This window comes from Endozoicomonas numazuensis, from assembly GCF_000722635.1.
Taxonomy (GTDB): domain Bacteria; phylum Pseudomonadota; class Gammaproteobacteria; order Pseudomonadales; family Endozoicomonadaceae; genus Endozoicomonas_A; species Endozoicomonas_A numazuensis.
This window is the reverse complement of sequence record NZ_JOKH01000003.1, coordinates 10,690-68,360: the sequence shown is the minus strand read 5'-3', so window position 1 is coordinate 68,360 and position 57,671 is coordinate 10,690. Positions and strand designations below refer to the sequence as shown.

The window sequence follows — 57,671 nt, the reverse complement described above, 5'->3', positions numbered from 1 at the left end:
TACAGAAATTTTTGATTTTTTGCTTACTTGGTTTATTCATATTTACTTCGTTGTTGAATAAAGAGCCTAACGCCTGCTTAAGCCGCGCCGCCGCAGGCGGCGTCGGGGGAGCGAAGCGACCGAACTTGAAGCATTTGTTATGCGCCTGCTGTTTACTCTGTTTTTAATTGTTGGGCACGAACTCCAGGACTGCACAAAACCTGCCTTTTTTTGCTCCGAACCACCAACTGCACCGAGCCAAAATATCCGAACTGGCGTTGCACTGAGCAATTACCCAAGCTGATTGCCAGCTTTGCACTGAACAATGCTCGCAAAACGCACAAAACTGCTTGAGGAGGGGTGGCGCGTACTAAAAAAAATGACCATCAACCCTGAAAACTCGAAATTTGACGTTTATGAGAAACCATTTACAGCTTCAGCGCCCCATCACTCACACCAGACCTCGCCGACAGCCAAGTTCAAAACTCTGTGCTGGCATTGCACGATGCTGAGATAGAAATTTAGCACCGAACCATCACGCCAGCTTGGTTTAAACTTTCAAACCCAAGACATCATTCACTCTGAATCCTGAGGTAAACGACAAAATTTCTTACGGCGCATAACGCTTGGTTCAGGTGCGCCGCCTGCGGCGTCACCTGGTACCACTTGTTATGCTGCGCTTACTTGGCTTGATACAAGTTCACAGTCATATAAGATTGCGTCTTTGGTCTCACTTACATTTTTTGCAGCATGTTCAATAAAGTCCAGGTCTGACTTATTACGCATTAACCCAAGAAGATGTCCAACTTTCAAATTGTACATTCTTATTTTTCTTGAAATGTGAAAAAGATTCTCTGTTGTTAACGCATCAAATAAGCCTGATTTACCCGCTTCCTCATGTGCTAGTGGAGATAAGAATGTTACTATCACCTCGATTTTTTTATTTTCAGGTAGATTCAACGTCATACCTTCACTATCCGACAAAATTGATTTTATATCATTAGATTCAGCAATAGTTATTAATTTTAATCTTTGCAATTCAGATTTATCATTTGACTTTCTTTGCTTTTCAAATAAGAAAATACCAACAATTATAGAAAGTAATGTCGATGAAAAAGTTGTTACGATACCATCAGTTAAATTTATCAATGCACTTGGGACAATGCAGCGGAAAAATACTATATACAAATAAAGTGCAACACATAAAACGATAAACGTTATTAGCTTCAATCTTTTCACAAGCAACTCGGGATAAATATATTTAAACTATGCAAACCCATGTATTCTTATAGATCTACTTTCAAGATGTCAATACTGGCAAGGAAAGCTGATTGCTGGCAGCTTGGTTTAGCAGCATAACGCTTGCATGAGCCGCGCGCCGAAGGCGCGTCGGGTGGAGCCCTGAAAGGGCGGAACGAACTCGATGCACTTGTTATGCCTGTGCAGAGCCCCCGCTGATTGAATTTTAGAAACTAAGCTTGGCAACATGCATATTGGTTCTAATTTTGGCAGCTCTTGTTCCTAAGTTATTACCAGACTTAAATATTAATTTTCTAGAGTCAGTTGTGACAGAGTTTGCACCACCTGATTTTAGCGCTTGATGTAGGTCATTTTCCGGTATTTTATTATTTATACTCGCACTGTAAACATGGATATTAACATCTGACTGTAATCCAAAATGTGAGCAAGCTTTATTGATTGCCTCTGCTGTCGATTTATAAAGTTCTTTATTTAATTGAACTAAAAGATCTAACTCATACCTGGACTCATCTTCAATATTTAAATTCTTTATATAAATATTACCTAAAATATCATGAGGCTTAACACGATAGAATTCGACAGCAATTTTAACAGCTTCAATAATATGCTGAGGATTGGTGCCATTGACACCAAATACCCAAATTTCATTGTCAATTAAAGCTGCTTCTTTTATTGAAGTCTTTAGGCGAGGATAAAATGGAGATATATTAACTGCATACTTTGCTTTCCACATGGATAGTTTATCATATGCAGTTCTTAAAACGTATTTGCGTTCTTCTTGACCATTTAAAATTAGAGTTGCATCAGTTTTATATTTATTTTTCTGACTTCCTTCAGCTAAAGTCATTGCTCCCTTAGACAAAATCAGTCCTCCATTGACAGCTCTGAGATAAAGCAACCAAATTCAATATTCCCTGTTGTTTTTGCTCTTTCAAAAGATTCAACAGTTTCATAGTCTTCATCTTTATCGCTATTCCAGGCATTATTCTCGTATAGCACTACGGATGAAACATCTTCGACAAGAATAAAATCTTCTTCAAGCGCAGACGTTAATCTAAAAACTGCCTGATCCTTTGAGTCATCAGGAACAATTGAACGACCATAGTAGTATTTACTGCCATCCTGAGGCAAAGAACTATTTGGAAGGACTTTTACTTTTGTGTCTATTACCCAATATTTAAACATACTCTACTCCATGACTTTTCGTTTGAATCATATCATTGTTTTGAATAGTGTAAAGAACTTGATGAGGGCATAACGCCTGCTTCAGCCGCGCCGCCGACGGCGGCGTCGGGTGGAGGGGCGAAGCCCCGGAACGAACTGGAAGCATTTGTTATGTGCGAACTAAATATTGTAATGAACTTGGAAGAACCAGATTTACATTACCAAGTTCAGATATTTTGTCTTGAAGAGATTTAATTATCTCATTTTTAAACTCATGAAACTTATTTAAATCCTCTTTGAACTGATCGATTCCCAGCTCACAGAAATCAGCTGGTAGAATTGCTTTTTTATCAATAAATCCATGAGGATAAACCTGCTCAAATTGAAGATTATGATTTTTACCAAATATGTAACCTAACAGCTCATCATTCATTTGAATGAAATATGGAATTCTAACAACTTGATAACCAAGTCTGATATAATCGTTATCCTTTTCTTTATCATCGATAATGCGTTTAGCTTTGCAATAATGAGAATCACCATCAAATTCGACAATAAGTTTTTTACTTACAAAACGATAATCAGGTCTTCTCCTTTTGTTTTTTGAGTTAGGTACCGATTTATCATGAATTATTTCTTCTTCCGGTAGGAGTTTAGAAAAAATCTCTCCTAACCTTTTTTCTGTTAAATACAAGCAATTTACTCCTAGCACATAACGCCCAAATCAGCCGCCGCCGAAGGCGGTCTGCTGGATTTTTTTGTTATGTTGGCAGCCCCGCAGCACGGGCAATGGTGATTGATGTAGCGAACTTGCCCATGCTTGTAGCTTGGAATATGCACTGAGCAAGCCCCGAGCCTGTTTTATAAATGTACTTGCGGGCGACGACCCAACATAGAGTTTTATTTGCAAGATACTGATGCTACCGAACCGAGCAAACTGTTGCAGCTTTTCAACTGATGGCTCTTAACCAGAAAACAACACTGAGCTGAGGAGCAACAAACTTGCAAGAGTTGAGAACTACTGGATTTCAATGGTTGCAGCATACAACAAATATTTTCTCTGAATTTGCCAACAACACCAGGCCAGAAAAACCCTCAGAAAAAAACTGACCAATCAACAGAGAAAAGCTTGAATGTGTTGCTGCGACATAACGCTTGCATCAAGCGCCGCCGAAGGCGGTCGCTTGGATGCACTTGTTAAATTCACATTGCGTTTGACCCAGAAGGTTTATTTGTTGCTCTGGCATCAATGAGCACTAGTTCCTTACCTTCTTTAAGCTCCAAATCTTTCATTGTTTTAATAAGTTTTGTTAGCTCTGAGTCTGTAAAGTAAAGGATTACTTTTATTGCTTTTTTGGTTTGATTTGCGGCTTTATATACTTCCACTTGCTTTGCTAGATTCTGTTTTAGCTTACTATTGCCAGCGAGTTTAAATTCAACAAGTGTACTGTCTTTAGAACCTCGAGAAATTTTATAATCTACAGGTCCACGACCATTGTTTACTTCCGCATTTACGTCATCTTCTGCCGCATACCAAGTTAATCTGAAGATAAGTTGTAAGTCTGACTCTCGCTTAACAGGTTGTCCTTTTATATAGAACAAGCGATAACCATCATTGCTCTCAATAACTTGTTTTAAAAATTGAACTCTATTATACGCCTCTTCAAAAGTATCTCCCTTTTGGGAGTAAAACTCTCTTTGTGCGCGAAGCATTTCCACTAAATTGGTGACTTGGCGAATAAAAACAGCTTCCGTTTCTTTTACTTTTTCTTCACTTATTGCCACAGCCTCATTGCCATGATCTTCTTTGTACTTAATATAATGATCAATTAGTTCAGGGAATTTTAGTAGCGTACGTGAGATTGCATGATTCATTTCACGTTTGTTCGCATTGTCAGGAATCTGTCTTAGGAAATAATCATTAATTTGAGCACGAAGTTCGATGTTTGGTATTGACCCAGCAATTTCGTCAAAATCACCAATAATATCGTGTTTGTTTATCCATGCTTCATCTTTTGTCAGAATATCTTTTGGAGTTAAGAGAACAAAATCCCCGTCAATGAAGGGGAGTTTGTATTTTTTGGACATCCAAGTTCTAGTCTCGTAATTGAACTGAGCATGTTTGACATGAACAGTTCTACATCTATTTTCATCAACGTGCTCTTTGGAAAACCTTTCCGTATATTCGCATATAAATCCTTTGATAAGGTTTGTAGTGAAGTCGCTGATCGAGTCTTTCCCAACGCCATCTTTTATCAGGCAAAGTTTTTCTAGATGGCTACTTTGGGTTATTTTCTCTGCTCCGAAGTCATTAAAAATTGTACTTAAGTTGTCGTTCAAGGCAGCCGCGAACTTGGAGCCTAATCCAGAGCCACCATTTCCTACTTTACTGTAACCAAGCCAGTTTTGCTTCACTTCTGGGAAAAGAAACCAGTGTTTTACAAGCCCTTTCGAGATTTCTCCTTCGTCAGATACTTCTCTTAAGAAGGTGATATAGTCAATAATTTCTCGATGTAGCTTCTTGTATTCTTCTCTGTCGCTATTAAATAACCTGAATTCGTATCATAAGTGCATAACCTCTGTAATCAACTGATCGCTACACACCTTTGAAATGAATCAAGACTCAGGGGTACTCTGTTAGCGACGAAACCAAGCAGAGGAAGCCAAGGATGGCCTATACACACCTGAGCCTTGAAGAAAGACATTATATCGAACTTCAACTGAAAGAAGGAGTCTCTCAAAATAAGATTGCCAAGGCACTGGGGCGATCCCAGAGTAGCTTGTCCCGCGAGCTGGGCCGCAATACAGGACAAAGAGGCTACCGTCACAAGCAAGCGCACGGCAAGGCTGAAGAACGGCATAAGGAAAAGACCAAGTCGATAAAGCTTACTGATGACATTAAACAACGGATTGAGCGTGATATCAGAGAAGACTGGAGCCCTGAGCAAGTTGTCGGAAGGCTCGAGCAGGAAGGTGTCATAAAGCTTCATCATGAGACCGTTTACCAGTTCATACTGGAAGACAAAAAAACCGGTGGAACGCTTTATAAGCACTTGCGCCACCAAGGTAAAACGTACCGAAAACGATATGGTTCAGCCCATAATCGAACAGGCATTCCTAACCGTGTTGGCATAGAACACCGTCCGGAGATTGCTAATGACCGGAAACGGGTTGGAGACTGGGAAGCCGATACAATAATTGGCAAAAACCATAAAGGAGCCGTTGTCACAATGGATGAGCGCAAGACCAAGCTTCGCCTTGCAGTACCACTGCCAGGAAAGAAGGCGAAAGCAGTTAAACAGGCGATGGTTAGCTCTCTCAAGCCTTTAAAGAAGTTTGTCAAAACCATAACTTACGACAATGGAAGAGAATTTGTTGAGCATGAAGAGGTAGCAAAAGCTTTGAGCTGTGACAGCTATTTCGCTGTACCCTATCACTCATGGGAGAGAGGCCAGAATGAAAACGCTAATGGTCTGCTAAGGCAGTATTTTCCCAAGTCGATGGAGCTTGATAATGTCACAGACAAAGAAGTCATCATTGCGGTCGATAAGCTGAATGGTAGACCTAGAAAATGCCTAGGTTACAAAACCCCTTATGAGGCATTTAAAGAGTTAACAGGAATAGATGCAAGAAAAGTCATGGGTTATGCACTTATGACTTGAATTCAGGTAATAAAAATGGATCAATAAATACGGGAAGATCGTTGATCAAGGAGACATTAAAGGCTCCATATTTTTCAAGATCTTCTTTTTCTACATCGAAGTAATCGGAAAAATAGATGTTCATGAGATCTCCCTTGTGAATTTAACGCCTGCTTCAGCCGCGCCGCCGCAGGCGGCGTCGGGTGGAGGGGCGAAGCCCCGGAACGAACTGGAAGCATTTGTTATGTGGCGTAGTTCAGTTCACTGTTGCGAAGCTTCAAGTTTTCGCAATGCAGAGTGCTCTACGCTTCGCCAACTTTCGCTCATTTCCAAATGAGTAGTATGTGATCGTAGTTTGCTCGCTTCAGACCATTGTTTTGCAGCATTGACGGGATCTCCCAGTAAACGCTGTATATGAGCTAAAGAGGATAAATTACTCGCAGTTTTATTTTTTGACACTGAGAGTTCAGCATACATTAAAGCTAAATCTAGGGAAGCTTGATAGCAATTCTGACTATTGATTTCTTTGCAAGCGATTAGGAAAAAGTGATTTCCTAGATGAAGAGCTGGTAATTCACTTTCTCTATATTGTTCATATAACTCAAATAATATGGCTCTTTCTTCTTGGCTTTTACCATCAAATTTCGACAGTATGCATGTCAATGCTAACTCTATTGATAAGTCTCCACTACAATCATCTATACAAGCTCTTTTATGGTCTCTATTATATCTGCGACGGAGAATTCTAACATTCTCTTCTGCCTGTTGTAATGATTCTATATCTCCAAGAGCCTCAAGTGCTCTTGAAATGGCTAATTCAATATTAATGTCGTTACAAATTCTCTCGGGGTAATGACAATTATGTTCTTGATTTTCAATAAATCTTAGTTTTTCTAAAACTTTAAGAGCTTCAGAGATTTTTCCTTTATTTTTACTTTGAGTAAGACATTTTGCATATGCTAATTCAACTCTTTTATAATCTTCCATCGCGTAAGTAAAGCAGCCTTCTTTATGCATATTGACATTGTTTTGATACCGTTGCTCTCTTAATATCAACTCTGCATCATCATATTCGCCCATATGTAATTTGGCACGTGCTATTTGCAGCTGAGAGGAAACCGTTCGCTGCATATTATTTGGAAGCTTTTTATAGCTATCAATTGCTTTTACATATTTTTTTTCTCTAACGTCTTTACGTGCAGCCTTCCTACGCCTTTCAGGAATAACATATGGCTGAAACCTTGCCGGGCGGCTTCCTGATAATGATGTTGGGTACATCCTTTTTTCCTCTAGGGTTCAAATTTAGGATATGTATTTTGACCACAAAGAAAATCTTTAGTTTCTACAAAGCTGCAAGTAAGCCTAACATCAGGGTTAGAAAAATGGTTGGAATTATGTTTAGCCACATAACGCTTGCAGCAGGGGCGGCGAACACAGTGAGGCGTCCCTTTTGCCTGCACTTGTTAAGTGGCCCTGGCCGCTACGATGGTTGGGCTGGCGAGACTCCATTGATATTTTTGGCACCTGACCTCACCGCCAGCAGATTAATCTATTTTCTGTTTTTTGCTGAGCACTGATTCAGAGTCACTGAGGAGAAAAAAAAGCAAAGCACTTGTAAATGGTTGTCTATTGCTCAGAACTGAAGGACTCCGAACTCTGTGCTGTCGTGGCACAAGGAAAGAAAACCTGAAACCTCTTGCCAGCTCCGCCCAAAATTGAGAAACAGCATACTGCTTGCGCTGGCATTGCAAGAAGGATAATACACCTGATCTTGATCGCCAGATGGTACACACCTTCTTCTTTCTACTTGTACGGCACTTTCATATTACTAACCAATCTATGCACCCTGTCACTTAACGCCTGGTTCAAGGGCGCTGCCGCAGGCAGCGTCCCTTAGAACCATTTGTTAGGTTCATGCACAAATTTTAAGGATAGAATTTATACGATNCACTAGGCCAGAAAAACCCTCAGAAAAAAACTGACCAATCAACAGAGAAAAGCTTGAATGTGTTGCTGCGACATAACGCCTGGTTCAAGGGCGCTGCCGCAGGCAGCGTCCCTTAGAACCATTTGTTAGGTTCATGCACAAATTTTAAGGATAGAATTTATACGATGGACAGCAAGGTTTCTAAGTTTTTTGTTCTCACTAATGGAGTAACAATCAGCATATTGCTCATAGCGCAAAAGCTTGCCTTGTTCTTTATTATTACCGTAGGCCAGTTGCTTCCATTCTCTGCTCAGGCGAATACGCTGATGAATGGCGAGAGGCTTAATTTCATTTCTGATGACAGACCTATGCTTGTTGAAACTGGACTCATTAAGAATGTCCATAGTTTTGAGGTCGCTTTCGATCAGGGCATTCAGGTCATCACGGAAAACAGCACTAATACTGTCCAGACTTTTTCTGATTCTTTGCCTTTGGAAGAAGCTAACTCGGAGCAAGTAACCGAAGATTGCAAGACTGAGAGTGATCAGGAGTGTGCCGAGAGGGTGGCTTTCAACATACTGGATTACATCAGTGATCATATTGCGTACATCCTTGGTTTGTTTTTGGCTTTATGGATAATTTTCAGTTGAGTTTATGGAATGATAAGTATGCCCTATTTTGGAACCTAACGCTTGGGTCAGGTGCTGCGCCGCAGGCGCAGTCACTCTGCACCCACTTGTTATAACCCGGTTACTTCAATATTTTATCCAAAGGCAAACCAACCTCTTCTTCAATCTCTTTATATTCTTCTTTTAATATTTCAAGAAGTTGTTCTAACTGCATTATGTGCTCTTCATAATCTGTCGTATCTTTTACTGTATCGCTGCCTAGAAAGCCTTCTTGGTAAATGATGGCATCTCTAACTGCTGAGACTAGTAAAGGAGCAAGCGTATTTGAAATCTTCATTTATACAGCCTTATTGAATAACTCAGCAGCAAATGTTGCTAGAGCAGATTTAAATTGAACAAGTGACATATCGTATGCAGGTGCGATTGTATAGTGTGTTGCATCGTACCGCTTATTATACTGATCTTTTACAATTGCCAACTCTTCAGGAAGAATAGTTCCAGCGGGAATCTTGTAGTACTCCCAGCCATTTCCAGGGGGACAGCCCTCTTTATCAAAGGTGCTTAAACCTCTCGGCCTGTCTTCAACTGAAACCCACTTTTCACCATTTCTATGCTCATAGATCTTAATGTCAGCGGCCCTTGGGCGCCCGTTGGATAAGATTGTAGCTTCTTCTATAAAGTCAAAAATGCCATTGTTCGATTTTTTTCTTCAATGCTCGCCATAAGCTAACTGGAACCTCATCGCCGAAGTAACAGTCAAGTTTACCTTTTTGAATGAGAATATCTTTTAATAATTTTTCTCTCATAACACATTCCATATGTACTAAGTTGATTTAGGGTTATAACGCTTGCAGCAGGGGCGGCGAACACAGTGAGGCGTCCCTTTTGCCTGCACTTGTTAAGTGGCCCTGGCCGCTACGATGGTTGGGCTGGCGAGACTCCATTGATATTTTTGGCACCTGACCTCACCGCCAGCAGATTAATCTATTTTCTGTTTTTTGCTGAGCACTGATTCAGAGTCACTGAGGAGAAAAAAAAGCAAAGCACTTGTAAATGGTTGTCTATTGCTCAGAACTGAAGGACTCCGAACTCTGTACTGTCGTGGCACAAGGAAAGAAAACCTGAAACCTCTTGCCAGCTCCGCCCAAAATTGAGAAACAGCATACTGCTTACGCTGGCATTGCAAGAAGGATAATACACCTGATCTTGATCGCCAGATGGTACACACCTTCTTCTTTCTACTTGTACGGCACTTTCAGATTACTAACCAATCTATACACCCTGCCACTTAACGCTTGCAGCAGGGGCGGCGAACGCAGTGAGGCGTCCCTTTTGCCTGCACTTGTTAGGCTCTAATTGTATAGTATTAAATAGTAATATTGAAACGCTGGAAGAATAAAGCTGCCTAAGATTGCAATGCCTATTATGAAACTCAGTTTCATTTTTATTCTATCAAGTAATGTTAAATTCCAAGTGGTGATATTCCCTTTAAAGTCTTTGCTTATGAATTCAATATTGTCTAAGTTTAATTTCTTTATTTGATGGACAACATTTTCAATAACAAAAGGTTTGACATTAAGTTTTATTTTCTCAACTTTAGAATTATTCTTTATGTATATATACCAGTAAACATCTAAACCATCCCCACCGTTATTTACCTCATCTCGCTCGATCCTTATAATATCAGATGTTTTATACGAGAAGGATAGTTTATATTCAGACTCAGGTGTTTTTAATTTTATTTTTTTAGAATTAACTATTATAAACCAGTTTGACTGGCTTTTGAAAACTTTCACAAAAGCTAGAAATGCAGCATAGATAAAAATCAATGAAATCAAACCAAATATGACTGACAAAATTATATAAACATATTCTTGCGTAGGGTTATTCGTATCACGGTACCATGTGGAGATAGAACCAAAGTTAGTGATTATTGCTAATGAGAACATCCATAGAAAATCTATGATATTTTTCTTTTTTGATGAATAAGCTTTGACGTAACTCATGTATTATCTGTTACAGAATAAAAAATGTACTTATCACTCTAGAGATTTAAATTTCATAAAGCGCACCGTTACTATCTTCATAGGAGGAGCTTTGAGCCTAACAGCTATTAAAACTCAAACGAGTAATATTGGATATTACGCGCGCACGCAGCATATCCCCCCAAATCAGGGGCAATTCACTCACTTGAGATATATCCCAACTTTTCAGTGTGTCGAAAAGTCATTAATTTTCAATAGGCTATATGCCATTTTGACTGCTGCCCTGAATAGGCCGCGTGTGAGTTATTTGCATTTTTAGCATTCTCTTCAATAATACTGTACAAAATAACAGTTGTTGGATTTATCATGCCTTCTCCTTTTATGACTGAAGTACGTAACACCCTGAGAGTGAAGCGCTATAGCTATAACACTGAACAGTCGTATTGTTATTGGATCAAGTACTTCATTCGCTATCACCATATGAAGCATCCTCAGGATTTAGGGCCTGATCATGTCAGGCAATTTTTGACTTATCTTGCCGTTCAGCGTCGGGTTGCAACTTCAACGCAAAACCAGGCATTGAATGCTCTGAACTATTTATACACGCAAGTTTTAGGCAGATCCCTGGGGGATGTCAGCAATCTGGTCAGAGCTAAGAAGGCCACCAAAATTCCTGTGGTGTTTGAACGGCATGAAGTGAATGCTATTTTCTCAGTAATCAGCCCTGCACATAAGTTACCGGTTCAGCTGATGTATGGCTCAGGTCTTCGTATAACAGAATGTCTTCGCTTGCGTATTAAGGATATTGATTTCAACCGCAAAGCTATTCTTGTTCGAAGTGGCAAAGGTAATAAAGACCGGGTGACTGTCTTGCCTGATCCGCTTATTCCTGAGCTACAGGCTAGAATAAGCGAAGTTCGTTTTCTTCATGCTGCCGATATAGAAGCCGGTTTTGGTGAAGTTTGGATGCCGGATTCTCTTGCAAAAAAATACCCATCTCATGCAAAAAGCTTGCACTGGCAATATCTTTTTTGTTCCCACAAGCGCTCAATCGATCCCCGAGATGGCTGTGAACGACGCCATCATATTGATGACAGCACTTTGCAAAGAGCGGTAAAACGAGCCATTGAGTTATCCGGTATAGAAAAGAAGGGAAGCTGCCACACTTTCCGACATTCTTTTGCCACTCATTTGCTGGATGATGGTTACGATATACGAACGGTTCAGGAGCTTCTTGGACACAAAGATTTAAAGACAACCCAGATCTAGACACATGTGTTGAATCGTGGTGGACACGCTGTTAAAAGTCCTTTGTGCAGAATATAAGTGGCACGCTACCGCCCGAGGAGTTCTAACTGCCTAAACAGCTGGCGAGCACTTATCCCTTGGCTCAATAGCTTCCTGCTTGTTGGGGGTATTCATTCTATTGAGCGACATTGTGCCAGTATTTTTTCTTGAGGGGTAGGGCTAAGTACTTATTTTTAGGGCGGGCGCTTTAAAGAAGTGAAGGGCCTGATGGTCAGGCCCTGAATAGTTATATTAACGGCTGGCGGTTTGTTTCTTTTCTAGTTGTATTAAATCAACTAGCACCATTCCAGCTTCCTTGATAAAAGCGTCTGCTTCTTTCTTTTTCTTCTTGGCTTCGGCCGATGCTTCTTCTTGCTCAGCCTCTTCCAGTTCATCCAGGTTGTTTAGCAAAGGCTCACCTTTGGCTTTCCTTAACCGGTTTTCAATGGTCAGTCTTTGGCTTCGCATGGTCTGGATTTCGTGCTTGCGCTTCTCTTCATTGAGAGAGACTTTTTCCTGGTTTTCGTAGCGTGCCAGGTAGTCTTTCATTTCATTCAGATAAACGAAGTCCGGGTCGTCGTCAGTGCGCTTACGATGTTTTTTGTCCAGTGGTTCCAGATAGGGCTTCATATCTGAATATTTTCGATATGGGATTGGCTCGATGGTATCCCAGGGCAGGGCATCGGGTAATTTGTTTTCGCCGATGTCACGACCGTCGTAGAGTGAAGGGAAGGCAATGTCTGGTAGTACACCCTGGTTTTGTGTGCTCTGACCAGAAATACGGTAGAACTTGGCCAGAGTCAGTTTCAGTTGACCATGGTTAAGTGGTTGAATGCTCTGAACGGTGCCTTTGCCGTAGGTCTGGCCACCAATGACCAAAGCCCGGCCATAGTCTTGCATGGCACCGGCAAATATTTCTGACGCAGAGGCACTTAAGCGGTCAACAACAACGGCCATAGGGCCACCGTAAACCTGTGTAGGATCCGGGTCTTGTTGTCGCTCGGTACGGCCTCGACTGTCACGAACCAGAACCGTTGGGCCCTGATCAATAAACAGGCCTGTCAGCTCATTGGCTTCCTGCAAAGATCCTCCGCCGTTGCCGCGAAGATCAATGACCAGTCCATCCAGGTTTTCTTTCTTGAGCTTTTCAAGGAGCTTCCTTACGTCACGAGTCGTGCTCTTGTAATTCGGGTCACCGGATTGAGCGGCTTTGAAGTCAATGTAGAAGGTAGGGATTTCTATGACACCCACACGTTTGTTTTTGCCATCCTGTTTGAATTCCAGAATACGGCTGCTGGCGTCCTGTTCTTCCAGTTTGACTTTGTCCCGAACAATTTCATAGATACGAGTGCTGCTACTTTTACTGGAACCAGAAATAATCTCCAGTCTGACCAGTGTTTTCTTTTTACCACGGATCAGGTTAACAACGTCATCCAAACGCATGCCTACTACGTCTTCCAGGGGTCCCTTGCGGCCCTGGCCAACGCTGATAATTTTGTCCCCGGGTTTTAATTGGCCTGCTTTTTCAGCCGGACCACCCGGAACAACACTGACCACTTTGGTGTATTCGTCTTCAGAGGAAAGAACCGCGCCAATGCCTTCCAGAGAAAGGCTCATGTTTATGTCAAAGTTCTCAGCGGTCTGGGGGGAGAAATATTGGGTGTGTGGATCAAAAATTCCGGTAAAGGAATTAATGTAAGTCTGGAAAGCGTCTTCGCTTTTACTCTGGTGCAGACGGCGCAGCAGGTTGGTGTTACGACGGCTCAGCTGATCGGCAATTTCTTCATTGGTTTTGTTGTTCAGCTTGAGTGTCAATACGCTGTCTTTGAATTGTTTTCGCCATAAGTCACGTTGCGCTTTTTTGTTGGCCAGCCAGGGCTGTTCCTTGCGATCGACTATCAGCTCTTCGTTCTTTTTCAGGTTTTGCTTTTCCACGCCTTGCTTGATTAAGGCCAGCATATAGCGAGCGCGTTGTTCGGCTCTAATCCGGTAACGGTTGAAGATTTCGAAGGCTGGCTTGAGGTCACCACTTTTAAGGGAGCTGTCGAGTTTCTCCTTATAAGGGGTAAACTGATCGATATCGCTTTGCAGGAAAAAGCTGCGGTTAGGGTCCAGACGATCAAGATAGCGTTGGAAAACTTTTTCGCCACTCTCCTGATCCAGGGCTATTTTTCGGTAATGATTGCGAGATAACAGCTGTACCACGTTCACACTTGCGATGGCCTGCTGCAGGCTGGGCTCGAGCTCTTCGACCGGGCGCTCAAGTTTCTGATCAGCGGCAAAAACCGAACTGGTGGTTATACAGAGCGCGGTGAACAGGGCAAAAAAAACCGATGGTGTTTTCCTGGCGTTTCGCAGGGTCGGTATCATGGATTGTGAAGCTCCGTGTCGTTTTTCGATATCGGGTGTGCCGCCTCGGCTCTTGCAGGAATACGTTCTGTTACGGGGTGTTTAAGACGACGTTCATCGACTATAGGTCACTCCATCCCACTGTTCCTGAAACACTTGTACCAAACTATTCACAGGGGGTCTTCAAACCCTTTCTGTACCGGAAATAGACAAAGCCTGCCATAGCTTTGATTGCCGGAAAAACTTCGTTTGGCTCATGTAGCTGTAATGGCTACCAGACAGTCTGTCCATATACCCGTCCCAAAGCTTTGGTTGACTTCTATTTTTAAGTTACCAGTGCTTTGGGGGCTTTCACAATCAGTTTTCTGCACTGATTGTTATTATCCCCGGGGACATAATACAGTCTATACCTGAATGCAGCTAGTTAGGGGTCTCTGCCGGGACCGCTGTCAGACGGTAAAACTCCCATTTAATACAGCCAGGTAACAGAGGTATTTCCTTGATACCTGTATCGGCTTGATCACAGAGGTTTGAGATAAAGATGCAAGATAGCAAAGGCTTTCACGGACTTGTGGCTATTGACAAGGCACTGCAGTGGCGGTCTTTTCCCAATGAGTCTTTGGGTAAAGATCAGGTAAAAGTTCGTATTGTGGCTGCAGGGCTCAACCGGGCAGATCTTTCTCAGCAGGCTGGAACCTATAATCCTCCAGAGGGTGTTACGCCCGTTTTGGGTTTGGAATGTTCCGGTATCATTGACTCCGTGGGGGAGAATGTCAGTCAGTGGCTGCCAGGTCAGCAAGTGTGTGCATTATTACCTGGTGGAGGATTGGCGACAGACGTAGTTTGTGACCAGCGCTTGCTGTTACCGGTGCCTGAGTCATTGAGTCTGATACAGGCAGGTGGGATTGTTGAAGTGTATACCACCGCCTGGTTAAACCTGTTTCATCGTGGCAGGGTGAAACCTGGAGACAAAGTTCTGGTCATGGCTGGAGCCAGTGGTGTGGGCACTGCGATGATTCAACTGTGTGCCCATTTTGGAATGGATGTCACAGTGGTTGTCGGCAGTGATGAGAAGCTGGCTTTCTGCAAGGCACTGGGAGCCTGTAATGGTATCAATCGGCATCAGCAGGATTGGCAAACACTAAAGGAGTGGGGGCCTTTTGATAGGGTATTGGATTGTTGTGCGGGCGACTGGCTGGAAAAGTACATGTCGCTAATGAATACCGGGGGAAGGATTATCACTATTGGTTTAATGGCAGGCCGGAAGGGTAAGCTGGATATGGGGCTGCTTTTAATGAAGCGGATTCAAATCATTGGATCGACACTGCGTTTTTTGCCCATTGCCGAAAAAGAGAAGCTGTTAGCTGAGTTAAAGGAAAAGGTTTGGCCTTTATTTGCTCAGGGACAATTAAAACCTATTGTCGATACGGTAATGTCAATGGATCAATATCAAAGTGCTTATGATTTAATGGCTTCGAATAAAACAACAGGCAAGGTCATTCTTACCTTGCCTGCTTAATCAACGATGAGCGGTTTTAATAAAGTCATAGATTTCTCTGATCATTCTGCTGTGGGCATTTACAGGGGCATGGCAGAATGGATCAGTTATAGCCGAGCTCAAAGCATTCGCAGCCTTCAGGCTTGCTTGGGGGGAGCTGACTGCTGTTCTTCATTAGAGGCTTCAGGCCTTTAGGATAGGCGGTTGCATGATACGCACGACCCTGAGGGCGAATAGCGGTTTTACGGTTTTTAAACGGTGCGAAATAGTGGTGTTTCATAGTCTTTCCTGACCGTGATGGGTTTTGCATGGATACAAGTTAAGAATAACAGTAACTTTGACTTTGAGTTAGTCTGAAATTGTACTTAAGTGAGAATTTCAATTGCAGTTTGAAACGCAATGTTAATAAAGCGTTGCAAACTGTTGAGAGAGTAGTTATACGGTTAATTAATCAGTGCTTTTTAATAAGGCCGGTTGTTTAATTCATTCTGCTTTTAAGAAACTGTATTAATGTACAGGCTTGTTTGATTCAAAGAGAGGTCGCCCTCACTCATGGGGCGACCTCTCTTTTTTTTGTTCTTAAAAGGGAAAAGCCGCTAATTCATAAAATCTTTTAAGAATCAGGCTTAGTTCGCAGGCATCTTTTGTACCACAGGTTTCACGAATGGAGTGCATTCCAAATGTAGGCAAGCCAATATCCAGGGTCTTAATGCCGAGTTCACTGGCCGTAATGGGGCCAATAGTACTGCCGCACCCTATATCTGTTCTTACCGTGAAGTGCTGGCACTCCACATTTTCCTGCTGACATAAGCAACGAAACAGTGCGGCTGTTTCATCGTTGGTGGCGTATCGCTGGTTGGCATTGATCTTAATGACAGTACCATGGTTCAGTATTGGGCCATGATTACCGTCATGCTTGTCTGCATAGTTGGGGTGAATACCATGGGCATTGTCGGTTGAAATCATGACCGTACGGGTCATTGCCCGACGATATTGATCGGGCGTTTCACTAATTCTTTCCAATATGGACTGCAGCATGGGTCCCTGGGCACCCACGGCAGTCTGGCTGCCCACTTCTTCATGATCGCTACAAACCAATACAGTTGAAGCCGTAGACTGATCGGCGGAATGAATGAGTGATTCCAATCCAACAAAGCAACTGAGCAGGTTGTCGAGACGGGCACTGGTAATGAATTCATCATTAAGGCCAATGGTGGCGGCGCCCTGGGTGTCATAGAAGCTCAAGTCAAATTCCAGAACGTCCGCAACATTGGTATAGCCTTCTTCAGTAAGTGGTCTTTCAAAATGGATCGTACGTCGGCTTCTTCGTCTTTGCTCAGTTGAGACAGAATGGGCGGGATATGTTTCTGAGGGTTTATGGTTCTGTTTTTGTTGGCTTCTCGACCAAGGTGTATTGCCAGGCTGGGTATGACAGCAATGGCTTTTTGATAATTAATCAGTCCGCAAGCCAGCTGGCCTGAGGTTGTGAGATAATGCACTCGCCCAGCCAGGGAGAGATCCCGGTCAAACCATGGATTGAGAAGGGCGCCGCCGTACGCTTCGACCCCCAATTGCAGATACTGATGCCGAATCAGTTCAGGTTTTGGTTTTAATTTCAGGAGGGTGAGTCGGTGTGGGTACCGGTCATCCGAAACCCCTGATTCAGATTGCCCCGGGTAAAGGCAACGATGGAGGAGTCGTTACGGGTAACGTAGTAGCGGCCACCTTCTTCCAGTGACCAGGTTTGGGCTTCGTCGAGCTTTTGAAAACCGCTATCTTCGAGCCGGCTGGCCATGTTTTTGACCGCATGGAAGGGCGTGGGTGAAGCATCCAGAAACTTGATCAGAGCCTGGTTAAAAGTACTTTGTTTTTTTTGACGTCATTAGGAATGTCAGTCTTGCAGCGAATGAAAATATTATTGTTGTCCGCCTATGATGCCATGAGTCATGCCTATTGGCGAAAAGGTTTGGTGGCCGCTTTTCCTGAGTATGACTGGACCGTTCTGACGCTGCCTCCTCGCTATTTTAACTGGCGACTCAGGGGAAACAGTTTGAGTTGGGCGCTAGGTGAGCGTGAAGTATTGGAGTCAGGTTATGATCTCATGATCTGTACCTCTATGACTGACTTATCTGCTTTAAAGGGCCTGGTGCCCGCGTTATCGTCCATTCCCACGATCTGCTACTTCCATGAAAATCAGTTTGCCTACCCCCAGGCCGATAGTCAGCACAAAAGTGTTGAGCCAAAAATATTAAACCTCTATACCGCCCTGGCAGCCGATCAGGTTCTGTTTAACACGGCTTATAATCGTGAGACTTTTTTTGCCGGGGTAGAGCAGTTGCTGAGAAAGCTGCCAGACCATGTTCCTCCGGGAGTGGTTGATCAGCTTAGAGAGCGCTCCTCGGTATTGCCTGTTCCCCTTCCGGATTCCGTATTTGAGACACATATTGATGCTCAAGCGTCACAGCCTTTGCAGATTTTATGGAATCACCGATGGGAATACGACAAGGCACCGGAGCGGTTTTTTATGGCATTGACGCATCTGAAAGCGCAGGGGGTTTCTTTTCAGGTTCATATTGTTGGACAGAGTTTCAGGAAAATACCCGATGTGTTTATCAAGGCGAAGGAAAGCTTGGCTGATGAATTGGGTGCCTGGGGGTATATCGAAAGCATTGAAGACTACCGGCAGCTTTTGCAGAGTTGTGATGCCGTGGTTTCGTCGGCGATTCATGACTTTCAGGGGATTGCGGTTCTGGAAGCTGTTGCAGCTGGCTGTTATCCATTGGTTCCTGACAGGCTGGCTTATCCCGAGTTATTCCCGCAGAAGCATCGTTATCCCTCCCATGAGCAGGATCCTGCTCAGGAAGCCAGAGTACTGGCAAAAGCATTGTCGGTGTTGGCGCTAAAGAAAGCATCTGGTCAGCCCTTGCAGGCGCCTGATGTGCAGGGCTTGAGCTGGCATGCTCTCAAACCCTGTTATCAGGAGTGGATAGAGCAGTTAGTGGAGTGAAGTATTGACTCCGTTCATCCTGAAGCTTGTCGAAGGGTAGAGGTGATGTACTTCGACAAGTTCAGAGCGAGCGGTGTTGTATAACCTTTGATGTCACCCGTTAACAATTAATTGTCAGTGAGCTTCTTTCAGCTGTTGCTCCAGTTGCTGACTGACATGTTCGGGGGATGTCGTTTTTCTTGCCAGCAGTGCATACATAGCGGGTACGACAAAAATAGTCAGCAGGCTGGAGATCAGTACGCCCCAGAATACTACGACACCAATAGTGAAGCGCGATTCAGCCCCTGCTCCAGTAGACAGTAGCAGGGGGACCGCGCCGGCTACTGTGGTCAGTGCCGTCATCAGTATAGGGCGTAAGCGCAAGCGGGCAGCTTCAATCACAGCTTTTTCAAAGGCCAGACCCTGGTCGCGCAACTGATTGGCAAACTCAACAATCAAAATGCCGTTTTTGGTGGCCAGACCGATCAGCATGATCAGGGCCAGCTGGCTGTATATATTCAGCGTTTCACCGGCCAGCAACAATCCGGCCAGTGCACCAGCCAGACCCAGTGGTACCGTCAGCATAACAACGAGTGGATGTACAAAGCTTTCGAACTGTGCCGCCAGTACCAGATAGACAATCAGCATGGCCAAACCAAATATCATCAGGATAGAGCTCTGATTAGTGCGGTAGTCCAAAGATTCACCTTTGTAGTCTACTGTGGCTTCCTGGGGAAGGTGATCAACCACTAACTGATCCAGATAATCCAGAGCTTCGCCAATGGAGTAACCGTCCTGAAGACTGGCTGATAAAGTGATGGCCCGGTTTCGGTTGTAGTGACGCAATTGTGAGGCCTTACCCACTTCTTCTACGGTGACCAGATTGTCCAGCCTGATCAGTGCTCCGGTGGTGTGAGACCTTACATACATAGATGCCAGGTCTTCGGCAGTATGGAAAGTATTGTCAGGGGCTTTGAGATAAACATCATACTCTTCGCCCCTTTCCATGAAGGTGGTGGCAGTGACACCGCCCAGCATTATCTCCAGTGTGGAGCCAATTTCTTCGGCGGATACACCGAGTTGCTGGGCTCTTTCCTTATTAATGCTGACTTCCAGCTGAGGCTGGTTCTGATTGAAATCCAGATCCAGGTCCGTCAGCCCTGGGTTTTCTCTGGCTTTCTCTTGCAGCAAGTCCGACCACTCAACCAGTTCGTCGAATGATCCGCCACCCACTACGAATTGAATGGGGGCCTGAGAGCGGCCACCAATGGATGAACGCATGACAGGAAATGCCGATACATTTGGAATATCTGAAGTGAGTTGTCGTATTTTTGCAGCAAGCTGAAAGACTGACATATTACGGTCTTCCCAGTCGTCCATGCCGACAATTAACATACCGGTGTTATTGCCCCGGCCTCCCCAGCCAGGCGTTTGCATAAACATAAACTGCAATGGACCGTTATCGAGCTCTGGCAACAGACGGGACTCAATGTCCAGCATACTGGATTCCATGCTTTGATAGCTGGCCCCTTCAGGTCCCTTGACCATCACAAATACTACGCCCCGGTCTTCCGGTGGGGTGAAGGTCTGAGGGATTAAAGGATAAATCAGGGCAGAAAGAGCCAGTGACCCTGCGAGAATGCCTGCACCGGCCCATTTATGGCGCAGAAATACTTTCAGACAGCGTTCATAACCTTGCTCCATTCGGGAAAGGCCACGTTCCGTCAGTTGATTCAGTCTGGAGGGTTTAACATTTAATTTAAGTATTCTGGAGCCGAGCATAGGCGACAGGGTCAGGGCGATCAGGCTGGAGAAAACAACAGCGCCTGCCAATGTCAGAGCGTATTCGGAAAACAGTCGCCCAATGGTGCCGGACATAAAGACGATGGGAACAAAGGTCATAACCAGTACTACGGTAGTGGCAATAACTGCGAATCCTACTTCCCGGGCACCTTTCCAGGCTGCTGCCAGAGGGGGAGTACCGGCTTCCAGGTGTCTGTGTATGTTTTCCAGAACCACAATGGCGTCATCGACCACCAGACCAATGGCCAGAATCAGGGCTAACAGTGTTAACAGGTTAATCGAGTAACCCAGTGCATAAATAACAATGAAGGCACTGATCAGGGAAACGGGCACCGTAATAGCCGGAATCAGTGTGGCACGGGCATTTCCCAGGAAAATGTAAAGTACCAGGATAACCAGACCCACTGTGATAAACAGGGTTTGATACACCTCGTTAATGGCGCTTTCAATAAATACAGAAGCGTCGTAAGTCGTGCTTAACTTGGCCCCTTCTGGTAGGAAAGGACGAAATGCTTCAAGTTCTGCTTTGACATTTTTGACCACATTCAGTGGGTTGGCACTGGAGAGGGGAATAATGCCAAGCGTTACTACGTTCTGGCCATTGGCCTTGGCAAGGCTTTCAGTGTCTTTGGCGTCTGTCCGGATGCTGGCAACGTCGGACAGGTAAACAGTAGAGCTACCGTCCTGACGGACCACCATGCGTTGAAAGTCGTCCACTGTGTTGTAATCGCGGATCACTCGAATCTGTAAACTGCGTTGATCGCTGTTGAGTTCACCGGCAGGCAATTCAACATTATCCCGTTCAAGAGCCAGCTGGATATCAGACGCTGTAATCTGTCGGGCTGCCATGGCTACAGGATCGAGCTCCACCCGCATGACATATTCACGAATACCAAAGATTTCTGCCGAACTGACTCCATCGACCAGTCCCAGACGATCCTGAAGGGTTCGCTGGGCATAGTCTGTCAGCTCAATAGGTGACATCTGGTCACTCTTGAGGGTGATCATGAGAATCGATTCACCACTACCGTCGTCTTTCCAGACCACTGGCGATTCTGCTTCGTCAGGCATTCTCCAGGTGACTCGCGACAAGGCTTCCCTGACGTCATTCGCGGCGCTGTCCATATCCCTGTCAGGTGTGAACTCGATATTAATTCGGGAGTTGCCGTGAGAACTGCTGCTTTCGATGGCTTTTATCCCTTCGATGCCACCCAGCTGATCTTCAATGATATTGGTGATCTTGGATTCGACCACTTCAGCAGAGGCGCCATCATAAGTGGTGGTCACACTGATTTTGGGTGAGGTTGTGTCAGGGAGTTCACGAATGGGGAGCATCAGGAAAGTGACGATACCAAATGTCACCAGCAACAAGCTGACCACTGTCGCAAAGACAGGTCTTTTGACCGACAAGTCGGAAAGCATCATGAGCGGGACTCCGATGACTTCTCCGTTTTTGTCCCTGTGTCTACCACTTGCTTTTCCTGGGGTAGCGATACTTGTCGGCCATCGGATACTTTGATGATGCCTTCGTCAACAATGTGTTCACCGGCATCGAGTCCAGAACGGATGGCAATTTGATTTCCAAGGGTCTTGCCTGTTTTTACTTCGCGTTTATGAACAATACTTTCATCATCAATAACGTAGACAAATCGCTGGTGGCCGCTGAACAGAATACTCCGGGCAGGGACAACCAGAGCGGTTGTGGTGGGGCCTGCTACATCAATTCTCATCAGCATGCCGGGGCGAAGTTTGCGGTCACTGTTACCCAGAGTGGCACGAACCTTGAAGGTCAGGTTAACCGGGTCAATACGTGGGTTGATGGTTTCAATGACCCCACTGAACTGGACATCAGGCCAGGCTTCAGTGGTCGCAGCTATGGAAGAGCCCGGCTGGATTTTGCTCAGAGTGTTTTCGGGGAGCTCAAAGGTCAGTTTCATGCTGCTCAGGTCGTCCAGCGTAGTGATGACCGTGGCTGTATTAATCAGAGTGCCCAGACTGACTTCGTGGAAACCCAGTGTACCCCTGAAAGGGGCTTCAATGGTGTAATGATCAAGAATGGCTTCTTCAGCACTTAACTGGGCTCTCAGGCGATCGACCTCAGCTTGCATGGCTTCCAGTTCGTCCTGGGAAACAGCCTTGCGCTTGAACAGTGTCTGCATGTAGTCAAGCTGTCGTTTTTTATCCTTCAATGAAATTCTGGCTTCAGACACTTTGGCCGATTGTTCACGATCATCCATTTTGATCAGTGTACTGCCCTGTTCGACTTTACCGCCTTCTGCCAGTTTCAGGCTGACAATCCGGCCATCGATCTGGGGGCTGATATCCACCGACTGGTTAGCGGTTAATGAGCCGATAGCAGTAAGAGATCTTTCGATACTCTCTTCCTGAACTACGACGGAGGTGACTCTGGGTGCAGGTTTTCCAGCAGCTAGGCTGAAGGGGGAAAAACAGAGCAGCAGGAGAGCTGCTAAATACGGAAATGAATGCTTACTACTTCTGGTCATCAGCTGTGTGTCAGTGCTTCAGGTAATGGTTATTATGCAAATACCGTCTGGTATGACGTTGTTTCATCATTCTTTAAAACGGACGGTATTTTCCGAAAATGGCTCATGAATCAGCTGTGTGTGATGAGTGATGCCACGGTTGTAAAAAAGCCGGTCTATTCTCATCGAAATGAGAAGTGTTATCAGCAAGTTTTACAGACCCTTTCATTCATGATGCAAAACAGGTGCAGGTACAGAGGTTATCTGTACCTGCATTTGAGAGGGATTATACGCAGGGCTGGTGATCGGGAGTATCAGGAGTTTTCCGGTAACTGAACATTCACTTCGAGGGTTGAACAGTCACCCTCATTGTCGAGCCGGACAGAAATAGTGTTGTCTGCCACCTGAAAATATTTTTCGATGACATCAAGAATATCCTGTTTCATAGCCGGTAAAAAATCATGGCTTGAACGGCTCAGGCGCTCATGGGCTACCAGAATTTGCAGTCGCTCCTTGGCGACGGAGGCGCTGCATTCTGATTGTTTGGATTTAAAAAATTGCAGGAGGCTCATGCGCGACTCCCGAAGACTTTTTGGAAGAAGCCTTTTTTAGGGGCATTAATGAAGCGGTGGGGAAGTTCTGCCCCAAGAAAGCGTGCGACCATATCATTGTAAGCCTGACCCGCATCGGTTGCCTGCTGATGAATGACCGGTACACCGTGGTTTGATGCCTTCAAAACGTCTTTGGACTCAGGAACCACGGCCAGTAATGGGATGGCGAGAATTTCCTGGACATCTTCAACGTTGAGCATGTCGCCCATTTCAACCCGGGTGGGGTTATAGCGCGTCAGCAGCAGGTGTTCTTTGACCGGATCAAGATTTTGTTCGGCGCGTCTGGACTTGCTTTGCAAAATGCCCAGAATGCGGTCTGAATCTCTGACGGAAGAGACTTCCGGGTTAGTGGTTATGATGGCTTCATCGGCAAAATACAGGGCCATAAGCGCACCGTGTTCAATACCAGCAGGGGAGTCGCAGATGATGTATTCATAATCTTTTGCCAGCTCATCAAAAACGGCCTGAATGCCTTCCCGGGTCAGTGCTTCCTTGTCCCGTGTTTGAGAGGCCGGTAACACGCTGAGGTTCTCAGTGTGTTTATCTTTAATCAGCGCCTGATGAAGTGCCGCCTCGCCATTAATGACATTAATCAAGTCATAGACGACTCTGCGTTCACAACCCATAATAAGGTCGAGATTACGCAGCCCTACATCAAAGTCGATCACCACGGTTCTGTGTCCCTTCATGGCCAGACCCGTGGCAAATGAAGCGCTGGTTGTGGTTTTGCCAACACCGCCTTTTCCTGACGTTACAACTATTATGCGTGCCAAGTTCAAATCCTGTGAATAGTTAGAAGCTGTTTTTAAAAAAACAGGCTCGCAGTGGTGATCGTTGTTCAAGTATTTATTAAAGCCTGCTGATGTGCAAGTGATCTGCGGCAAGCTTTATTAAAACAGATTTACCCCAGTGGCGGCTCCAGGAAGATTGTTCCGTCTTACAGGTTAGTTTGTACTGACCACTGATGGAAATCAGTTCGGCCTCGAAGCGATGACAAAAAATTCTTGCTTTGGGGTTGCCCTTCACCCCGGCCAGAGCTCTGCCTCTTAAAGGGCCGTAGACGTGTATATGCCCTCCAGCCAGCAATTCTGCACCTGGACTGACCTGTGAAAGAACAATCAAATCACCCGGTGCATAGACTTGCTGGCCGGAGCGAACAGGTTGTTCAATAATTCGTGTTTCTGAAGCGGAGGCACCAGGCATCGGCTCGGAGACGGTTTCATTTTTCTGGGAGGGCTGAGCAGACTCATGACTTTCAACAGGGATCGGTTGTTCGCTCTGTTTCATCATGACGACATTTTTTTCAGGGCGTGCCTTCTGAGAGGGCAACCATGCTACACCTGCTCGATCTGCTGAAAGCTTATACTGTTCACTGCTTCTGATAGCGACGAGAATCATTCCGGATTCTCTGAGACGGCCGGCAATGGCGGTCAAAGTGTGGGCGTCAATCGCTGCCGGTAACTTCTCCAGAGCCAACACTACGGGTGTTTGCTGAAAGAAGTGCGGAGCTTTTTCTGACATCGCCTTCAACTGCTGGCTGAGGCTGCTCAGGCAGCTGCTGTGCAATTCAAGCGTAGTCAGTGTATAAATGCCGCCTTTCAGCTGGAAAGCGGCAGATGACTGTTTTGAGGTCAGTGTTGAATTCATGGTAGTAACGGCAGTGTGTCAGTGGATCCTTGTGCAGCTGACGGGCCAGTGGAAAGACAAACCTTTTGATCAGGCTTCCAGCCTATCACTCCGCTCGAGCGTTCAGATTATGTTCATATGGTTGAAATCTCAAGTGCCTTTACAGTAGCCCAGTCCATGAGAGACATGACCTGAGCCAGAGCACCTGAGATAATAGGGTTCAGGGCGTATAAGTTAGTTTGTTATTTAATGCTTATTAATATGAAATTGGGCGTCAGTGCGCAATGTACAGTATGAAAATGCAGCACTTTCAGACTCAATGGCTATTGTCACGCTCAGAGGTTGGCTACCTTTTCAACTCAGGGTGGTTTGAATAAGTTGGCTGCTTTAGCAGAGTTAATGAAAAAGGGTTTCTGGTGAATTGATGAAGTCGGATGAGTTAAAAAATACTACGGAAGCGGATCGTTTTCTGTGGTCCTACCTGAAACCAAAATTCTGGCTGGTATGGCTTGGGTTGGGGTTTACCGCTCTGGTGGCGCTTTTGCCTTTTTCTGTCATGGTGCGTCTGGGACGATTTATTGGTCGACTTTTACTTCGCTTTGGTGGCAACCGGGTACGCATCACCCGGGTGAATCTTGAAAAGTGTTTTCCCGGTATGAGTGAAGCTGAACGGGAAGTTCTGTTGCAGAAGAACTTTGAGTCGGTCGGCATTGGTTTGATGGAAGTGCTGATGGCCTGGTGGTGGCCAAGAGCGCGTCTTGAGCGGCTAGTGACGTATAAAGGGTTGGAGCATCTTGAATCAGAGTCAAAACAGGGAAATCTGCTGCTGATTCTACACTTTACCACCATAGAAATTTCGGGTGCCCTGATTACGCTCAGACAGAGTGTTGACGCAACTTATCGGGAGCACAAGAACCCTGTTTTTGAATACATGCAGAGGCGACAACGTTTGCGTTATGACCGGGGGAGCCGGTTGCTGGGGAGAAGAGATGTACGAGGTATGTTGCGATCTTTGAGGCAGGGGAAGACAGTCTGGTACTCTCCAGATCAGGATTATGGTCCTAAGCAAAGTGTTTTTGCCCCATTCTTTGGTGTTCAAACGGCATCGGTGACAGGCACTTCCAGGATGAGCAAAATGGGTAAGGCCAGGGTCGTGCCCATGGTCGTGACCCGCAAACCCGGCTCCGAAGGGTATGTTCTTGAAGTGTTTGAAGCCTGGAAGGATTTCCCACAGGGGGATGATCTGCAGGATGCGACCCGAGTCAATCAGTTCGTAGAAGAACAGGTAAGAAGAAATCCGGATCAGTACATGTGGTTGCATCGCCGCTTCAAGACTCGGCCGGAAGGTGAGCCGGGCTTTTATAAAAAGTAGATGCCATGTTCTGACATGGCATTCAAAAAAGAGCCGATTATTGCGGCTCTTTTTTTATGGTCAATCAGAGTTATTGGGGCTCGGTCAACGGTACTTCCAGGTAGGTGTTGAACCCTTTAATAAAATCTACAATGTCAGAAAAATTTGAGGCAAGGGGGGTAGAGCTCTAGGAGGCTGACCGAGAATAGCGTCCGAGCATAAAATTCAGTAGAACGAGTCAGCTTTTTCACTGAATTTATGCGAATAGTTGACCTATTTAAGCAAATTCAGTGGAAAAGATGGCCGTTCTTTCTGGATTTTAGGCCGGGCTGTCTATTCTCGGTCAGCCTCCTAGTCATAAGGTCTTCAAAGGGGAGAAGGAAATGCAGCGGGAGAGCTGCATTTCCTTAAAGCGGATACGATGTTGGGTCGTTTTAACCCGCAATCATCAATCGCAGACCATCCAGTCTTAGCATGGCATTCTGCAGGCATTGATGACCCAATGCTGCACGTAGTTTGAGATGTTCAATCTCTTCATCACGTACGTTCGGGTTCACTGCTTTCAGAGCTGCCAGTCGCTTGATCTCTTCCGTGACATTACTCAGCAGGGTTTTGCAGGCTTCAGTCACAATAGGATTAACCTGTTCCTTGGCGGCTTGCTCGGCTTTGCCCAGCATCGACAGGATGGGTTCACGTTGTGCCTTTACCAGCTTTTTCGCCATGCCTTTCTTGATGGGTTGCAGCTGTGCATTCAGTGTGTCAAAGGCCACTTTCTCCGAGAGGTTGTTCATGCCGGGGTCAATCAGACAGCGAATCGGTGTCGCTGGCAGATATCGATCCAGTTGAAGCTTTTTCTCACCGGTGGCTTCTACCACATAGATAGCTTCCAGCAGCATGGTACCGGGTTTCAGAGCCTTGTTTTTCAACAGGGCTACCGAGGTGTTACCCATATCACTGGTGAGCAGCATTTCCATGCTGTCCCGAACCATTGGGTGTTCCCAGGTCAGAAAGTGCATGTCTTCCCGGGAAAGTGCCATATCCCTGTCAAAGGTGACAGTAATCCCGTCAGCCGGAAGGCCAGGGAAAGAGGTCACCATGTGGCTGCCGGGGCGAACAACCAGGCAATGTTTGGAATGATCTTCTGACTCAACACCAAAGCCTTCAAACAGTTTTTCCATATAGCGTTTCAGCTGTCTGGGTTCTTCCTGTTCTTCAATGTCATTGATCAGATCTTCACTGGACAGGGTGCCACGGGAATTGATTTCCAGCAGTCTGTCCCGACCGTTGTGAAGATGCTCATTCATTTTTGCATTGAGCTCGGCGGTTTCTTCGATCAGAGGCTGAATGTCAGTCAGTGTCGTTTTCTTTTCCGGTGCCAATGCTTCTGTGAACGCTTCGCCCAGCTGTTCAAAGACCATGCTGCCTGATGGACAGGTATCAGCAAAGGCATTGAGTCCCTGATCATACCAGTGGAACATTAATTCCTGACCGGTTCCTTCAATATACGGAACATGTATTTTGATGGTTTCGGTCTGGCCAATACGGTCCAGGCGTCCTATGCGTTGTTCCAGCAAGTCAGGGTGAGCAGGCAGGTCAAACAGCACCAGGTGGTGGGCGAACTGGAAGTTACGACCCTCGCTGCCGATTTCGGAGCAAACCAGCACCTGGGCGCCATACTCTTCGTCTGCAAACCAGGCTGCCGCACGGTCTCTTTCCACAATGCTCATGTTCTCGTGGAATACGGCTGTGGGAATGCCTGACAGGATTCTCAAAGCGTCTTCCAGATCCAGAGCGGTATTGGCGTTGGCGCAAATAACCAGCACTTTCTGCTTTTTAAGCAGCTTTAGCAGGTTGATCAGCCAGTCAATACGTGGATCAACTTTCCACCAGGGGTCCATATCATCGACACGAATGTGTGATTGATAGGCCAACTCAGGGTAAAGCGTACCACGGACTTCTGTTTCTTCTTCCTGGGCAATTTGATACAGCTCGGGCAGTTTCTGGGCATAGCCCTGAACAACCCGGCCCGGGAAGCCTCCTACAGCAGCCCGCGTGTTTCTGAACAGCACTCGACCGGTGCCATGACGGTCCAGCAGGCTACGCAGAAGTTGCTCGCGAGCCGCTTCTTTCTGTTCATCAGAGCCACTGTTGATCAGTTCGATCAGAGGCTGGCAGTCCTGTCCCAGAAAGCCGATCAGATGCTGACAGGCTGTGTCAGCAAGGTGGTCATTTTCCAGCAGAGCCTGAACCGATTCTGCCACAGGCTCATAGCTTTGTTCCTCTTCCTGATAGGTGGCCAGATCATGGAAACGATCCGGGTCCAGCAGGCGAAGTCGGGCAAAATGACTTTCTGGTCCCATCTGTTCTGGGGTTGCGGTTAACAGCAGTAACCCGGGAATCTGGGCAGACAGTGTTTCCACCACCTGATATTCACGGCTGGGGTCTTCTTCTGACCAGATCAGGTGGTGAGCCTCATCGACGATGAGTAGATCCCAGTCGACCTCGAGAGCCTGCTGAAAGCGATCATTATATTGGCTCAGGAAGTCCAGACTGCAGAGAATCAACTGTTCAGTGTTGAACGGGTTTTCATCTTCAATCGCACGGCAACGTTCTTCATCAAAGAGGCTGAAGTGCAGGTTGAAGCGTCGAAGCATTTCGACCAGCCACTGATGCTGGAGTGTCTCCGGTACCAGAATCAGCACCCGGCTGGCACGCTCAGTGATCAACTGTTGGTGAAGAATAAGGCCGGCTTCTATGGTTTTACCCATTCCGACTTCATCCGCCAGCATCACTCTGGGGGCGTGGCGTCCTGAGACTTCACGGGCTATGTGCAGCTGGTGAGGTATCAGGCTGGTTCGGGCACCTACGAGTCCTCTCATGTGAGAGCTGCGCAGGCGACAATTGATCAACAGTGTTTTGTATCGCAGGGAGAAATTACTGTTCTGATCAATCTGACCAGCCAGCATTCTGTCCTGAGGTTTGTTGAAATGAATAAAGTTGCCCAATTCCGACTCGGGAAGCGCTTTGGGCTTACCATCGGACAGCATACCTTTATATAGCAGCAGGCCATTTTCTTCGATGGCTTCCGCCACCGTCATGGTCCAGCCTTCGTGGCTTTCAATCCTGTCGCCAGGGTTGAATTGTACCCTTGAAAGCGGGCAGTTATTTATGGAGTACAGCCGGGTTTCACCGGTGGCGGGGAACAAGAGGGTGACCATGCGACTATCGAAAGTCAGAACGGTACCTAGCCCTTGTTCAGTTTCGGTGTCACTGATCCAGCGCTGTCCAGGAACGAAGCTCGTCATGTCGTGACTACATACCTTGCCAGACAAAAAGGCCGCTATATTAGCGGAATTGGTTGTATTAGCAACCAGTACAAGTGCTACTTGGCGGGCTGGTTCAGTATAGTCTCGGTCTGATAACGAGAAAAATGACGAACAGCACCGCCGTTTTTAGTAAAAACCCGTCTTTCTGAATCATTGAGAGCAGATGGGGTTTTTAGTCGCACAGGGCTATATATAGCTGAATCTGCAGTACATCAGGGGGAATTGATAAAAGTAAATGCCTGAAACTGAGAGGTAAAATGGGAGGGAGGGCAGGTGTCAGAGCGGATTAGGGCGTTCCGCTCTGGTGTGTCGGAAATTGCGTAGGCCTGTTTCAGGCTGCGGCTTCATCTCCGGTGTCATCTGCTTCAGAGCTGTTGCCAATTTCCAGAATCAGGTCTGGTTTGCCTTTAAAGGCTTTGGCAAAGGCTTCTTTGTTTTTGGCGAACATCAGGCCAATTTCTTCAGCCAGGTCTTCATTGATTTCAAAGCGATCTTCCAGCAGGCTGGTGATATTCGCAGCCAGTTCCAGCATCCGATCGTATTCTTCAGCGGCTTTCTTGTCTGTAAACATGCTTCCGTCCCGGTCAACTCGCCACATGGGGGTAATAGACATGGCCCTCTCCTGTCAGGTTTAGATTAAGGATACTGTATAAAAATACAGTATCCTTGTCCAGCGGCAATTCTTCGAAATGCTTTAGGAATAGTCCGTAAATAACTTCCTTATTTGCCCCCCTCCCGTTCGAGGGTGTCTTAAAAGCCAAAATTCAAACCCAGTGAGGCGCTTTGCTCGGTGTAGAATGACACTTCATTGGGACTCTTTCCCAGCTGTCCATTTTTTCTATAAATGGGTGACACTTCTCAAACAACGCCCAGAGAAGCCAGTTGTACCATAAAATAGCGTAAATATTGGCCTTTACAGCCCTACTCAAGTTGTAAGCCAGCAAGTGCAAACCAAATTCCAGTTTAACCTTTTCCAGCCCCTTGCGACGGAAGCGGTTTAATCCCTGTACATCCCGTAAATAGGCAAACACAGGTTCAACCATCGCCTTCCTTTTGCTGAAAGACTTTTTGGCTTTCGGATGCTGCATAACCTGCCTCAGTGCATCTTTAGCATCATCCATTGCATAGCGCTTTATGCGCCGCCCCTTCTTATTGCTCGTGCATTTATCTTTGAGAAGGCAGCCTTCGCAAGGCCCATTGCCATATATCTTCTGCTCCTTTGTGCGAGCGCTCCCTTTTATCTTACCAATGGGAGTCAACTCTTTTCCTGCAGGGCAACGATAAACGTCATTGGTTTCATCGTAATAAAAATGTCCCTTCTGGAACTTTTTGGATTCTTTGGGTTTGCCTGGTTCTTTACCCTCAGGGCATAGCAGGCTGATATCGTGCTCCAGACTGGTTGCAATGACTTCATCATTAAAATAACCAGCATCCAATAGCATTTCATCGACTGGTTTACCCGTGATCTGCATTGACTGATCAAGCATTGGATTTACGACAGTAGTTTCATTGGTAGGGTCTACAGCCTGAGCCAGTACCACCCGCTTGTTATTAGCTAATACGGATGGCTTGTAACTCGTTGTGTACCCTCGCCCCCGTTTCATCTTTTGGACAACAGCTTCAGGCTCTGTAGGGCTTACGACAGCACTTTCTGACTTACCGTTCTTCTTTCGCTTCGCGTTGCGTTCAACGACTGCTTCGAGAGCACTGCTGGCCATCTCCAGATTCTTTTGGCTTTCAGGGCAATCTGGATGGTTGTCAGCTTGCGTTTGTGCTGCTTCATGCACCTGTTGCGCAGCTTCCTGCTTCATCAGGTTGTAATTTGAGCAAGCGGCTTCTATAACGGTCCCATCACCAGCCAGACAACTTCCATCGGAGTCTGTTTTTTTGAGAACGGCTCGTGTCAGGCTTTCAAAGAAAGCACCGGTCATGGACTCGCTGTGCATATTGATGAAGCGACCAATAATGGCATGGTCTGGAAAAATCCCTCCGGTAACCCACATACAGCCAAGATCGACACGGGCTAATCGTTCCAGAGTTCTCAACGAGGTAATGCCTTGCATAATGCCATAGAGAATCAAACCCATCATATTACGGGGTGAATAAGGAGGACGTCCTTCTAATGCATACCTTTGCTCAAAATCAGACCAGTCCTGTTCATCAAGAAGGGATGCAACGGTAAAAGGTGTTTTTTGACCGGTTAGTTCAAGGTGCTCTTTCAGGTTAGTGTTGCCAAGAGTGATTGCGTTGGGGTCAGGAGCAACAAAACGTCGTTTGCCTGTTTTGTTGGCTGATCTTTTGGATTCATCCTGTTTTTTGTGATCAGAACTACTGGCTGTACCTGAAAAAATATCGAGCTGTGGAGCAGTATTAATTTTTATTTGAGTTCTTGTCGTCATGCTGAAGCCGGTAAAGCTACTTGAATATACAGATTACCGGCTTGTAGTAGGTTTTGCGACACCCTCGTTCGGGCTGAGCCTGTCGAAGCCCAGAGCCACCACCCTTCGACAAGCTCAGGGTGAACGGAGTTCATGTTTTAATCGGGAAGTTATTTCAAGACAAATCCTTAAACATATTTTGACGTGGTGTTATCAGAGCTCATCGCGATTGAGATCTTCTGTTGTGCTCTGAGTGCTTTGATAATTACCTTGCCAGATCGGTACGATGGAAAAGTCATCGTAATAATTTTTTGTGGCGGTGCGGATGTCTGGCATAGGTATACGAAGCAGCAGTCGTGCTTGATCTTCCTTATAGCCGTCATCTGTCGATTCAAAAGAGCGCATAGAGGTATAGATTTCATACCCGGCCGGGTACTCGAAGAGTGAGCCATCGGGATATTGAAAGGGAGGGAGCGTTGTGCGACCTCTGGCTTTGCCTGCCTCAAAGTGAATGTTCCGACCCAGATAGTCCAGCCCCAGAAGGTCATTGCTGACATGTGGCTGGGCTTTACGACTGCCTTTTTCATAGCGAACCAGCCGCTCGTAGGGAATGCTGCCTGAGTAAAGATAAGCTGTTTTGCCATTTTTGAGAGCAGGTTTGGCATGTTCATGGGTGCCCGTACGATAATAGAAGGGCTCCGCAGGGTTGTGACTGAAGCTATGAATGCGGGTGACTGTTTCATTAGACGAGATATAGTCACTGCCACTGGCTGTGGGTGCATTGATGGTCAGGCAGTGACTGTGATGGGTTCTACAATCAATGCGATCCTCATTGTCATCCAGATGTTTTTCAAGGTCGTTCTGGTAGCTCAGTAGACTATTGGAGGTGGGCCCTCCGACATCGCCTTCTAATGATCTTTGACCAGAGAGAATCGCTCTCGGGAAAGTACCATGCCAATCTGCAATCCGGTTAAATATTTGTAAGTTAAAGTCGTACAGTATACAGAGTAGGTGATAGCAGTCGTCTTCCTTGGCTTGATCATATCTCACCGCCATGGTGTTAATGATATCCATTGCAGGATCCAGTGGGGAGATGGTTGCACTGTCTGAAAACAATCCGGTTTTTTCATCTAATGGCATTCTTAGAATAATGGCCGGCTTAACGGTGCCCCGAATGAATGGTGCAAATCGATCGTATTGAGTGAAAATCAGGTAAGGCTGTCTTTTGCTGTTGATGTGCACACTGAGTCCAGTCTGGCGATTGGTTTCATTGACCACTGGATCGAATCGTTTTTCTTTGTAGAGCGTCAGATCGAGCTCCCCTGTCTCGGGAACCTCCATACGCTTGCTGACTGCTTCAAAGGTATCCAGTTCTGCAGAACGCTGCTCCAGTGCACCTTTAAAGACCAGTTGCTTGCCGTTTTCGATTTGAACGGAGTAGGCCTTGTTAGCGCGTGCCATGTAGAGATTGTTCGGATACTGAACTGCCCAGGTCACAAAAGCAGGGCTTCTCTCCTGGAGGGCATCGGGGTCATGGGTGTTCAGGTCCAGGGTGTCCAGCACTTCCCCGTTTTCAATCAGGGCCAGAAGGTTGTTGTCACAATAAATCACATCTTTAGGTGCCCCTTTGTTTTCGGGGTGATTTACGGTAATGCCGTTACCAAACTGATCGTCGCTTTTGCCTCTGTGTTTGACCCAGTCCCAAGCGTTCCAAGCTCCCTGGTTGAGCATATGGCAGCCAGAGATATGTACCTGGTTTGAACTCCAGTAGTCTTTGAATTGGCTCTTCATAGGATCAAAAGGAGCAGGCTCAAACCTCTCTTTTTTCAGAGGTACACCTGTTTGAGCGGACAAGGCGGTTGTTTTTATATCAACATAACTGCCTGTCCAATGAGAGGGGGTAATGGAGTATGCCCTTAACTCATATCTGACCGGCATTTGATTTAAAGGCTCAGGTAGAGCGGCCAGCGAGAGGGAAGCAAACAGCGGCAGGAATGCTAGCCAGAATCTGGTAACCATATTGCGAGTCCCTATGGTGTCTTATTTATTGTGCTGAAGAGACATTTATAGTTCATATTTGAATTTTTGCTGCTTCTTGGTCTTTCCTCTTGGGCTATCTCTTTATCACACCTCTACACTCCAGAACTGGCGCGCCATACGGAAGACCTCAACGTAGCCCTATAATTTTGACCACCCTTCCCAAACGGCTAGGAGGCTGACCGAGAATAGCGTCCGAGCATAAAATTCAGTAGAACGAGTCAGCTTTTTCACTGAATTTGTGCGAATAGTTGACCTATTTAAGCAAATTCAGTGGAAAAGATGGCCGTTCTTTCTGGATTTTAGGCCGACCTGTCTATTCTCGGACAGCCTCCTGGTGTTTCCAACATGTTCAAACTAAGTGCTTGCTTCTTGTTTCCTGGCTACTATCAACTCGTCTTTTACGGGGACGGTTCTTAACCTGAGTTCTTAAAGGTAAGGGTGTGGATTCCTCCTCTGGTGTTACGACCACATTATTTGCACATTGAATTGCCGGTAGTGTTTCGCGCATCCTTTTAAGATCAGCCAGTTTCCAGTTTTTTGCAGATTCTCTAAAATATTCCAGTTTTTTCAAACTGGCAAGGGTAGACTCATTACCGCAAAAGTACAGTTTCAGAGTCAATAGCTGATTAACCAACGTTTTGAGTTTTTCATCGGTAGCATTCGGTTTTATTAGTGCCAGCATTCCAGATGTCTGGCGAAAAAACAGGTTCGGATCAAGGGATTCAAACCCGTAAAAATACACAAAGGACAGTAATAGGTGGGCAGCGGTTGCTGGTTTATCCGCTATGGTGGTTCCATAGATTGGAAAGAGCTTGGTATGCTTCTCAACTTTATCTCGCCTGTTTTTCAGGTCTATCTTTAAATTTCTGAAAGCATCAGTACTTTGACCATAAGATTCTATCAGTGTATTGAGGTGCCTCTTATAAGCAGTCAGATCTTTCCTTTGAGCAGAATCCCAGAAGTCATCAAATAATCGACGCTTACTGTGAGGGTTTGTACAGGGAAAATGTCCCTGAGCCTCTGCTATTACTTTTTTTATTGCTTCTTTGGTCCATTTACCCGTACTGGAAGTGATGCAACTTCTGAATTCCTTTCCATCCTGATCAATAACAGCCGCTGGTAATGGCAGTAGCTCTTTTACTTTATTTGAGTTCATCGAGCTGGCACGAACTTTGATTTTTTGTTCGGTTTCTTGATCAATTTCGATTGTCTTATCTGTAATTGGGTATAAATTCAGTGATTTTAAAATATATTCGCTAACCATTTCCCGATAAACCAGAGAAGAAGGCTTCAGAATGTTCATTGTTAATTTAAGGTTGCTTATAGTGTAATCGGCTTTTTTGAAATACCATGCCAAAAACAGGAAGTGTACAAATTTCCATTCTTTATCACAGTCGGGATGAAATACATCGTCACACTCAGGAGGGGAAATTCCATTGTTGTTATATAGCCTTGGCATCCCTCTCAGGCTTTTTTGATCCCAACCCTTGAGGTGCTGGCCGATGGCATAACAATAAGCCCAACAGTCTGGTTTGAGTATGTTGAAATCTTCGATTTCAAGAACTGGCTCATCACAAACACCCAAACGAAATAAAGCATAACGGGTTAGTGCAGGTGTCCAGGTGCTGACCTGCTTGAGTTCATGCCATTCAGGAACCGCTATTTGATGTTCATTCAGCTTCCGGGATATTTCTTCTGGACTCTTGAGCAATCCGGTACCTCTGGCACTATTGATGAATTGAGTCAGCTGCTCATCTTGCTCTGTTGGCTGGCCATACACCTCCTCAGGGCTAGAGTATTCGGCTCGATTCAACAGACAGGGTTTGACCGGCCAGCCGGGGTAATCATGACTGAGCAACTCTTCTCTGGCTGTTGCTGTGATTGTTGCTGTGATTGTTGCAGTGACTGGGGCATGCTGGCTCTGAGAAGCCCCTGACATTGGTTGCAAACTGGCTGATCTTGATGAAGGTGAAGTTAAAACGGCTCTCCTGCGCGCTGGCAGTTCATCATCGAAAAAAGAATCGTCTTCTGAGTCAGATAGATTCTCTATTCCCGGCTCAAAATCCGGATCATCGCTATTCGGGAACAGCGATGGGGCAAATAGGGGTTGCCTGCCATGCACAGCGACCGGGTTGTTTCCTGAATCGACTAGGAACTCTGCTGGATCGTTCAGTTCTCCCCCCGTAGAGTCATAATGATCACCTTCCTCAAGCGACCTCCCTGCAAAAGGATTCGGGGACTTTGGCTGTTGAATGTCAGTGACCAAAGTCGGCAACTCAGGGTGAGAATGACAAAATTCGACCATCATAACGGCAAAAGACTCCAGAGTATCGACAGAGTCATCTTCCATTTCATCAATATCGGTACCCCCCTGCTGGTGGCACAATGCTGACTTCATACGAACCATCATGGTTTTTAAGCGATGAGAAATCATTCTCTCTGTTTCAAGTTCTTCGTTGAGCAGGGTCTGATGGTTTCTGGATATCTCCAGTTGTGAGTTAAATATTACTTCTGCATCACATTTTTCCTGCCTGGTGGTGATCAGTGCATCTGATTTTTCGGCCAGTTTTTGTTGGTAAGTTATCAATTGAGTGTGCTGAAGCTCCATATCTTCTTGTGCTTTTAGAAGATCGGTTTTCAATCTCTTATTGGTTTCATTAAGTTCTTTTTTTTCTTCCAGAGCCAGATGTAGATCTGCTGATTCGCTCTCAAGTTTTTCCATGGATAACTTTATTACTTCGATTTCACGGTCTTTATCTTGAATAAGTCTGGCTTTAGCGTCTATATCCTCTCTTAAGATAAGCTCAGAATCCATAATTTTCTGTAAGTGCTCTGCTTCTTTATCTAAGGTCTTCTTAAGATCAGTATCGAGTTTTTCTATAATCGCATCTTTTTCCTTCAGACCCGTTTTAACACTTTCAAGATCAGTTTTCAGAGAAGCTATTATTTGGTTTGATTGCTGAATCTCTTTATTTTTTTTCGACCCCTCTTTTTTTAGTTCTGTTAAATGGCTTTCATTCTTTGTCAGGGAGTCAGTTGCTTCAATGATCATTTGGGACTGGACATCGTTCTGACTGGTTAATTTAACTATATATTCCTGGCGTTTATCCGCTAGTATCACTTGTTCATTAAGTTGTGATTCCAGTTGTTTTTGCTTATCTTCCCATTGAGCTTTTTCTGCGATCAATGCATTTAGCGAACCTTCATCATCTGTATGCTGGGTCTGAAAAAAATCAAGAAAAATATCACTTGTTTCTTTATGTTCTATCAGAGCTTCTTCAGCCTCTTTCAGGCTGTTCGTCAGTGTTGATATTTTATGTGTTTGTTCATTAATTAACTCCAGTTGATGGGTCAACACTGATGTGGCTGATTTAATAGTATCAGTCACCTGCTGTATCTGACTTTCTTTTTTGACCAGAAGGGTCTTAGTCCTATCAAATTCCTCAGTCAATAATTCTAACTGTTCTTTGTGTTCCTCTTTCAATATATCGAGGCTTCGCTGTAGTTCTTCCCTGCTTTCTTTTTCGCGAGTCAGGGCAGCTATATGATCAGAGGTATCAGTCATTGTTACGAGCTTTACTTTCAATCTATCCAGCTCTTTCTGCAATCCAATTGCTTCTCGGTTTCGTTCATCCAGCCTAAAGCTAATGTCCGACAATTTTTCAATGTTTTCTTCAGCCTGTTTTTTGTACTTCAAGGCGTTTCTAATGAGTCTCCCCAACGTTGAAATTTTGGGTGCTGTTTTGGAGTGGCCGCCGGATTCCTGACGGAGATTTTCTGCCAGTTTCTTTATCAGGCTTGCCTGGTCGTTCTTTTCAAGATCCGTTTTGAGTTTCAGTTCTCTCAACTCTTTTTGACAAGCTTCCAGTGTTCTTTCTCTGTCTTTGAAAGCTTTGGTGACATCATCAAGACTGCTTTCTGATATCGTGAGCTGCTCCTTCAATGATGCCAGGGACGTCTTCCTGACTTTCAGTCGTTCTTTATAGCTGGCTATCTTTTGTTCGTAGGCTCTCAGGGGTGAAGCAGCAAGAGGGAGAGTTGCCGCTCTTTCACTGGTCGATAATTCTTCAACCCGATGCCGCAGTTTGTTCCTTTCTTTTCTTACTCTTCGAAGATCTTTAGTATTGCTGCTTTCTTCCTGCTGTAAATCAGTGAGTGTTTGGGAAATATGCTGTAACTGCTCCATCAGCTTTTCTGCATGATCAGGGGCTGAATCTTCAGTCTGAGTACTTATTGTATTAAGTCGTGCTTCCGGAAAAGTACCTGATGAAGCTGAAGGCGTAAATGGTTGGAGCTCAGGATATAACTCACCGGTAAACAATTCTTCTGGTTCGTACAGACCAATTTGGCGGCCTGACAAGCTGACATTTGAAAGATGTCTGAAATCTTCGGGACTCGACAAATAATTATTAACTTGTGCTAGAGATGAGAAATGAGTAACAGACTCACTTTCATCAGCTGAGAAAGTGGCTGTTTTGTCTGGTTCAGAGCTGTAATCCGAGAATTCCTTTGATCCTGTAGCATCCATGACACATTAGCCCCCATTTAAAGTAATATAAGAGGCTCCAGGTTTGTAAAAGTTCTGGTTATTGCTAACAGAAGAGTTAGGAGGGCTTACCTGTTATGACTCTGGTTAGCCTTTTGTCAGCCGGTAGGTAAGAGTGCGATCCTGAATTTTTGTCCAACTTTCCCATAAAACTTTCCAGCCTGGTATTCCTGTCCGCTTGGAGTTGCTTCAACCGCTGAGCTTGGCATCGTCTGGAACAACCACGTTAGCGTAGGTGTTGTTTTCGGCAAAGGCTTATTCCCATATGTAATCCAGAGGACTTTCCACTCTTCATTGCTCACAATCTTGTGAGCCGGAGTCCGCTCATTCCATGTTTTGTCATCTATGCGCTAGCGTAGCTCGTAAAATCTGAGCACTGCCCGACAGTTCTCAAATGTTTCAATAGGCTCTGTTGTCAACAAAATCCAGGACGCCTTCACAGGAAGCAGTCAGAGACGAACCAGTGTGCGTGGATAAATCAGCAGCTTGAACCAGTCTTTTGATACGACGTTTATCCCCCCAAGTTTGCACACCCGAAAGTGAGTTCAGCCCATCGTTTAGGAGGAAATTAAATCATGACTTTGACTTACTGCTGTTAAGGATAAGTCTGGATTAGGATTTGTGATTAAGAGATAGCTCTTGGAGGGCAGCAAAGCGCAGCAGTCTCTGATCACATCAGACTGTTTAAGGGAGTAAATGTTCAGTGCATGCTCTGTAAAACGGCGAAGTCGAACAAGGTGGCGTCGTAATTGTGGAGGCTGAATAGGTGTGCGGCTCAGGTCACTGTTCTCAGAGTCCGGCTTTTCTGTGGGGCGTAAGATGAGAACTCCGACGTGAAGTCGGAGTTCTATAGACAGGATTAATGTCGGTTCTTTTTGAAAGCGCCAGGCTTTTTGTGAGGAGAAGGGCGCTTTTTGTTGATGGCTGGCTTGCCTCGGGTCCCTTTGATTTTCAAACCCGTTTTGGTGTGTCGAGGGCTTGCTTTACGAGAGGGAGCATTGGCTGCAGGCGTCAGTTTAACAGCGGCGGCCAGTTCGTCTATTTCAGACTTGTCGACCTCTTCCCATTGACCCATACGCAGATGGTCCGGAATGATGACATTGGCAAAACGGACACGCTTCAGTCGGCTTACTGTTAACTCTTGGGATTCCCAGAGTCGGCGCACTTCACGATTGCGACCTTCTAGCAGGCAGACATGGAACCAGCGGTTGATGCCTGCACCCCCTGAGTCAACAATATCGGTAAAGCGGGCAGGGCCGTCTTCCAGCTCAACACCCTCAAACAGATTCTTCACTTTCTGTTCTGTTACATTACCCATGATACGCACAGCGTATTCACGCTCAACCTGGTAAGAGGGATGCATCAGTCGGCTGGCCAGTTCACCATCGGTGGTGAAAAGCATCAGTCCAGATGTGTTGATATCAAGGCGGCCGATGGCGATCCAGCGTTCACCCTGAAGTTTCGGCAAACGATCAAAAACCGTTGGGCGACCTTCTGGATCATGGCGGCTACAGATTTCACCTTCGGGCTTGTTGTAGGCGATAACGCGGCGAATTCTGGAAGCATAGGTTTCCAGTTTGACAGGGCGTCCGTCTACAGCAATTTTGTCTTCGGCAGTAGCACGATCACCGAGGCCGGCTTTTTCGCCGTTGACGGTGATACGACCTTCGCTGATCCAGCGTTCCATCTCACGGCGCGAGCCCAGGCCAGCACCCGCCAGGATTTTTTGCAGCTTCTCACCCTGGGGAGGAGTGGTTTCAGTTGTCATGGTATTTACGGCAATGCCGCTCTGTTACTCAATCAAAGGGGCCAGAGTATAACGACTTAAGATAGCTTAAGACAGCGTGGATTACCCTATGAGTCTGTTAAGGGGGTTGAAGTTCCGTCCCTCATACAGATGTCGTAGCTAGGAGGCTGACCGAGAATAGACAGCCCGGCCTGAAATCCAGAAAGAACGGCCATCTTTTCCGTTGAATTTGCTTAAATAGGTCAACTATTTGCACAAATCCAACGAAAAAGCTGACTCGCTCTACTGAATTTCATGCTCGAAAGCTTAAATCCGACAGGCTCCCAGAGTGACATGAACTGTGTGAGGAGGAGAGTAGGCTTTTGCTGGGTTCTGACTGTTGAAATGATTATTTTTCATCAATAGGGAATGAGCGCCCCTCAGGGTGGTAGACATTGGGATCAGACCAGTGTGCATGGCGGATTTTCCACTTTCCGTCCCGTTTTTCTGCATACAGTGTGCTTCTGACCAGAGGGATCTTTTTCCACTCACTGCTGCCTTTGTGCTGATAGTCTACGACCCATTCAGACACGATAACGCCGGCTTCACCTCGGTTGAAGGTTCGAACATTTTCTGTGGTGATGCGGGTTTTGGCTTCCTTGAAGTCGCGCATCAGGCCCTCTTTGACCTCATTCAAATGGGTTGCATGCTCGTCTCTGGCGGTGCCCCAGATGTCAATGCCGTCGTTCTGGACATAGAATTCGGACACAGCTTTTACATCGCCCTGCTCGTAGGCTTTTATATAGCCTGTCATCATGGCTTCCAGATCTTTGCTGTCATCTGCCAGAGCAGTCATAGAGCCCAGGGGCAATAACAACAGGGAAAACAGGAGTGGTAGTGTATTTAGCTTTATGTCGGTGGCTCCGAAAATCAGTCAATCGGGATGTAATCTAAAGTAGACTCAATTGACTGATTAGGCACGGATTCAGAGATCGTTTTCGTCGGATATTTCCCGGGGCGGCAGACGTTCAGAGGTTTCGTCGAACGCTTCAGTACCTGAGGGTTCTGTCAGTAGGTCGGAGGCCTCGGATTCCTGTTCAGGTAACGGCAGTTCTTCAACTTTCTTCTTACGGATCAGATCATCAAAGTTGTCAGGCAGATCAGACTCCAGTTGATCCAGCTCGGCAAAGAGTTCTTCTGCGGATTGTTCTTCCACTTCAATGACTTCTTGAATTTCAGCATCTTCCGCTGGCAATTCACTTTGCTCGCTGGCTTCTGTCAGTTCCCGGGCAGCTTCTTCCAGATTGCGAATTTCTGAAAGAGCAGGCAGTTCATTGAGGTTTTCCAGATTAAAATAATCCAGAAACTGGCGGGTCGTGGCAAACATGGCTGGACGACCCGGTACATCCCGGTGCCCGACCACCCGGACCCATTCCCGATCCTGAAGGGTTCGTATAATGTTACTGCTTACGGCAACACCCCGGACGTCTTCAATTTCCCCACGGGTAATGGGTTGTCGGTAGGCAATCAGTGCCAGTGTTTCCAGCAGTGCCCGGGTATAACGCTGGGGTTTTTCTTCCCAGAGCCTTCCCACCCAGGGTGCTAATTCCTGTCTGACCTGAAAGCGATAGCCAGAAGCTACTTTCTTGAGTTCAAAGCCCCGGTCTTCACAGGCTTCAGTGATGGCCACCAGCGCTTCACGAATCTGGTTACCATCCGGGCGCTCTTCCTCGGAATAGAGGTCTTCCGGAAACAGGGCGGCCATTTTTTCTACAGTCAGGGGTTTCTGACTGGCCAGCAGGGCTCCTTCCAGGATTTTTTGCAGCTGTTCTGCTTCCATTAGTCAATCCGGGCCTTAACGTGAATGGGTCCAAACGGTTCGTTCTGTATGAGTTCGATCAGGGATTCTTTAATCAGTTCCATGACGGCCATAAAGGTGACCACAACCCCTAGTTTGCCTTCTTCCAGCCTGAATAGGGCTACGAAGGGTGTGAAACGTTCAGAGGTCAGCATTGAGAGCACTTCACTCATTCGTTCACGGGTAGACAGTGCTTCCTGTTCAACCTGATGGTTTACATACATTTCTGAGCGACGCAGTATCTCTCCCATCGCCAGCATAATCTCTTGTAGGTCTACTTCCGGGTGTGGGCGCTCTTGTTCCATGTCGGGAGGAGAGGCGCTGGCTTCGTGGAGGTCACGAGTCATTCTGGGCAGCTGATCAATATCTTCAGCGGCTTTTTTAAAACGTTCATATTCCTGAAGACGACGAATCAGCTCGGCACGGGGATCTTCTTCCTCGTCTTCATCTTCTGAAACTCTGGGCAGTAGCATGCGAGATTTGATTTCGGCCAGCGTGGCGGCCATAACCAGGTATTCTGCTGCCAGCTCGAATTGTCCGGAATCCATCAGGTCTACGTACTTCATATATTGTTCAGTGATCACTGCAACCTGGATATTGAGAATGTCCATGTTGTTGCGTTTGATCAGATAAAGCAGAAGGTCCAGGGGGCCTTCGAAGGCTTCCAGAAATACCTGCAGGGCATCCGGTGGTATATATAAGTCGTCAGGCAGCTTGGCCATGGGCTGACCCATGACCAGTATCTGGTGTTCAATGATATCAGGTTCAGTGCCTGATTGAGTTTCCGGTACCTGCTCTTCGGGGAGCTTCTCTGCTCCGGACTCAGCCACGATTTCCGTGGAGGTCATTGATGCTTCACCCTTTATAGATCCTTTGACTAAAAAAGCAGTTTGACCGGTTAACGGTGAAACTGCTTTTTATGGCGTTCAGGCTGGTTTGACCTGATCTGATTTTTTATGAGCTGATTACTTCACTGAAACACAGTGTTCAACGATAGTCCAGCCCTATGGCTTCACGGACTTTCCTGAGGGTGTCCTGGGCTTCATCCCGGGCCTTTTCAGTCCCTTCAGAAATGATGCTTTTTACGACATCAGGATTGTTCTCGAGTTCCCGGGCTTCGATTCGGATCGGCTCCAGTTCCGCCTGAACAGCTTCGATCAATGGCTTCTTGCAATCCAGGCAGCCAATGCCTGCAGAGCGGCAACCAGTCTGAACCCAGTCCTTGCGTTGCTCATCCGAGTAAACCTGATGCAACTGCCAGACCGGACATTTCTCCGGTTCGCCCGGGTCATTCCTGCGAATTCGGGCCGGGTCTGTAGGCATCTTTTTCAGTTTAGAAGCGACACTGTCGCGGTCTTCCCTGAGACTGATGGTATTACCGTAGGACTTGGACATTTTCTGGCCGTCGAGTCCCGGCATACGGGATTGTTCAGTCAGCAATGCCTGAGGTTCCGGAAGAATAACCTTGCCGGTACCTTCCAGGTAGCCAAACAGTCGTTCCTGGTCTCCAAGGGTAATATTACTTTGCTCTTTCAGCAGAGCCTTGGCTGTAGCCAGAGCTTCGTCATCTCCCTGTTCGAGATAGGAGCGGCGGAGCTTTCGATAGAGGTTGGCTGTTTTACGACCCATTTTGCCGATGGCGGCTTCAGCGTTTTCTTCAAAACCAGGCTCGCGGCCGTAGAGGTGGTTGAAACGCCTGGCTATTTCACGAGTGATTTCTACGTGGGCTTCCTGGTCTGCTCCAATGGGCACCTGACCCGCACGATAAGCAAGAATATCGGCACTTTGCAGTAGTGGGTAGCCGAGAAATCCGAAAGTAGAGAGGTCCCTTTCTTTCAGTTTTTCCTGCTGATCCTTATAACTGGGAACTCTTTCCAGCCAGGAGAGCGGTGTGATCATGGAGAGCAGCAGATTCAGTTCTGCATGTTCCGGTATTCTGGACTGAATGAACAGGGTGGCAGAACCAGGGTTGATACCGGTAGCCAGCCAGTCAATGACCATGTCCCAGACAGAGTCTTCCAGTTTTTCCGGTTCTTCATAGTGAGTAGTCAGTGCATGCCAGTCAGCTACGAAGAAAAAACATTCATACTCATGTTGCAGCCGAAGCCAGTTTTTTAAAACCCCATGATAGTGGCCAAGATGTAATCGGCCAGTGGGTCGCATGCCAGACAGAACACGCGACTGCGAGTCTACAGCGCTCAAGAGGCTCTCCCGTTAGAATCCAGAGTGGACAGGTTACGACAGTTTGGACGTAGGTAAAAGAATGTTTTTATCTGCCGGGAGTAAAAACACCTTTTTGTCCCGGAATCTGTTTTTACCCGCTCAGGTTTATACCGTTTTAATAAAACTCAGGATAAATTTTCCTGACTTGTTGGTAGGGTTTTAGCTGAGAAAAGGCGCCGTATTGCCTTTTCCTTCCCGCAATACTTCAGGAGCTTCTTCCAGTAAGCTGATGACGGTTGTAGGCTCCATGCCGCGATAGCCACCATCAATGACCAGATCCAGCTGACTTTCCAGTGTCAGTCTGATGTCGTATGGATCAAGCATGGGTTCATGATCACCAGGTAACTGGAGAGTACTGCTCATCAATGGCGCATCCAGCTCATTGAGCAGAGCACTGACAATGTTGCACTCTGGTACTCGCAGGCCGATGGTCTTACGCTTGGGGTGCATCAGGCGCCTGGGGACTTCCCGGGTTCCTTTCAGAATAAAGGTGTAAGGGCCTGGTGTATGGTTTTTCAGCAAACGGTATTGAACGTTATCGACCTGGGCATAGGTAGCCAGCTCGGAGAGGTCTCTGCATACGAGAGTAAAGTTGTGTTTATCATCCAGTCGACGAATCTGACGAATACGTTCAACGGCTTTTTTATCGCCAATCAGGCAGCCCAGAGCATAGGCTGAGTCAGTCGGGTAAGCGATTACCCCCCCGGACCTCAGGATTTCTGCGGCCTGGCGAACCAGTCGGAGCTGCGGCGTCTCAGGGTGAATCTGAAAAAACTGACTCATGGCTGTTATGTACATGGTACCTGCACCTTATGAACAGTCATTAAGACTCTCTGTTCACAGGGATGTCGGCAGGTTGCCATTCTCTTGCAGTAATAATAGAGCGCGCATCATACCACCGAAGGCAGGCAGTGCAACGATTCGGTTAACCTATACTCGTCGCCTTTCAACATGCCAGGTTGATGTTGGCATTTTCTCTTTCATATCACCTGCTCTTTACAGGCCTGAGGAGCTTTGTTTGCTGATGGCCTCAGCCGTCTCTTGAAGTTCATCAGGTCGATTGGGGCGGAGGGTGTTTTTTAGAGTTTTGACTTCTTCAGATGTCAGATCTCGAAATGTACCAGAGCTAAGGCCGTCAAGCTGAAGGTTAACCAGACGGGTGCGTTGCAGGTGGGTCACTGTGTAGCCCAGACTGCGACACATTTTTCGAATCTGCCGGTTCATGCCTTGTGTCAGGGTAATCAGGAAGGTATGTGTATCAGTCTGAATGATTTTGCACGGGCGAGTCCGGGTACCATTGTATTCAACACCTTGTGCCATCTGCAGACAGAAAAGGGGAGTGATCGCCTTGTCCACGACGACGCAATACTCTTTTTCATGGAAAAAGTCCGGGTGCAGGATTTTCTGACAGAGGGCTCCGTCATTGGTAAGCAGTAATAAACCATGGGAGTCTTTATCAAGCCTGCCAGCGGGGAAGACTCTCTGCTTACCTTTCAGCTGGTGGATGATGCTGTCCGGGTCCTCTTCAGAGCAGACACAATCAATTCCCACCGGTTTGTTATAAATCTGGTATTCAAGCTCTGGAAAAGGTTGGATCAGGTGCTGCTCTACATGAATGACGTCGTTAGCTGAAACACGATCAGTGTGTTTTCCGGGTAAGCCATTGACGTTGACATGGCCCGCTTCAATCAGTCGACAGGCTGCTCTTCGAGAGCAGTAACCAGAATCAGCGATCCATTTTGACAGGCGGGTCAGAGTTTCAGAAGGCACGGTACTTGAGTTTTGAAGTGATAGAACGGGTGGATTCTAACCTGCATTATTTTTCCTTTAAAGTCGCATATTCATTCAATGATGCGAATTAGCAGTTATCAAGAAGTGAAAATTGCGCCTACATTGAAAAGCTTCTGGTCTAAAGTGGGCACGATTAATGAAGCGGTCAAGCTGGTTCTGGATTACCTTTTGTTTACTCTCGACAGTCTTTTCGATCCATGCTCTGGGTTCAGGTCTATGGCTCCTTTTTGAGCGCTATACCGGCGTTGCCCCTTCGAGCTATCAAAGTGTTGGGTATCAGGCTGTTCATTTTGAGACTGTCCCAGGGGCTGGAGCTACACCCTTTCGAACCTTGATGAGAGGAAACAGTTATTTTATTCCTCAGCAAACCCCTCAGCCGATTCAAGCCCGTGATCAAATTCTTGGTGATAATCCTTCTTCAGAGCCCGTAAAGCACAGCCGACCTGGTTCAAGTGCCACAGGGTCCGGAGTTTCACAACGATCAACTAATACGGGTTCTCCTGATTCTAAGCAGCAGAGTCCAGTTGAGGTAAATGTTGGCTCGCCTGAAAGCTGGCTTCAGAGGCAGAATCAGGCTGTGTTTAGTAATCGGAACAGTGATTCAGAGGGAGCGGTCAGGAGAAGAGGGCGCGGCAGAACCTATCAATGTCGGGCGTTAGACAGTGCCTCGCCATCCTCCGATGCTCCCCAACAAATGCACTTCGATGTCACCGTGATGCCAGGAGAAAAAGAGGGTACAACCGTTACCCGAACCCAGTATACAAGGATACATCCTGTGCCAGACCATAAGACTTACGATAACCTTGGCTTTTCCAGCATGGAGCTGCTTCAGGTGCTTTATGTCGAGGATGCCAAAGAAAGTAACGACGCCGATGAAATGCTTCAGTCCCTGATCGAAGGTGATGAAAATGAGCCTGTAACTGATATAGAACAATATTCTGAAGAACAGGTCAGGGCACTGGAAGAGTTTCGTCGCAGGGCAAGAAGGGCACTGGTACAACATCATGGCGAATACATAGATGGACTCTGGGGCATCAGCTGTGGCTGGGCCATGGACGCCCTTTATGACATTGCGACTGGCACCATGTCCATGGAAATGACGCATTCGGATCATAACCCCATACTGCTGGTCCCAATACTGCTGAATCAGGTGCCTGAAGTTCTGGTGGCAGGTCTGCAAAATTTGCAGGTACCGGTCGAACTTCTGGCAGGTCTGAATGTGGTTGCTCCAGTGGTTCCACCTGCTCAGATACCTCTGGCACCCGCACCGGCTCTCCAACCCGTTCACGATTATGAAAATGTGCCGCTGGAAGCTAATGTTGGCACTGGTTCGGAAAGTAATCCGACAGTGTCTTCTAACGAAGCTGGCCAAACGCCGACTGATGGAACGGGTGTAAATCCTGTTGCCCAGTACGATCAGGTGGCACTTGATACCACCGATGAAGGGCAGACGATTGTCGGCCCCTGGGATCTCCTGACCGGGAATGATCCGATGACTTCGGTGAGAAGAAGGGGTTATGAATTGATGCAGATGGCACTCAGAAATGATGATGCCACTCAGGATAGAGACTACCAGCTGAGCAGGGTTCGGCTTGAAATCCGCAATAATAGCCGGATGATTCCCGACAGAGCGCAGAGGCTGGCTCTTCTGGAAAGGTTTGAGAAAGCATTGAATGGAGAAATTTTCGAATTCAGGCTCTGGGGTATTAATGTGGTGCCCAAGACCTGTAAAGAGGGAGCAGGTGAAAATAATTTCAAAAGAGATGATGAAGATCCGGATAGCAGTGGAGCTGGTGGGACAGGGCGAAGAACAGCTCCGGAAAAGAGTCGGAATAGAGAACGAAACGGTGGCTATTTTGTCTGGCAACCATCCGGGCAACCATCCGGGCAATCGAATACCACGGAGCACAGAAGCAGTACTCAGGGTGTGTTATCTCTTGTTGCTCCTTCTATGCCAAAGATCAATGGTTCTGGGGACATGAGAATTTATTTTTTAAATAAGACAGCTGAGGGCCTGATGACAGGGAAAAATGATCTGTTTGGAGGCATTGAAAAGAAGATTGGGGTCTATTGGCTGAATAACCTATCTCAATAATCGCAGAGCACGCATGGGGTTTGTTCACACCTTCCTTAGGGCAAAACATCATCAGGAAAAGTGCGAGTCACTCCTGAATTTACTCTTTGGTTTTTTCGCACTATTCCTGAGAGTGTTTACTGGATAGATGTCCCGGTAGTGTCTGCTGTGAGCATAAGGGGTGAGTGCTAGGAGGCTGACCGAGAATAGCGTCCGAGCATAAAATTCAGTGGAAAAGATGGCCGTTCTTTCTGGATTTTAGGCCGGGCTGTCTATTCTCGGTCAGCCTCCTGGGGTTTACCAGCTGTCCCAGACAGGTATAGCTCCCTTGGGTAGTTCTGGTGCTCTGCCCATTTCTACCCATGGGTTGGCAGGGGTGTGGAAGTCGCTGGCCCTTGAGGCTTTGAGCTCAAAATCTTCACAAAGGCTGGCCAGTTCTTCTCGTTGTCCGAGGGGTTGCTGGCAGCCACTGACTTCCAGAGCGTGGCCACCTGCCAGTTTAAAATCGTTGGTCAGAGCCCTGAGTTTGGTTCGGGTCATTTTATACTTTCCGGGGTGAGCAAGAACGGCTGTACCGTCCAGTGCCCTGATCCAGGCTACGGCCTGACTCATGGGAGGCCAGAATGCTTTAAGGTTGCCAATTTTCTGATGTGACAGGTGTTTGTCAAACGCTGCCTGCATTTCGTTGACATAACCTTTTTCTATTAGCCAGTAAGCGAAGTGAGGACGGCCTGTTTGAATGTCTTCCCGGGACAAAAGAAAATCATCTGCGGACTGTTTTTGACGATTTAGAGCCAGATCAATGACTTCGTCCATCAGGGCATCGGCACTGATGTTTACTTTTAATTGCTTGGCCAAACGGGTAGCAATCAACAGTGACCGTTGTTTTCTGGCCGCACACTGATGGCTGACGATTCGTTCAAGGTCTGGATGGGTCAGAGAAAAGTTGAGACCTACGATATGGATTTCCATTGCAGACCAGGTCGTCGACAGTTCAATTCCAGTGACCAGTTCAGGGCCTTCAAGTTTTTTGTCCTTGAGAAAGTGGTGAGCGGCCACCGAATCATGATCAGTAATAGCCAGTATATCGACGCCTTTATCACGCGCTCGTTCGTAGACTTCCAGTGGTCCCATGGAACCATCAGAGGCGGTTGTGTGACAATGGAGGTCAACATTCAGGGTCATTGCGATACAAATAAGTAGTAACTGTCAGTACACTTTATCACTAAACGGCCCTGAGCAGAGGAGAGAACTGTAAAGGCTTTTAAAAAGTTGGCAGGTTGGAGCCAGCAAAGCATGGAAATGATTCGGTTCCATAGTAAACTGCATGTTAATTTAATGGGCTTGATACATTTTCAATGCTGTATTTGTCTGGATCTCAGGTTTGAGTAAGAACCAGACCGATCACCATTGACGATGTGAGGTGACTGACTGCTCGCATCTCCAATGGTAACCGGTATATACAGGGTGACAGTGAGTCGCCATCAATGAAAAATTGCAGTAAATCGTAAGGTAACCCAACTGGTTTAATATGAAGCAACTGATTGACTTTATTCCACTGATTGTCTTTTTTACGGTCTACAAGATGGACCCCCGAATGGTGGATGTGGCCGGTAATTCCATGGAAGTGGGTGGCCCATTCAGTGCCACCCTGTTTTTGATTGTCGCTTCTGTCATTGTTTACGGTGGCAGCTTCATCAAAAATAAAACGCTGGAAAAAAGTCAGGCTATCACTCTGGGGGCTGTTGTTTTATTTGGGGGGATGACCCTGGCATTTCAGGATGAGAACTTCCTGAAATGGAAAGCACCCATTGTTAACTGGATCTTTGCTGCCGCTTTCCTGGGTAGCCAGTTTATTGGCCAGAAAACTCTGGTTCAAAGAATGATGGAGCATGCTATCACCCTGCCAGGAGAAATCTGGATTCGTATGAATCTCAGCTGGGTCGTATTCTTTACCCTGCTGGGTGCTGCTAACCTTTTTGTCGCCTTTACCTTCCATGAGTTCTGGGTAGATTTTAAGGTTTTTGGTAGCCTGATTCTCACTTTTGTCTTTGTCGTCTTGCAGTTCCTGGTTATTTCCAGGCATATACAGGCTGAGGAAAAATAAATGCTGTATGCAGTCATCAGTGAAGATGTTGAAAACAGTCTGTCTTTGCGCAAAACTGCCAGGCCGGCTCATCTGGAAAGGCTTGAGCAATTAAAAGCTCAGGGACGTCTGGTTCTGGCAGGTCCATGTCCTGCTATCGACAGTAATGACCCGGGTGAGGCTGGGTTCAGCGGCAGTATTGTTATTGCGGAATTTGGCAGCCTTGAAGCAGCTCAGGTATGGGCTGATGCAGACCCGTATGTGGCAGCAGGCGTTTATCAGTCCGTTAGTGTGAAGCCTTTCAAGAAAGTACTCCCCTGATTTTCCTTCCGGAAGCCTGTCAAGCTTATACTGAAGTCCTGACAGGTTTCCCGCCCTGGTTGAGGAATCGTAATTGCAGGGCAGCTTGGTTAAGAGAGAAAACGTGAAATTACCCTTACGCAAACTGTTTTTATCCCTCAGTGGTATTGTACTGCTGGGTTCAATGGTTCAGGCAGAACCGGTTCAGGCAGAAACCCGTTATGTGACGGATGTTGTTTATGTGCCGCTGCGGGCAGGTCCGGGGAATCAGTACCGGATTTTGCATCGTGGACTGAAAACCGGTTTGAGAATGACTGTTCTGGAAGCTGATGCCGGAGAAGGCTTTAGCAAAATCAAAACCGCAGATGGCCTGGAGGGTTTTATCCCCAGTCAATATCTGGTGGCCGAGCAGCCAGCCAGGGAGCGGTTGCCAATAGAGCTGAAAAGAGTGACACAGCTGACCAGTGAGAATACTGCTCTTAAAGTTGAACTGTCATCGACTGAGGGAGAGCTCAACAGCGTCAAAGGTTCTCTTGAAGAAGCCACAGGATTGCTGGATGAGAAGACCTCTGAATTTATTTCCCTGCGAGAAGCCACAGCCGATCCCCAGGCTCTGGATCGTCGCAACAAACAACTGATGGAAGAAAATCTTCAGTTGAAAAGCCGCATTGAAGTAGTAGAAGCAGAGAATAACCAGTTAGTTCGAAGTGCCAGTATGCGCTGGTACCTCTACGGAGGAGGAACCATTATTATTGGTATTCTGCTTGGGTTGTTCCTACCTATGGTTCGTTTCCGCAAGAAACCATCGTCGGATTGGATCTAGGAGGCTGACCGAGAATAGACAGCCCGGCCTAAAATCCAGAAAGAACGGCCATCTTTTCCACTGAATTTGCTTAAATAGGTCAACTATTCGCACAAATTCAGTGAAAAAGCTGACTCGTTCTACTGAATTTTATGCTCGGACGCTATTCTCGGTCAGTCTCCTAGGAGGCTGTTGGACCCAAGGCAAGAAGTTCTGGTAATGATCCCAGGACTTCTTGCCATTTATCAGAACGGACTTAAGAGTGTACTGCTGTCAGCTGTTCCTTGATGTAGCGTCCAGGTTCACTGAAATAGTCCAGCATGGCCTGTTTGCTGGCAAACTTGCTGCGGGTGCACTGAGAGTCGTTTATTCTATCCACTTCTCCATGCTCATTCACGATCAGAAAAGTCCAGTGATCGTGCCCTCCCCATTTATAGAGTCCGCATTCATTCTCGTTAAATGTTCGTCTGGATTGTTCGTTTCTAGGATCAAGCAGGGTTTCATTTAAGCTGTATTCCATGGGGACAATCCCACCATAGTGGTTATCGATACCTTCAATTTGTTGATGAGTATCATAGGCCGGTGCCAGTGAAGTTGCGTCGTGTCTACGGGTGTCTCGAAGTTGCTCCAATATTTGAAGCCAGCTTGTTTGCAGAGACAGCTTGCGAAGGTAATCCTGGTACTGGTTATTGGCTCTGTCCCAGGTGCTCTGTCGTTCCCTGCGATCAGTGTCGAACTGTCGTCGGGCTGTTCTTTGTTCATTGGCCAGAGAGCGACTTTCCTCATGAATTCTTATTTCTTCAGCTTCCAGTGATTTTTTTTCAAGAAGTAGCTGGCCCCGCTTTTCAGTGGGTTCTTGTTTTTGATTGGCAAGAGCAAAACGCTCATTCATGGATTTTTGTCGTTCAGTTTGAGAGTGATCTCTTAATTCCGCCGGTTTCGGTAAAGCTCTCATTTTGACATTGATGGTTTCTATCTGTTCATCGTAGGACTTAATTGCGGTGTTAATGGAAGTCAGTCGTTCTGATAGCTCTGCTTTTTGTTGGCTGTTCTTGGTAATAGCGGCTTCCATATTTTCAAGTTGTGATTGATCGACGACAGGTTTGGGTCCGGGTAAAGGTACCGATGGTAAAAAACGGTGGAGGAAATAGTCACTCCATCCTGAATGGGCTAATGCCTGAGCATGAGAATTAAATGGGCAGTCCCTATAGCGGTTGTAGAGGCCTCGTCTTGCTGGATAAGAGGCTGGTGGTCTGTCAGGAGAACGAACAGCAAGATACATAGTGTCCTGCATTTTGAGCAGTCTTTGCCTGCTGGCGGTATACCAGCTTTGCAATGCTGCAGGTGACATCTCTTGAGAGTGGAGCTCTTCCTTTAGAGCTTCTTTTGCTATTTCCAGGTCATCCAGCAACATTTGCCGGCCATTCGGGTACTTTTCCGGGATGTTCATTCGTTGAATCATCCCTTCTGAAGATCGCATAACGGCTTGCAGTTCCTGAAAAAACGACTCCTTGCTGGCGGGCTGAGTTGACGTTTCAGATATCTGTGTACTTTGAACGATTCTGGTTTCAGGGGCGACAGCCTCTGAAGCTACAAATAAGTGGTTGCTGACAGAGTTTGCAACAAGGCTCTCATGCACATCTAAAGCCTTGCCATAACTTTCAAACAATGACTGAACTTCTTTATTGATCTGATCCAGGGCTCTTCGTGCTGAATCTGAGTTGACCTGATTAGATTGTTCATCGATCCAGTTATAGAGCAGAGTCTGCATTTTAGTGAGACTGTCTGCGGTGTCTTCATTCTGTCGACGTGAGGCAGACAGATATCGAGTCAGGCAGTGCTGAAGTTCATCGGCAACATGGGCAACGCCTTCGGGTTCTGACAGTGTCTGCAAAAGGCCTTCCAGTGTGGATTCCATGAGCAGCATTTGACCCGCCTGAGAGCCCATAAGGTCCTGCAAAACATGCAGATATTGTTTGCCAGTGGTGATGGATTGGTTTTGAGGTTCAGAACCCTCTTCAGTATTGAGAAGGTACATGTCATTTAATTGTGAGGCTCTTCGTTGCATCAGTTGAATATCCGAGAGCATGCTATTGCTGGCCCCGTTGTCTTGGGTTCTGCGACTATTCCACGGATTGAAAGGAATGTATGACAACCAGCCTCTGTTCTCGGATTCTTTCAGTACTAAAACTTCTCTGCCGCCAGGGGTGACGCCTACGTTTTCCTTTAAATCAGTCACATCCAGTTTGATCAGCTGGTCACGCCAGTTTCTGGCCCTGTCATAAACATGTGTTGAGCCAGCAGACTCCATGCCCATGCCCATTCCCATTCCCATTCCTATTGCCATAAAGAGAGCTCTTCATTTGTCATCCGATAGTGCTTGTATCTGCCAGCATCAGAGCATCTAAAGATGGGAGTGATACTTGAGCCCATTTGTTAAGGGCTCTTATTCATAGGGCTTTAGAAGTATCAAGGGTCTCAGGGGCGGTCGTTGTGTCCGAGATCTCGTTCAGGATCAATCAGGTCACGAACTTTCTGCTTGATCTGTTTGGGTTGAGGGAAGCCGCCGTTCTGCTTTCTTTCCCAGATCTGTTTGCCATTCAGGGTGATGATAAAGATACCGCCGGTTCCTGGTTTCAGTCTGACTTCTCCAAGGTCTGTGTTAAAGGTACTGAGCAGCTCCTGAGCCAGCCAGGCAGAACGCAACAACCATTGGCACTGGCTGCAATACTCTATTTCTACAATGGGTTTGTCTAACATGGTTTACTGCCTTGTGAGTTGAATTTGTTACTCCAAAACTTCGTCGTATTGATCATGATCAGTCTCCCCGAATACCAATAGAGTCTGGTGTCTATTCTGCCAGGAGTGAAAAACTTCTGCTTCCAGCTTTAGTTCTATTTGCAGTATCGTTCGTTCGGAAGAGCTCTCAAGTAAACGGAGTTCGAGAAATCCTACCATGAGTCCCAGAGAGGAGGATGATTAAAATGCAGTAGGCATTTTTTGCTCAGCTGGCTCTTGGTAGAATTGAGTGATTCATGCAGTTAAGGAAAGGCCATGACGGTCATTGTTAATCCCGATATTGAACAATATTGCCACGATATTACTGGTGGTGAGTCCCCACTTTTGAGAGAGCTGACGCAGGCTACAGAAGACCGGACTCGCTATCCGGGGAATATGTCCGGGCGTATGGTGGGTCAAACCCTGAAAATGCTGGTGGCCCTGAGCAGCAGTAAGAGAGTGTTGGAAATTGGCATGTTTACGGGCTATGCAGCCTTGTCTATGGCTGAAGCTTTGCCTGATGATGGCGAAATTTTTTGTTGTGAAACGAATCCAAGAGCCATTGCCATTGCCGAAGAGTTTTTTGATCGGTCGTCCCATGCTCATAAATTGAAAGTGCTTTTCGGAAAGGCTCTTGAAACTATTCCCACTATCGAGGGAGAGCTGGACTTTGTTTTTATTGATGCTGACAAGAAAAAGTATTTTGAATATCTGGAACTGATTCTTCCCATGTTGAAGAAAGGGGGGGTGATTGTTGTTGATGATGCTCTCTGGAAAGGAGGGGTTCTGGACCCACAAGATGAGCGGGATGAGGTGATCGCTGAACTCAACCACTATCTTTCTTCAAGGACTGACCTGGATAATATTCTGTTACCGGTGCGTCATGGTTTACATGTAGTACGAAAGTTATAGATGAAGATGATTTAACGTAGTGTTTCGCTCAATAAAGTACATTCATTCTGGCCTGTCAGTCAGTTCAATGCTTTCAGGTGAGTAATATTTTTTTGGAATTTGGTTAAAACCGAAAGATTGGTCTTTACTTGATCAGCAGTGATCGCTGAAGCCGCTGTGGTGTTGCACATTTTACCCAAAAGTAAGTGCACCATAGCCAAGAGATAGTATGGATTCCTGGATGATCAATCTAACGCGCAATATCTGGCCATTTCGTCTGACCCAGAGGGATGCTTTCTCCCAGTGTACGGAGGATGTTCTTTCTGAAATTGCCGAAAAGGCTGGCAGTCTAAAAAAGCCCGATGCCATTGAGGAGGAATCGTACCTGCTCTGGGTGATGGGGCGATTAATGATGTTGGATAAGGTGGCAATACCCGATCCAGCGCTTTTTCAGGTTCACCCTCAAGGGGAGGGAGTCCGGGTTTGCCGGAAGCGAGCAGGTTCGGTTGAGTTCTGTTTTCTGATGTTTGAGCCCGATGGCTACATTCCCTACCATGACCACAGTGATTGCAATGGCGTTATGAGAGTGCTTGGGGGAGAGGTGACTACACGTAACTACGACTTGCTGGAGCAGACTCTTGAAGGGATGGTGTTGCAGCCTTCTGCTCAGGCGTGGATGACAGAAGGCCGTATGGCCAGTTTGTCCCGACATCGAGATAATGTTCATCAGGTGACTGCGGGTCCAGAGGGCGCTGTGGTACTCGATGTGTTTACCCTTTTTAGTCATGATGCCGGCTGCCGGTATATGAAAGTGACGGCTTCAGAGCAGTGGTCGGGTTTGGCACAGGGACAACTCATAAATGGGGAAGGTGGCGCTTGATCATTTATGAAGTGAATTGTCTGGTTGAGGCTTCAATCGAAAGGCCTTTTCTTACCTGGCTAAAAGAGCATGCTACTCAGATAGTAACCCTGGAAGGTTTTGAAAAAGCCTCTATCTCGTTGATAAAGCTGGATGACCGGCTGGACGAGCACTCAGAGCGCACAGGCTTTTCTGTAACCTACCGGTTGGAAAATCAAGCAGCTTTGGATAACTATCTTAAAGAGTATGCTCCCACTCTCAGAGAAGATGGCCTGAAGCGCTTTGGCACCCAGATGACGATCTATCGTCGGGTTCTGGGGGGCGCCTTGTTTGAAGTCAGGCGTTCGACTCAGTGAACTACTGATGTGTCTGCGGTTCTGACTTGTTTGTATCCATCTGACTTTCAAAGGATAGGTGATCTTCTGCCTTCGAGTGTTGGGGCATTAGTCCAACAAACTATTTCCAAAGAAAGATATGTTCTAGGTACTCCATTGCTTCGAGGGAGCTTCTTCACCTATAGTTCGGCGTAAACCATGACACAAATGCCTGCTTTGGGTTAAAGAATAAATGTTTCGGGGGACGTCAATGGATCTGGGGAGTATTAACCGGGAGCTCGCAGAGCTCTCTCCGCAAGAGATTATCCGCTGGGCTTTGCAAAAAGCTGAGAAGCCGGTGGTCACCACCAACTTTGGACCTCATGAAGCTGCTATTTTGCATATGGCCACTCAGATTCAACCGGATTTGCCCGTAGTCTGGATTGATTCTGGGTATGGTACCCAAGCGACTTATCGTTTTGCCCGAGATCTGATTCAAAAGCTTGAACTCAATATTCAGGTTTATCACCCGGAGTACAGCCGCGCCTATCGTGATGCCATTATGGGGGGCGTTCCTGAAGTGGATACGCCTGAGCATGATGAATTTACCCGGCAGGTAAAGCTGGAGCCTTTCGGTAGAGCCATGCAAACCTTTTCGCCAGATTACTGGTTAACAGCTATCCGTAAGGATCAAACCGCTTTCCGACAGGGTCTTGAAGTGGTGAGTGAGACGAAAGATGGCTATTACCGTGTTGCCCCTCTGCTGAACTGGACAGAGCTGGACATTGAAGAGTACCTGGTGATGAATGATCTTCCTATTGAGGAAGATTATTACGATCCGACTAAAGTCATTGGTAATCGGGAGTGTGGGTTACACACTTCGGTGTCCTGATCTATTAGATAGAAAACATTTAAGAGCAGGCTATCAAGTTAAAACTTGGTAGCCTCCTAGCCCGGAAATTTCATAAAGTGTTGAGCTTCTCGCTCTGCTATTTTTTTGGCTGACACATTTTCTCGTCATATTCATGCTTATTGCATGGATCTGACGAGAAAATGCTGTCACGGCGGAGAAAGAGCTAGCGAGAAGCCGACGAGCGATG

49 protein-coding genes and 1 pseudogene (1 of these 50 running past the window's edge) are annotated in these 57,671 nt (G+C 46.4%); 13 read left to right on the top strand and 37 right to left on the bottom strand.

Translation table 11 applies throughout. The features are described from left to right. The 6 genes from GZ78_RS13140 to GZ78_RS13115 form a co-directional block, all read right to left on the bottom strand. Nucleotides 1–40: the 5' portion of a DUF4145 domain-containing protein gene (locus GZ78_RS13140; protein ID WP_034836865.1), read on the bottom strand. Its footprint begins 842 nt before the window's first position; the window shows 40 of its 882 coding nt (coding positions 1–40); its start codon is at nucleotides 38–40; the stop codon falls past the left edge of the window. Between the two features lie 608 nt (nucleotides 41–648). Continuing rightward, a complete protein-coding gene (locus GZ78_RS13135) occupies nucleotides 649–1,218 on the bottom strand; it encodes a hypothetical protein (protein ID WP_152558712.1) in 570 nt (189 codons plus the stop codon). A 226-nt stretch (nucleotides 1,219–1,444) separates the two neighbouring features. Continuing rightward, nucleotides 1,445–2,101: a hypothetical protein gene (locus GZ78_RS13130; protein WP_152558711.1), complete on the bottom strand. Its 657-nt coding sequence runs from the start codon at nucleotides 2,099–2,101 to the stop codon at nucleotides 1,445–1,447. A gap of 2 nt (nucleotides 2,102–2,103) precedes the next feature. Next, nucleotides 2,104–2,424 (bottom strand): hypothetical protein, encoded by a 321-nt coding sequence (locus GZ78_RS13125; protein WP_034836860.1) that lies wholly within the window; start codon nucleotides 2,422–2,424, stop codon nucleotides 2,104–2,106. 148 nt (nucleotides 2,425–2,572) lie between these two features. Continuing rightward, nucleotides 2,573–3,097, bottom strand: a complete 525-nt coding sequence (locus tag GZ78_RS27470; RefSeq protein ID WP_051786157.1) for a PDDEXK family nuclease — start codon at nucleotides 3,095–3,097, stop codon at nucleotides 2,573–2,575. A 509-nt stretch (nucleotides 3,098–3,606) separates the two neighbouring features. Next, nucleotides 3,607–4,818 (bottom strand): hypothetical protein, encoded by a 1,212-nt coding sequence (locus GZ78_RS13115; protein ID WP_201772710.1) that lies wholly within the window; start codon nucleotides 4,816–4,818, stop codon nucleotides 3,607–3,609. A 254-nt stretch (nucleotides 4,819–5,072) separates the two neighbouring features. On the opposite strand from GZ78_RS13115, the gene GZ78_RS13110 reads away from it, so the two are divergent. Next, complete coding sequence (locus GZ78_RS13110) at nucleotides 5,073–6,065, top strand: IS30 family transposase (RefSeq protein WP_034832016.1); 993 nt, start codon at nucleotides 5,073–5,075, stop codon at nucleotides 6,063–6,065. Here GZ78_RS13110 and GZ78_RS30680 read toward each other — a convergent pair. From GZ78_RS30680 to GZ78_RS13085, 7 genes are all read right to left on the bottom strand, one after another. Then, entirely contained in the window at nucleotides 6,055–6,189 is a 135-nt protein-coding gene (locus tag GZ78_RS30680) for a hypothetical protein (protein ID WP_269078769.1), read from the bottom strand. The two genes, GZ78_RS13110 and GZ78_RS30680, sit on opposite strands and share 11 nt — an antisense overlap. Nucleotides 6,190–6,305: 116 nt before the next feature. Further along, a complete protein-coding gene (locus GZ78_RS13105) occupies nucleotides 6,306–7,322 on the bottom strand; it encodes a hypothetical protein (protein WP_152558710.1) in 1,017 nt (338 codons plus the stop codon). Nucleotides 7,323–8,123: 801 nt separating this feature from the next. Beyond that, on the bottom strand, nucleotides 8,124–8,570 hold the full coding sequence (locus GZ78_RS28905) for a hypothetical protein (RefSeq protein WP_152558709.1): 447 nt from the start codon (nucleotides 8,568–8,570) through the stop codon (nucleotides 8,124–8,126). A 151-nt stretch (nucleotides 8,571–8,721) separates the two neighbouring features. Then, a complete protein-coding gene (locus tag GZ78_RS13090; RefSeq protein ID WP_034836849.1) occupies nucleotides 8,722–8,937 on the bottom strand; it encodes a hypothetical protein in 216 nt (71 codons plus the stop codon). Further along, nucleotides 8,938–9,261: a Tse2 family ADP-ribosyltransferase toxin gene (locus tag GZ78_RS30975; protein WP_407919786.1), complete on the bottom strand. Its 324-nt coding sequence runs from the start codon at nucleotides 9,259–9,261 to the stop codon at nucleotides 8,938–8,940. It abuts the gene before it with no gap. Between the two features lie 19 nt (nucleotides 9,262–9,280). Next, nucleotides 9,281–9,406 (bottom strand): hypothetical protein, encoded by a 126-nt coding sequence (locus GZ78_RS30675; protein ID WP_269078768.1) that lies wholly within the window; start codon nucleotides 9,404–9,406, stop codon nucleotides 9,281–9,283. A 546-nt stretch (nucleotides 9,407–9,952) separates the two neighbouring features. Further along, the gene (locus GZ78_RS13085) at nucleotides 9,953–10,606 is read right to left on the bottom strand and encodes a hypothetical protein (protein ID WP_034836846.1); all 654 of its coding nucleotides are present in this window, start codon (nucleotides 10,604–10,606) and stop codon (nucleotides 9,953–9,955) included. A gap of 345 nt (nucleotides 10,607–10,951) precedes the next feature. Here GZ78_RS13085 and GZ78_RS13080 point away from each other — a divergent pair, with 345 nt between their 5' ends. Next, entirely contained in the window at nucleotides 10,952–11,854 is a 903-nt protein-coding gene (locus GZ78_RS13080) for an integron integrase (protein WP_051786156.1), read from the top strand. Nucleotides 11,855–12,124: 270 nt separating this feature from the next. Here the strand turns inward: GZ78_RS13080 and GZ78_RS13075 are convergent, their stop codons facing one another. After that, nucleotides 12,125–14,242, bottom strand: coding sequence for a carboxy terminal-processing peptidase (locus tag GZ78_RS13075; RefSeq protein ID WP_034836844.1), 2,118 nt, complete (start codon nucleotides 14,240–14,242; stop codon nucleotides 12,125–12,127). 520 nt (nucleotides 14,243–14,762) lie between these two features. On the opposite strand from GZ78_RS13075, the gene GZ78_RS13070 reads away from it, so the two are divergent. After that, nucleotides 14,763–15,740 (top strand): NAD(P)H-quinone oxidoreductase, encoded by a 978-nt coding sequence (locus GZ78_RS13070; protein WP_051786155.1) that lies wholly within the window; start codon nucleotides 14,763–14,765, stop codon nucleotides 15,738–15,740. Nucleotides 15,741–15,822: 82 nt separating this feature from the next. On the opposite strand, the gene GZ78_RS29475 is transcribed toward GZ78_RS13070, so the two are convergent. The 3 genes and pseudogenes from GZ78_RS29475 to GZ78_RS30670 form a co-directional block, all read right to left on the bottom strand. Then, a complete protein-coding gene (locus GZ78_RS29475) occupies nucleotides 15,823–15,999 on the bottom strand; it encodes a hypothetical protein (RefSeq protein ID WP_161787376.1) in 177 nt (58 codons plus the stop codon). Between the two features lie 299 nt (nucleotides 16,000–16,298). Then, nucleotides 16,299–17,290, bottom strand: a pseudogene (locus GZ78_RS13065) (M18 family aminopeptidase). Between the two features lie 44 nt (nucleotides 17,291–17,334). Further along, nucleotides 17,335–17,514, bottom strand: a complete 180-nt coding sequence (locus GZ78_RS30670) for a hypothetical protein (RefSeq protein ID WP_269078767.1) — start codon at nucleotides 17,512–17,514, stop codon at nucleotides 17,335–17,337. A 111-nt stretch (nucleotides 17,515–17,625) separates the two neighbouring features. On the opposite strand from GZ78_RS30670, the gene GZ78_RS13060 reads away from it, so the two are divergent. Beyond that, nucleotides 17,626–18,726 (top strand): tRNA-queuosine alpha-mannosyltransferase domain-containing protein, encoded by a 1,101-nt coding sequence (locus GZ78_RS13060; protein ID WP_034836842.1) that lies wholly within the window; start codon nucleotides 17,626–17,628, stop codon nucleotides 18,724–18,726. A 114-nt stretch (nucleotides 18,727–18,840) separates the two neighbouring features. Here the strand turns inward: GZ78_RS13060 and GZ78_RS13055 are convergent, their stop codons facing one another. The 5 genes from GZ78_RS13055 to minC all read right to left on the bottom strand — a co-directional run bounded on the left by GZ78_RS13055 (nucleotide 18,841) and on the right by minC (nucleotide 25,249). Then, nucleotides 18,841–21,933 (bottom strand): efflux RND transporter permease subunit, encoded by a 3,093-nt coding sequence (locus tag GZ78_RS13055; protein WP_034836841.1) that lies wholly within the window; start codon nucleotides 21,931–21,933, stop codon nucleotides 18,841–18,843. After that, nucleotides 21,930–23,012 (bottom strand): efflux RND transporter periplasmic adaptor subunit, encoded by a 1,083-nt coding sequence (locus tag GZ78_RS13050; protein WP_051786154.1) that lies wholly within the window; start codon nucleotides 23,010–23,012, stop codon nucleotides 21,930–21,932. The genes GZ78_RS13055 and GZ78_RS13050 overlap by 4 nt, the downstream gene beginning before the upstream one ends. A 293-nt stretch (nucleotides 23,013–23,305) precedes the next feature. After that, on the bottom strand, nucleotides 23,306–23,563 hold the full coding sequence (gene minE, locus GZ78_RS13040; protein ID WP_034836834.1) for a cell division topological specificity factor MinE: 258 nt from the start codon (nucleotides 23,561–23,563) through the stop codon (nucleotides 23,306–23,308). Continuing rightward, entirely contained in the window at nucleotides 23,560–24,375 is an 816-nt protein-coding gene (gene minD / locus GZ78_RS13035) for a septum site-determining protein MinD (protein ID WP_034838177.1), read from the bottom strand. The genes minE and minD overlap by 4 nt, the downstream gene beginning before the upstream one ends. A 76-nt stretch (nucleotides 24,376–24,451) precedes the next feature. After that, nucleotides 24,452–25,249, bottom strand: a complete 798-nt coding sequence (minC, locus tag GZ78_RS13030; protein WP_034836831.1) for a septum site-determining protein MinC — start codon at nucleotides 25,247–25,249, stop codon at nucleotides 24,452–24,454. Between the two features lie 403 nt (nucleotides 25,250–25,652). On the opposite strand from minC, the gene lpxL reads away from it, so the two are divergent. Next, nucleotides 25,653–26,600, top strand: a complete 948-nt coding sequence (gene lpxL / locus GZ78_RS13025; RefSeq protein ID WP_051786153.1) for an LpxL/LpxP family Kdo(2)-lipid IV(A) lauroyl/palmitoleoyl acyltransferase — start codon at nucleotides 25,653–25,655, stop codon at nucleotides 26,598–26,600. A 413-nt stretch (nucleotides 26,601–27,013) separates the two neighbouring features. Here lpxL and rapA read toward each other — a convergent pair whose 3' ends face one another. From rapA to GZ78_RS12965, 12 genes are all read right to left on the bottom strand, one after another. Continuing rightward, entirely contained in the window at nucleotides 27,014–29,884 is a 2,871-nt protein-coding gene (rapA, locus tag GZ78_RS13020; protein ID WP_034836828.1) for an RNA polymerase-associated protein RapA, read from the bottom strand. A 352-nt stretch (nucleotides 29,885–30,236) separates the two neighbouring features. Continuing rightward, nucleotides 30,237–30,518, bottom strand: coding sequence for a YebG family protein (locus GZ78_RS13015; protein WP_034836824.1), 282 nt, complete (start codon nucleotides 30,516–30,518; stop codon nucleotides 30,237–30,239). A gap of 151 nt (nucleotides 30,519–30,669) precedes the next feature. Further along, complete coding sequence (locus tag GZ78_RS13010; RefSeq protein ID WP_051785764.1) at nucleotides 30,670–32,304, bottom strand: IS1182 family transposase; 1,635 nt, start codon at nucleotides 32,302–32,304, stop codon at nucleotides 30,670–30,672. A gap of 192 nt (nucleotides 32,305–32,496) precedes the next feature. Continuing rightward, complete coding sequence (locus GZ78_RS13005; protein WP_034836821.1) at nucleotides 32,497–34,302, bottom strand: hypothetical protein; 1,806 nt, start codon at nucleotides 34,300–34,302, stop codon at nucleotides 32,497–32,499. Nucleotides 34,303–34,672: 370 nt separating this feature from the next. Then, entirely contained in the window at nucleotides 34,673–38,851 is a 4,179-nt protein-coding gene (locus GZ78_RS13000; RefSeq protein WP_034836819.1) for a coiled-coil domain-containing protein, read from the bottom strand. An 877-nt stretch (nucleotides 38,852–39,728) separates the two neighbouring features. Then, entirely contained in the window at nucleotides 39,729–40,637 is a 909-nt protein-coding gene (gene rluB / locus GZ78_RS12995) for a 23S rRNA pseudouridine(2605) synthase RluB (protein ID WP_034836818.1), read from the bottom strand. Between the two features lie 367 nt (nucleotides 40,638–41,004). Next, on the bottom strand, nucleotides 41,005–41,451 hold the full coding sequence (locus tag GZ78_RS12990) for a nuclear transport factor 2 family protein (protein ID WP_034836815.1): 447 nt from the start codon (nucleotides 41,449–41,451) through the stop codon (nucleotides 41,005–41,007). A gap of 129 nt (nucleotides 41,452–41,580) precedes the next feature. Further along, nucleotides 41,581–42,435 carry an SMC-Scp complex subunit ScpB gene (scpB, locus tag GZ78_RS12985; protein ID WP_081869844.1) on the bottom strand — a complete coding sequence of 285 codons (855 nt, stop codon included), beginning with the start codon at nucleotides 42,433–42,435 and terminating at the stop codon, nucleotides 41,581–41,583. After that, on the bottom strand, nucleotides 42,435–43,301 hold the full coding sequence (locus tag GZ78_RS12980) for a segregation and condensation protein A (protein ID WP_034836812.1): 867 nt from the start codon (nucleotides 43,299–43,301) through the stop codon (nucleotides 42,435–42,437). The genes scpB and GZ78_RS12980 overlap by 1 nt, the downstream gene beginning before the upstream one ends. Nucleotides 43,302–43,440: 139 nt before the next feature. After that, nucleotides 43,441–44,655 (bottom strand): tryptophan--tRNA ligase, encoded by a 1,215-nt coding sequence (locus GZ78_RS12975; RefSeq protein WP_081869843.1) that lies wholly within the window; start codon nucleotides 44,653–44,655, stop codon nucleotides 43,441–43,443. A 180-nt stretch (nucleotides 44,656–44,835) separates the two neighbouring features. Continuing rightward, nucleotides 44,836–45,459, bottom strand: a complete 624-nt coding sequence (locus GZ78_RS12970) for an L-threonylcarbamoyladenylate synthase (protein ID WP_034838169.1) — start codon at nucleotides 45,457–45,459, stop codon at nucleotides 44,836–44,838. Between the two features lie 213 nt (nucleotides 45,460–45,672). Further along, a complete protein-coding gene (locus GZ78_RS12965; RefSeq protein WP_152558708.1) occupies nucleotides 45,673–46,446 on the bottom strand; it encodes a pseudouridine synthase in 774 nt (257 codons plus the stop codon). 598 nt (nucleotides 46,447–47,044) lie between these two features. On the opposite strand from GZ78_RS12965, the gene GZ78_RS12960 reads away from it, so the two are divergent. Beyond that, the gene (locus tag GZ78_RS12960) at nucleotides 47,045–48,562 is read left to right on the top strand and encodes a hypothetical protein (RefSeq protein WP_152558707.1); all 1,518 of its coding nucleotides are present in this window, start codon (nucleotides 47,045–47,047) and stop codon (nucleotides 48,560–48,562) included. Between the two features lie 276 nt (nucleotides 48,563–48,838). On the opposite strand, the gene GZ78_RS12955 is transcribed toward GZ78_RS12960, so the two are convergent. After that, nucleotides 48,839–49,726 (bottom strand): PHP domain-containing protein, encoded by an 888-nt coding sequence (locus GZ78_RS12955; protein WP_051786152.1) that lies wholly within the window; start codon nucleotides 49,724–49,726, stop codon nucleotides 48,839–48,841. A 346-nt stretch (nucleotides 49,727–50,072) separates the two neighbouring features. Here GZ78_RS12955 and ispZ point away from each other — a divergent pair, with 346 nt between their 5' ends. The 3 genes from ispZ (at nucleotide 50,073) to GZ78_RS12940 (ending at nucleotide 51,750) form a co-directional block, all read left to right on the top strand. Continuing rightward, the gene (ispZ, locus tag GZ78_RS12950) at nucleotides 50,073–50,648 is read left to right on the top strand and encodes a septation protein IspZ (protein ID WP_034836806.1); all 576 of its coding nucleotides are present in this window, start codon (nucleotides 50,073–50,075) and stop codon (nucleotides 50,646–50,648) included. Then, nucleotides 50,649–50,948 (top strand): YciI family protein, encoded by a 300-nt coding sequence (locus tag GZ78_RS12945; RefSeq protein WP_034836802.1) that lies wholly within the window; start codon nucleotides 50,649–50,651, stop codon nucleotides 50,946–50,948. 103 nt (nucleotides 50,949–51,051) lie between these two features. Beyond that, on the top strand, nucleotides 51,052–51,750 hold the full coding sequence (locus GZ78_RS12940) for a TIGR04211 family SH3 domain-containing protein (RefSeq protein WP_152558706.1): 699 nt from the start codon (nucleotides 51,052–51,054) through the stop codon (nucleotides 51,748–51,750). Nucleotides 51,751–51,985: 235 nt separating this feature from the next. Here GZ78_RS12940 and GZ78_RS12935 read toward each other — a convergent pair whose 3' ends face one another. Both GZ78_RS12935 and GZ78_RS12930 read right to left on the bottom strand, forming a co-directional pair. After that, entirely contained in the window at nucleotides 51,986–54,076 is a 2,091-nt protein-coding gene (locus GZ78_RS12935; protein WP_152558705.1) for a coiled-coil domain-containing protein, read from the bottom strand. 131 nt (nucleotides 54,077–54,207) lie between these two features. Further along, nucleotides 54,208–54,489: a SelT/SelW/SelH family protein gene (locus GZ78_RS12930; protein WP_034836794.1), complete on the bottom strand. Its 282-nt coding sequence runs from the start codon at nucleotides 54,487–54,489 to the stop codon at nucleotides 54,208–54,210. 294 nt (nucleotides 54,490–54,783) lie between these two features. On the opposite strand from GZ78_RS12930, the gene GZ78_RS12925 reads away from it, so the two are divergent. The 4 genes from GZ78_RS12925 (at nucleotide 54,784) to GZ78_RS12910 (ending at nucleotide 57,463) form a co-directional block, all read left to right on the top strand. Next, nucleotides 54,784–55,419 (top strand): O-methyltransferase, encoded by a 636-nt coding sequence (locus GZ78_RS12925; RefSeq protein WP_034836790.1) that lies wholly within the window; start codon nucleotides 54,784–54,786, stop codon nucleotides 55,417–55,419. A 220-nt stretch (nucleotides 55,420–55,639) separates the two neighbouring features. Then, nucleotides 55,640–56,278, top strand: coding sequence for a cupin domain-containing protein (locus GZ78_RS12920; RefSeq protein ID WP_034836787.1), 639 nt, complete (start codon nucleotides 55,640–55,642; stop codon nucleotides 56,276–56,278). Further along, on the top strand, nucleotides 56,275–56,613 hold the full coding sequence (locus GZ78_RS12915; protein ID WP_034836784.1) for a DUF4286 family protein: 339 nt from the start codon (nucleotides 56,275–56,277) through the stop codon (nucleotides 56,611–56,613). The genes GZ78_RS12920 and GZ78_RS12915 overlap by 4 nt, the downstream gene beginning before the upstream one ends. Nucleotides 56,614–56,842: 229 nt before the next feature. Further along, a complete protein-coding gene (locus GZ78_RS12910) occupies nucleotides 56,843–57,463 on the top strand; it encodes a phosphoadenosine phosphosulfate reductase domain-containing protein (RefSeq protein ID WP_034836782.1) in 621 nt (206 codons plus the stop codon). Nucleotides 57,464–57,671: the final 208 nt, after the last annotated feature.

Coding starts and splice junctions, on each gene's coding strand:
- GZ78_RS13125 (WP_034836860.1), bottom strand. CDS start 2,424: ATGTTTAAATATTGGGTAATAGACACAAAAGTAAAAGTCCTTCCAAAT.
- GZ78_RS13110 (WP_034832016.1), top strand. CDS start 5,073: ATGGCCTATACACACCTGAGCCTTGAAGAAAGACATTATATCGAACTT.
- GZ78_RS30680 (WP_269078769.1), bottom strand. CDS start 6,189: ATGAACATCTATTTTTCCGATTACTTCGATGTAGAAAAAGAAGATCTT.
- GZ78_RS13105 (WP_152558710.1), bottom strand. CDS start 7,322: ATGTACCCAACATCATTATCAGGAAGCCGCCCGGCAAGGTTTCAGCCA.
- GZ78_RS28905 (WP_152558709.1), bottom strand. CDS start 8,570: ATGATCACTGATGTAATCCAGTATGTTGAAAGCCACCCTCTCGGCACA.
- GZ78_RS13090 (WP_034836849.1), bottom strand. CDS start 8,937: ATGAAGATTTCAAATACGCTTGCTCCTTTACTAGTCTCAGCAGTTAGA.
- GZ78_RS30675 (WP_269078768.1), bottom strand. CDS start 9,406: ATGAGAGAAAAATTATTAAAAGATATTCTCATTCAAAAAGGTAAACTT.
- GZ78_RS13085 (WP_034836846.1), bottom strand. CDS start 10,606: ATGAGTTACGTCAAAGCTTATTCATCAAAAAAGAAAAATATCATAGAT.
- GZ78_RS13080 (WP_051786156.1), top strand. CDS start 10,952: ATGCCTTCTCCTTTTATGACTGAAGTACGTAACACCCTGAGAGTGAAG.
- GZ78_RS13075 (WP_034836844.1), bottom strand. CDS start 14,242: ATGATACCGACCCTGCGAAACGCCAGGAAAACACCATCGGTTTTTTTT.
- GZ78_RS13070 (WP_051786155.1), top strand. CDS start 14,763: ATGCAAGATAGCAAAGGCTTTCACGGACTTGTGGCTATTGACAAGGCA.
- GZ78_RS29475 (WP_161787376.1), bottom strand. CDS start 15,999: ATGAAACACCACTATTTCGCACCGTTTAAAAACCGTAAAACCGCTATT.
- GZ78_RS30670 (WP_269078767.1), bottom strand. CDS start 17,514: ATGGCCAGCCGGCTCGAAGATAGCGGTTTTCAAAAGCTCGACGAAGCC.
- GZ78_RS13060 (WP_034836842.1), top strand. CDS start 17,626: ATGAAAATATTATTGTTGTCCGCCTATGATGCCATGAGTCATGCCTAT.
- GZ78_RS13055 (WP_034836841.1), bottom strand. CDS start 21,933: ATGATGCTTTCCGACTTGTCGGTCAAAAGACCTGTCTTTGCGACAGTG.
- GZ78_RS13050 (WP_051786154.1), bottom strand. CDS start 23,012: ATGACCAGAAGTAGTAAGCATTCATTTCCGTATTTAGCAGCTCTCCTG.
- minE (WP_034836834.1), bottom strand. CDS start 23,563: ATGAGCCTCCTGCAATTTTTTAAATCCAAACAATCAGAATGCAGCGCC.
- minC (WP_034836831.1), bottom strand. CDS start 25,249: ATGAATTCAACACTGACCTCAAAACAGTCATCTGCCGCTTTCCAGCTG.
- lpxL (WP_051786153.1), top strand. CDS start 25,653: ATGAAGTCGGATGAGTTAAAAAATACTACGGAAGCGGATCGTTTTCTG.
- rapA (WP_034836828.1), bottom strand. CDS start 29,884: ATGACGAGCTTCGTTCCTGGACAGCGCTGGATCAGTGACACCGAAACT.
- GZ78_RS13015 (WP_034836824.1), bottom strand. CDS start 30,518: ATGTCTATTACCCCCATGTGGCGAGTTGACCGGGACGGAAGCATGTTT.
- GZ78_RS13010 (WP_051785764.1), bottom strand. CDS start 32,304: ATGACGACAAGAACTCAAATAAAAATTAATACTGCTCCACAGCTCGAT.
- GZ78_RS13005 (WP_034836821.1), bottom strand. CDS start 34,302: ATGGTTACCAGATTCTGGCTAGCATTCCTGCCGCTGTTTGCTTCCCTC.
- GZ78_RS13000 (WP_034836819.1), bottom strand. CDS start 38,851: ATGGATGCTACAGGATCAAAGGAATTCTCGGATTACAGCTCTGAACCA.
- rluB (WP_034836818.1), bottom strand. CDS start 40,637: ATGACAACTGAAACCACTCCTCCCCAGGGTGAGAAGCTGCAAAAAATC.
- GZ78_RS12990 (WP_034836815.1), bottom strand. CDS start 41,451: ATGACTGCTCTGGCAGATGACAGCAAAGATCTGGAAGCCATGATGACA.
- scpB (WP_081869844.1), bottom strand. CDS start 42,435: ATGGAAGCAGAACAGCTGCAAAAAATCCTGGAAGGAGCCCTGCTGGCC.
- GZ78_RS12980 (WP_034836812.1), bottom strand. CDS start 43,301: ATGACCTCCACGGAAATCGTGGCTGAGTCCGGAGCAGAGAAGCTCCCC.
- GZ78_RS12970 (WP_034838169.1), bottom strand. CDS start 45,459: ATGAGTCAGTTTTTTCAGATTCACCCTGAGACGCCGCAGCTCCGACTG.
- GZ78_RS12955 (WP_051786152.1), bottom strand. CDS start 49,726: ATGACCCTGAATGTTGACCTCCATTGTCACACAACCGCCTCTGATGGT.
- ispZ (WP_034836806.1), top strand. CDS start 50,073: ATGAAGCAACTGATTGACTTTATTCCACTGATTGTCTTTTTTACGGTC.
- GZ78_RS12945 (WP_034836802.1), top strand. CDS start 50,649: ATGCTGTATGCAGTCATCAGTGAAGATGTTGAAAACAGTCTGTCTTTG.
- GZ78_RS12935 (WP_152558705.1), bottom strand. CDS start 54,076: ATGGCAATAGGAATGGGAATGGGAATGGGCATGGGCATGGAGTCTGCT.
- GZ78_RS12930 (WP_034836794.1), bottom strand. CDS start 54,489: ATGTTAGACAAACCCATTGTAGAAATAGAGTATTGCAGCCAGTGCCAA.
- GZ78_RS12925 (WP_034836790.1), top strand. CDS start 54,784: ATGACGGTCATTGTTAATCCCGATATTGAACAATATTGCCACGATATT.
- GZ78_RS12920 (WP_034836787.1), top strand. CDS start 55,640: ATGATCAATCTAACGCGCAATATCTGGCCATTTCGTCTGACCCAGAGG.
- GZ78_RS12910 (WP_034836782.1), top strand. CDS start 56,843: ATGGATCTGGGGAGTATTAACCGGGAGCTCGCAGAGCTCTCTCCGCAA.